Genomic DNA, 56722 nt, shown 5'->3' on the forward strand with positions numbered 1-56722 from the left:
GTTCAACTCGCCGTCGTCGAACCACTTGTAGAACGGCGCGTTCGTCTCGTCGAGCGCCTTGCCGAACGGCTTGCGCCATTCGAGCGTCTCACGCGCGAGACGCGCCCAGAATCCTTCGTAATCGCGCTCAGCCTCTTCGGCGAGCGCCCGATAAGCCGCCATGCCGGAAATGGCTGCCGCCTTCTCCACGGCGGCGGGCGGCGCGAACTGGCGGCGTTCGTGCAGAACCGATTCAATCGCAGACATCGACTACCCCTTGGTGAACATGGAACCCACTACTGCCGGCGCGATCGGGCGCGCCGTGTCTGATTGGCGCGCGACGCGCCTGTCTCCCACCCTGCGCGCCGCATACGGCCCATACGACGCGCGATGCTGCATCGCACCACGCGAGACGGCCGCGGCAAACCGATGCAGACGCTTTCACGATAAGCGCCGGAACTTACCCGTCACTTACGCGGCGAGCGCCCCGACGCTGCTTTACGCTGGCTTTCACGCGACCCTACAATGCTAACTAACTCGTCGCCCGGATTCCAGCTTGAATCGCTACGCTTTCTTTCTCATCGCGTCGATGTTGCTCGTCGGCAGCAACGTCGGCATCGGCAAATCGATCGTCGCCTTCGTTCCCGTCACCCTCCTCGCCACGCTACGCTTCGTCATCGCGAACGCGGTGCTCTGGCCGCTCTTCAGCCCTGTCAAGATGCGCACCGTCAAGCGCGGCGAATGGCTGAACCTGTTCCTGCAGGCGTTCTTCGGCACGTTCATGTTCACGCTGCTGATGCTCAACGGCGCGCAGCGCACGAGCGCCGTCGCGGCGGGCGTCATCACGAGCACGATTCCGGCCGTCGTCGCGCTGTTCGCATGGCTCTTCCTGCGCGAAAAACCGAACGGGCGTGCGCTCGTGTCGATCGCGCTCGCGATCGTCGGCGTCGTGACGATCAACGTCGCGAACGGCACCGCGAGCGAAGGCGGTGCGCACGCCAGCTCGCTCGCCGGCAACCTGCTGATGCTCGGCGCGGTCTGCTGCGAGTCGATCTACGTGATCCTGTCGCGGCGCCTCACGCAGACGCTCGCGCCGATCGACATCTGCGCGTACACCCACCTGTTCGGCCTGCTGCTGATGCTGCCGCTCGGCGCGGGCGCGCTCTGGCATTTCGACTACGCGAGCGTGCCGTCGGGCATCTGGGCGCTTGTCGTCTGGTACGGCCTGTCCGCGAGCATCTTCTCGTTCTGGCTGTGGATGAAGGGCATCCGTCACGTGCCGGGCAGCCTCGCCGGCGTGTTCAGCGCGGTGCTGCCGATCTCGGCCGCGATCTACGGCATCCTGTTCCTCGGCGAACGGCCGACGCTCGCGCACGGCTTCGCGCTCGCGTGCGTCGTGACGGGCATCGTGCTCGCGAGCCTGCGCGTGCGGCGCTCGCCGCCCGTCTCGCCTTGAGCAAGCGCCACGCCCACGGCTTCCCGTTCGCGCGGCGCGCCTCGTTCGCGCACTGAAGCGCATCGCGACGGCGCACGCCGCGGGCGCGCGGCCGCCTCGCGCCGCCCCATGCCTCATCCGCGCCGCCCGCCGCGATGCCGCGCCGCTGCAAGCGGCCCGGCCGACGCGTTACAATAACGCGCTTTTTTTCAAAAACGCTCCATATCCCCGCATCCCCGCTTCGCCCGACCATGTCCGCCGCCCCGACCGATCCGCGCGCCGCCCGCCCGGCCCGCCGCAAGATGCGCCCGCTGCCCGCCGTCATCTTCATGAGCCGCTGGCTGCAGGTTCCCCTTTATCTCGGCCTGATCGTCGCGCAGGCGATCTATGTGTTCCTGTTCCTGAAGGAAGTCTGGCACCTGCTGTCGCACGCGACGGGTCTCGACGAGACGAACATCATGCTCGCCGTGCTCGGCCTCATCGACGTGGTGATGATCTCGAACCTGCTCATCATGGTGATCGTCGGCGGATATGAAACTTTCGTGTCGCGCCTGGGCGTCGAGGGCCACCCCGACGAGCCGGAGTGGCTCGATCACGTGAACGCGGGCGTGCTGAAGGTCAAGCTGTCGATGGCGCTCATCAGCATCTCGTCGATCCATCTGCTGAAGACGTTCATCAACCCGGACCAGCACACGACGCACGCGATCATGTGGCAGGTGCTGATCCACGTCGCGTTCCTCGTGTCGGCGCTCGTGATGGCGTGGGTCGACCGCCTGACGACGCATACGCACCCCCAGCATTTCCACGAAGCGTCGACGGACCCGTCGGCGCCGCGCGAGCCGGCGCAACAGTCGGCCTGAGTCGATTCTCATACCCACCGTCCTCACTGAGCCTCAGCCATGACCGTCATCAAACAGGAAGACCTGATCCAGAGCATCGCGGATTCGCTGCAGTACATCAGCTACTACCATCCGCTCGACTACATCCAGGCGCTCGGCCGCGCATACGAGCTCGAACAGAGCCCGGCCGCGAAGGACGCGATCGCGCAGATCCTGACGAACAGCCGCATGTGCGCGGAGGGCAAGCGACCGATCTGCCAGGACACGGGCATCGTCACGATCTTCGTGAAGGTCGGCATGGACGTGCGCTGGGCAAGCGAAAACGGCAGCGCGACGATGAGCGTCACCGACATGATCAACGAAGGCGTGCGACGCGGCTACACGCATCCGGACAACGTGCTGCGCGCATCGATCGTCAACCCGCCCGAGGGCGCGCGCAAGAACACGAAGGACAACACGCCGGCCGTGATCCACTACGAGATCGTGCCGGGCGACAAGGTCGACGTGCAGGTCGCGGCGAAGGGCGGCGGCTCGGAAAACAAGTCGAAGTTCGTGATGCTGAACCCGTCGGATTCGATCGTCGACTGGGTGCTGAAGACCGTGCCGACGATGGGCGCGGGCTGGTGCCCGCCGGGGATGCTCGGCATCGGCATCGGCGGCACCGCCGAGAAGGCGATGCTGATGGCGAAGGAATCGCTGATGGAGCCGATCGACATCCAGGAAATCATCGCGCGCGGCCCGAAGGACTGGGTCGAGGAGTTGCGCGTCGAGCTGCACGAGAAGGTCAACGCGCTCGGCATCGGCGCGCAGGGCCTCGGCGGCCTCGCGACCGTGCTCGACGTGAAGATCATGGCCGCGCCGACGCATGCGGCCTCGAAGCCCGTCGCGATGATCCCGAACTGCGCGGCCACGCGCCATGCGCACTTCGTGCTCGACGGCTCGGGCGCGGCGAAGCTCGAGGCGCCGTCGCTCGACGCATGGCCGAAGGTTCAATGGGAACCGAACACCGAGACGAGCAAGCGCGTCGACCTGAACACGCTCACGCCGGAAGAAGTCGCATCGTGGAAACCGGGCCAGACGCTGCTCTTGTCGGGCAAGATGCTCACGGGCCGCGACGCCGCGCACAAGCGCATCGCCGACATGCTCGCCAAGGGCGAGCAACTGCCCGTCGACTTCAAGAACCGCGTGATCTACTACGTTGGCCCGGTCGATCCGGTGCGTGACGAAGTGGTCGGCCCGGCAGGCCCGACGACGGCCACGCGCATGGACAAGTTCACCGAGACGATGCTCGCGCAGACGGGCCTCATCTCGATGGTCGGCAAGGCCGAGCGCGGCCCCGTCGCGATCGACGCGATCAAGAAGCACAAGGCCGCGTATCTGATGGCGGTCGGCGGCGCGGCGTATCTGGTGTCGAAGGCGATCCGCGGCGCGAAGGTGCTCGCGTTCGAAGATCTCGGCATGGAAGCGATCTACGAGTTCGACGTGCAGGACATGCCGGTGACGGTCGCGGTCGATTCGCAGGGCACGTCGGTCCATCAGACGGGGCCGAAGGAGTGGCAAGCGAAGATCGGCAAGATTCCGGTCGCGAGCGCGTAAATAGGAATGATTTTCAGGCCGGATTTCAATCCGGCCTTTTTGATGCGGCGAACCCGTTCCACCTTTCGGATATCGAACGGATTCGCCCTTGGCTTTTCGCGAACGAGCGTTTATCGTTCAGGAACTCAAGCCCCCACACGTCACAAGGAACGAACATGCAAGGCGACAAGAAAGTCATCGAATATCTGAACGCGCAGTTGAAAAACGAGCTGACCGCGATCAATCAATATTTCCTGCATGCGCGGATGTACAAGCACTGGGGTCTCGAGAAACTCGGCAAGCACGAATACGACGAATCGATCGGCGAAATGAAGCATGCGGACTGGCTGATCGAACGCGTGTTCATGCTCGACGGCCTGCCGAACCTGCAGGATCTGCACAAGCTGCTCATCGGCGAGGAAACCGAGGAAATCCTGAAATGCGATCTGAAGCTCGAACAGGTCTCGCAGGCGACGTGCAAGGAAGCCATCGCGTATTGCGAATCGGTGCGTGATTACGTGTCGCGCGAAATCTTCGAGAAAATCCTCGACGACACCGAAGAGCATATCGACTGGCTCGAAACGCAAATCGACCTGATCGGCAAGGTCGGCATTCAGAACTATCAGCAGTCGATGATGGGTTCGCCGGAGTAATTCCGTCTCGCCGATATTTCATTCGATTCACGCTCGATCGCCCGCATGACGCCGCACGCGCCCGATTCCCGCGTATCGCCCGCCCGCTCGCCGATCGGCATCTTCGATTCGGGGCTCGGCGGCCTGTCCGTGCTGCGCGCGGTGCGCGAGCGGCTGCCCGACGAGGCGATCGTCTACGTCGCCGATTCGCGCCATGCGCCATACGGGCCGCGCGACGACGCGTTCATCATCGAGCGCACGCTCGCGATCGGCGAATGGCTCGTCGCGCAGGGCGCGAAGGCGCTCGTCGTCGCATGCAACACCGCGACCGCGCAGTCGATCGCGGTCGTGCGCGAACGTCTGCCGATCCCGCTCGTCGGCGTCGAGCCCGGCATCAAGCCGGCGGCGCTGCATTCGAAGACGCGCGTCGCCGGCGTGCTCGCGACGCAAGCGACGCTGCGCAGCGCGCGCTTCGAAGCGCTGATCGCGCGCCATGCAGCCGATTGCCGCTTCATTTGCCAGGCGGGGCACGGCCTCGTCGAGGCAATCGAGCGCGGCGACACCGGCTCGCCCGAGTTGCGCGCGCAGCTCGCGGGCTTCCTCGAGCCGATGCTCGAAGCAGGCGCCGATACGCTCGTGCTCGGCTGCACGCACTACCCGTTCCTCGACGCCGCGATCCGCGACGTGACGTCGAGCCGCCTGCATCTGATCGACACAAGCGACGCGATCGCCCGCCAACTCGCACGCATCCTGGACGAGCGTGGGCTGCGCGCGCCCGCCTCGTCCCGGCCGGCGCCGCCGCGCCTCTGCTCGACGGGCGACGGGCGGCATTTGCAAACCCTTGCCGCGACACTGCTCGGCCTCGACGTGGCGGTCGAATCCGTCACCATTTCCTCTCCCAGCACGGCCGCGCCGGCCGCCGATCCGGCGTAGCCACGCGGCAGCGCCCTCCCCGGAAACCCCTTCCAAGCACCTGGTTTTGTTACAAAAAACCCGGAGCCGCGCTTGCCAACCCGCACAAATATAATGATAATAATTCGCATTAACGTTAGCTATCGCACTCCATCATGATCGTCTGCGTGTGCAAGTCCGTTTCCGATCGGAAGATTCGCGCATCCCTCGCGGAAGGCGTGAACACCTTCGAAGAACTCCAGTTCGAACTCGGGGTCGCCACCTGCTGCGGCAAGTGCGAGGAAACCGTGCGCGAGATCATGGCGGAACAGGGCGTTTGTGCGAGCCGCTGCGGTGTCGAGCCCCCCGCGGCCGTGCCGGTCCCCGTCACGTTCTACGAACGCAAGGCGGCCTGACCGGCGTGCCGGGATCGCACGCGGCGCCGCGCGCCGTGCTTTCGTTTAACCAGCCCGTCAGCAAGCCAAGCCTGCCCGCGCGAGCCAACGGCCTACCTGCGAAGGAGCCCGTAATGGAATTGCTGATCGGATTCGTGACTACCGTGTGCATCTCTTTGCTGATTTTCCGCAAGTGACGCAACACTTCGCGGCGCTCGTCACGCGCGCCGCCGCGCTACGAAGCTAACATGCAGGTTTCGAATTCCCTGCCGGCCGCATCCGCGCCGGCCTTCTCCCGTATGAATCCCCGCGTCGTCACCGCTGCCGTGGCGGTTCTCGCCGGACACGCGCTCCTGCTCGCCGGCGCGCTGCTGATGCGCAACGACGTGCCACACCGTCCGCTCGAATCGAAGACGATCACCGCCCTGTTGCTGAGCGCGCCCGTCGCGCAGCCGGTCGGCATCCGGTCCGCGCCGGCTCCCACGCCGCCCAAACCCGTCCCGAAGGTCAAGCCGGCGCCCGCCCCCCGTCCCGTCGCGAAGCCGAGCCCGACGCCGCTGCCCGTCGTGCACGAGCCCGCGCCGAATGCGATCACTGCGCCGGAACCCGCGCCGCCCGCTCCAGCCGCGCCCGCCGAGACGAGCGTGAAGGCCGCGCCGCCCGCGGGCGCGCCGACGAGCCGCCCGACGATGGAGATCGTCGCGCCGAAGGAAGGCGCACACCTGACCTGCCAGATCGCGCGGGCCGCCTATCCGTCGATGTCGAAGCGGCGCGGCGAGACGGGCGTCGTGAAGGTTCGCTTCGTCGTCGGCCTGACGGGCAAGATCGAAAGCGCGCAGGTCGTCCAGAGCAGCGGCTTTCCGCGCCTCGACGACGCGGCGCTCGACGCGATCCGCTCGTCGCCGTGCCAGCCGTATCTGCAAAACGGACAGCCGATGCGCGCCGCCTACACGCAGCCTTATGACTTCACTCTGACCGACTAATCTCAGCAACACCGAAAGAAACAACAAGGAAAGGAAATGCAAAGCTACGGAATCGCGCACGTGTGGGCGCAAGGTGACTTCGTTACACGCTCCATCGCGATCGCGCTCCTCGTGATGTCGATCCTGTCGTGGATGGTGATCGTCATCAAGGGCTGGAACGTGATTCGCCTGAAGCGCCTGTCGAAAGACGCCGAACAATCGTTCTGGCATTCGGACGATTTCGACGAAGGCGTGAAGAAGCTCGGCCTCGCATCGTCGTCGCAAGACAATCCGTTCCTCGCGCTCGCGCTGTCCGGCAAGGAAGCCGCCGATCATCACCATCAGACGCAACCGCACCTGCATGACCGGATGGACGTGTCCGACTGGGTCACGCGCTGCCTGAAGGATACGATGGACGAAGGCATCGCGCGGATGCAGGGCGGTCTCGCGATCCTCGCGTCGATCGGCAGCACTGCGCCGTTCGTCGGTCTGTTCGGCACCGTGTGGGGCATCTATCATGCGCTGCTCGTGATCGGCGCGACAGGCCAGACTTCGATCGATCAGGTCGCGGGCCCCGTCGGCGAATCGCTGATCATGACCGCGTTCGGCCTGTTCGTCGCGATTCCCGCAGTGCTCGGCTACAACGCGCTCACGCGCGCGAACAAGAGCGTCGTGAGCCGCCTGCGCCGCTTCGCGCACGGCCTGCACGCGTACTTCGTGACGGGCACGCGTCTCGCGTCGTCCCAGCGAGACGGGCTGCGCCTCGCCGCGCGCGCGAACTGAGCGGAGGTTCGCAATGGCAATGAACACCAGCTTCGGCGATGACGACGACGACAGCTTGATGAACGAGATCAACATGACGCCGCTCGTCGACGTCATGCTCGTACTCCTGATCATTTTCCTCGTCACGATCCCGGCGATGCATCATGCGGTGAAGATCGATCTGCCGCGCGCGAGCAGCCAGCCGGTCGAGGTGAAGCCCAAGACGATCGACGTCGCCATCGAAAGCGACGGCACGGTGCTGTGGGACGATCATCCGGTGAACGCGGCCGATCTGCAGGCGCGCATCGCGCAGGCCGCGCAGACAAGCCCGCAGCCGGAGCTCCATCTGCGCGCGGACCGCAAGGTCGCCTATGAACGCGTCGCGGAAGTGATGTCCGCCGCGCAGGCAGGCGGCCTGACGAAGCTTGGCTTCGTGACCGAGCCGAAGTCGAACGCGAAGTAGGCATCGCGCCCTACGCCGCGCGCGACAAACGCACGCGGGCCATAAAGTAAAAGGCCTTCATCGCCAGATGAAGGCCTTTTTTCATGCGCACACGGGCGCCTTCGGGCGGCGGACCCGACTGCCTGACTGCTGCATATCGAGCAACGCGATGCGACATGCCGTGGTCTGCACGGACTTGCGCGGTCTGCCCTATCTGGCTCGCAACATATGCGGCCACCTTGTTTCGCTTGGCACCTTCCCTCACGAAATGGGATTCCAATATATGCCTAGCCGTTCACGCATTCAAGCGGCCGACGATTGAAACTACCGATTGCATGACGCGCTTCAAATGACAAAACCGATGCGCACGCGATCTTCCGATTTCATCAGATCGAAATCTTCGCGTCCTTCGCGCCGCGCTCCGGGCAACTCGACTCCTTGTAGTCCGCGCTGTCGAGCTTCTCGACGAGGTAATCGACGAACGCGCGCACGGCAGGCGGCATCCCCTGCCGCGACACGAACACCGCATAGAGCTGCGGCACGGGCAGCGTCCATCCCGGCATCACCGGCGACAATTGCCCCGCACGCAATGCGTTGCCGTACATCGATTCCGGCAGCGCGGCGATTCCGACCCCGTCGAGCACGGCTTCGCGAATCGTCATCAGATCGGCGGTCACGAGCCGCGGCTCGTGCTCGTGCGCATGGCGCGTGCCGTCGGGGGCGATCAGGTTGAATACGTGCCGCCCGTCGCCTGACGGCGTATCGAGCGTATCGAATCTCGACAGATCGTCGGGCACGAGAGGCGGCGCGTTCTGCTGCAGCAGGCTCGGCGCGCCAACGAGCATCTGCTCGGTACGCCACAGCGGCCGCACGACGATGTTCGCATTCTGCGGCGGCTCGGATCGCACGCGCAGCGCGACGTCGATCGAATCTTCAAACAGGTCGATCACGCGATTCGTCACGCGAATCTGCACGCGCACTTCCGGAAAGCGGCGCAGGAATTCCGGCAGCAGGCGCGACAGCATCGTCTGCGACAGCGTGACGGGCACGCTCACGCGCACCGTGCCGCGCGGCGCCGAGCGCAGTTGCTGCACCGCGTTCATCGCGGCCTGCGCCTCCGACAACATTGCTTGGCAATGCTGATAGAAAAGCTGGCCCGCCTCGGTCAACGCGAGCTTGCGGGTCGAGCGCTGCAACAGGCGCACACCGAGCGTCGCCTCGAGCTCGGTCAGCCGTCGCGACAGGCGCGACTTCGAGATGCCGAGCACGCGTTCCGCGGCCGAGAAGCCGCCATGCTCGACTACCTGAGAGAAGTACATCAAGTCGTTCAGGTTATGTGCATCGATAGTCATTTCATCGTTCCAATTCCACAACGATCCATTGCGAATCGAGCGGATTTAATCGGCAATTCGCTCAATATAATAGCCTTGCGTTGCAAGAATAACGTCATTTCCCGTCACTCCAAGAGCCCTCCCATGACTATCGCCCGCTCGATCCAGCGTACCTACCCTGCGCTTCGCACGACGGAAGGCGGCGGCTTCGTGGTTCACCGCCCGTTTCCAACCCGCCTGCTGACAGATTTCGATCCGTTCCTGTTGCTCGACGAAATGGGGCCCGTCGATTACGCGCCGGGCGATGCGAAGGGTGCGCCCGATCATCCGCACCGCGGCTTCGAAACGGTTACATACGTGCTCGACGGCTGGTTTCGCCATCGCGATTCGGCGGGACACGCGGGCGCGCTCGGCCCGGGCGACGTCCAGTGGATGACGGCGGGCTCGGGCGTCGTCCACAGCGAAATGCCGGACCCCGAATTCGCGCGCCGGGGCGGCCGCGCACATGCGTTCCAGCTCTGGGTGAACCTGCCGCGCCGCGACAAGATGATCGCGCCGCGCTATCAGGACGTTCCGGCCGCGCGCATTCCGACCGCCCAATCGCCCGACGGTCGCGTGATAGCACGGGTGATCGCCGGCGAGGCGTTCGGCGCACGCGCGGCTATCGAGACGCGCACTCCGATGCTCTACCAGCACTTCACGCTGTCGCCCGGCGCGATCGTCGAGCAGCCGGTGCCGGCCGGCTTTCGCGTATTCGCCTATCCGATCGACGGCAGCGGGTTCTACGGCGCTAACAGGACTGCGGTCGACGCGCGCCATGTTGTCGTGTACGCGGAAGACGGCGACACCGCCGTATTCGCTGCGGGCGACACGCCGCTCGACTTGCTGCTGATCGGCGGCGCACCGCTCAACGAGCCGATCGTGCGCTACGGCCCCTTCGTGATGAACACCGAGGACGAGATCCGCGACGCGGTGGCCGATTATCAGACGGGCCGGATGGGCCGCATTTCCGCGTAGGCGCCGCCCCGTCATTGGCCGAACGGCGGAGGGCGGAAGCCCCGCCGCCGCCGCGGATTTGCGTCACAATATCTTCTCGTGCCCGGCACGGGCCGCACTACAGAAGGAATCCGCCGCTTTGAACTTCGAACATCTGATCCAGATTAACGCCGTCGACAACCCCGCCCTGCCGATGCTGACTCGCGCGCAGCTGTGGGAAGGTCTTGTGCTGCGCGCCGAGCAGCCGCAATTGTTCGTGATCGGCCTCGACAGTTGCATCGTCCACGAGCGCACGGAAACGACGCTCGAGCGCGAGCTGCACTATGGCAACGCGACGGTACGCGATCGCGTGACGTTCATCCCGAACGATCAGGTCCGCTACGACATCCATGCTGCCGACGGCGAGATCGGCGGGTCGCTGACGATGACGATCGAAGAACATGACGGTCAGCAATTGTTCCTGCGCTTCGAGTATCGGACGACGCTGCCCGTCGGCAACGACAGCGCGGACGCGCGCCAGACGCAGGAGATCGTGAAGGAAGCCTATCGCACGTCCGACATCGACACCGTTCGCCTGATTCGCGAATACGCGCAAGGCCGCAAGGACCCGGACCCGCTGCACTGACAACCGCTGGCGGCGGTGCATCCGTCGCCCTCTTCGCTTCTTCCTATCGGCATTCGGTTTTCGATCGATAAAGATACGTTGTAAATGGGAATGGTTATCATTTAGTATTCATTCCATCGAATCGCAACTCACCGATCGCCCGAATGACCGAACCTATGCGCTCTACTACGCTCACGTTGCGCCGCACCGGCGGTGCCGCACCCGGCAGCCGTTCCAAAGCAGCAGCGGTGACGACGCCGGCCGAATCGGCAAAGACCATCGCGAAACCTGCCGCCGCCGCAAGCGCCGGGCAGCGCGTGGTGAGCAGCGACGCATTGCTGCAAGGCCAGAGCCACGTGAGCATCGCGCATAACGGCGAAACCTATCAGCTGCGGGCCACGCGCCTTGGCAAGCTGATCCTGACGAAGTAACGAACCGAGTATTGTGGGGACCACCTCTACGAGAGGTGTTAGGCATTAGCCAGCCACAACGGCTTGCACGCGAGTCTAGACCCCTTCGTGCAAACATATTCAAGCAGCCGTTGCAGCAAGCCAAGCCGCTTTTTTTGGTTCTCACTGCGTAAAACACAAAAGCGACGCGTCACCGGACGCGTCGCTTTTGTTTGTGTGAATGTTCGGGCACGGTCAATCGCGAAACACGCGAACCGCGGCTCGCGGATCAGCTCGACGCCGAGACGGGCGAGCGACGCAATGCCGCGCCGGACGGATCAACCGGCGTCGGTCAACGCGGCGATCCCCGCGCGGGCGACGGCCGCATCCTGCTCGGACTTCACGCCCGACACGCCGATCGAACCGATCGTCTCGCCCTCGACGACGATCGGCACGCCGCCCTCGACGAGGCCGACAAGCGGCACGCTCAGAAACGACAGGCGTCCCTGCAGCACGATGTCTTCGTAGACCTTGCTTTCGCGGCGGCCAAGCGCGGCCGTACGGCCCTTGCCGATCGCCATCTCGACCGTGCTCGGCGCGGCGCCGTCCATGCGGTGCAGATGCAGCAGATGCGCGCCGTCGTCGAAAATCGCGACCGTCACGGCCCACTGGTTTGCGGCCGCGAACGACTCGGCGGCGGCCGCCATTTTCTTCACGTCGTCGCTCGTCAAAGCGGGTTTGGTTCTCATCTCGACACTCCTTCGCGATGCACGCCTATCGACGGCTGCATCATACCGCTCGAAGCGCGTCAGAATCCCCAGAACATCAGCCACCATGCGCTATCGACCACCGCGAGCGCGGTGCCGAACCAGAACATCGCGAACAACCGCCGCGGCAAGCCGGCATAGCGACCGGTGACCTGCCAGGCGAGCCACGCGCTCCATAGATTCGCGCCGACGAGAATCGCGATGCGAACGTCCGACGCCCAGCCGAGCGGCACGTGCTCGGCGCGCAACAGCGAAAGCGTCGTCGCCGACAAGCCGAGGAACACGCCCGCACCGGCGAGCGGAATCAGCGCTTGCGCGAGATGATGGAGCCGCACGCGCTCGAAACGGCCGAGCATCGCTACGGCACCGGCGAGCAGCACGGCGAGCGCCGTGCCGTACACGATGCCCGTGCCGGTGATGTATGCGATGACGAGCGAGCCATCGAGCCACGAGAACACGTCGTTGTGCTCGGGATAGTGCGTGAAGATGAACCAGGGCGCATTCGTATCGAGCGGCCACATGATGTCGTGATCGATCAGCCAGCCCGCGAGCGCCTGCTTGATCCGCACGAACCACGGACTCACCGTCCAGTGGAACGCGCCAATCGCCACGCCGAGCAGACCATAGAGGATGAGCGCGGTGTCCCAGCCGCTCGCCTGCTTGTCGCCGAGCGCGACCACCTCCTCGGACGGCGAGCGCGTCGTCAGTTCGATCGCACCGCGGTGACCGCTGCATCGGCCGCACATGTGACACGCCGCCGCGCCCTTCATGTTGCGAAGCGGCACGAGCGGCGCGCAGTTGATCGGAATCACGCGATGACCGTGCTCGCCCTTCTTGTACGAACGGCGCCACGCATCCTCGTCGACCTTGTAGCGCAGCGGCGAAAGGCGCGCGAGCAGCGAGAAGACGCCGTTCACCGGGCACAGATAGCGGCACCATACGCGTTTCTCTCGTCCGTACAGAAAGCCGATCACGATCGCGGCGAGCGTCGAGCCGCCAAGCACGAGCAACACGGCGCGCGGATACTGATAGACGCTGACCATCTGCCCGTAGATCGTCGTGAGGCCGAACGCGACGAACGGCCAGCCGCCCCAGCGCATCCAGCGCGGAATCGCGCGGCCGCGGCCGAACTTGCTCGCGAATTCGCTCAACGCGCCCTCGGGACAAAGCACGCCGCACCAGACTCGGCCGAGCATCACCATCGACAGCAGCACGAACGGCCACCATATGCCCCAGAACACGAACTGCGCGGCGAGCGTCAGATTGGTCCACAGATGCGCGGTGTCGTCGGGCAGCGGCGTGAACGCCGGCACGAGAATCAAGAACGCGTAGACGAGCACCACGCCCCACTGAATACCGCGAATCAGCGCGCCGTGACGCTGCATCCAGTGCCCGGCCTGCGCGACGAGGCTCGTGAGTCGTCGGCCGACGACGGCGCTCATGCCGGCCGCCCCGCAGTCGCCGCCGGGCGGCGCGCGGCGCGCTTGATCAGCAGGTAGACGAACGCCCAGTAGGCCGCGTACGCGACGAGATTCGTCAGCGACGGATGCGCGCGATAACCCGTCAGCGTCGACACGAGCGAGCCGAACGTGCTCGAATCGTCGAGGATCGCCGACGTATCCCACAATTGCGCGATGCCGAGCGGCAGGATTTCCTTGTCGATCAGCTTGTCGACGCCTGTCTGGAACAGGCCCGCGCCGAGGAACAGCAGCATGATCTCGGTCACGCGAAAGAAGTGCCGCCACGAGAAGTACTTGCCGCCGAGCTGCAGCACATAGAACGTCAGGAACGCAAGCCCGAGGCCGATCAGCACGGCGAGCATCTGGCTGCCGTCGACATGCCCCGACTGGCCGAAGCCGAGCCCGTAGAGAAAGATCACCGTCTCGCTGCCCTCGCGCGCGATCGCGAGCGCGACGAGCACCGCGACGCCCCACCAGTTCGCGTCCTGCGTGCTCTTCTGCAGCGAGCGCTCCATGTCGCGCTTGAGCGTGCGCCCGTGCTGCTTCATCCACAGCACCATCTGCACGATCAGCACGCACGCGATCAGCACCATCGCGGTCTGAAAGTAGTCCTGCGCGTCGCCCGACAGCACCTCGGTGAAGCCGACGAGCGCGGCGCCAAGGCCCACCGCCATCAACAGGCCGACGCCGACGCCGGCCCACAGGTACGGCAAGCCGCGGCGCGCATCATCGTCGCCGTTCTTCAGCCATGCGTAGAGGATGCCGACGACGAGCAACGCCTCGACGCTCTCCCGCCAGACGATGAACAAGATCTGACCCATTTGTTTTACCTCCCGGCGTCCGCCGCGCGGCACGTGCCGCGCGTCAAACGCGAAAACCGTTACTTCGCGACGATGACGCCTTGCGCCTGCTGGTGAAAATCGTCGAAGAACTTGTACTCGCCCGGCGACAGCGGCGCGATCACGACGAACGATTCGCCGCCCGGCGCAAGCACCTTCTCCTTGCGAAGCTGCACGCTCTCGAACTCGACGGCGCCCTTGCCCGTATTGCGGATCTGAATCTTGATGCGCTGGCCGGCCGGCACTTCGATGCGCGCCGGATTGAGCTTGCCGTCGGCCATCTCGAGCTTGAAGGTCGGCAGATCGGCCGCGTGAGCGGCGCCCGCAATGAAGATCGCGGCGGCAAATGCGAATGCTCTGGGGAATGTCATCGTATTTCTCTAAAGAGACGGCGCGCTCGTCGCGCGCCGTCCGTTTGCTGCCCGTGCGATCAGTACCCGCCCTTCTTGCCGATGCCGGCGAACGGGAAATCGTATTCGAGCGTGATCGGCTTGAACCACGCGCCCACGCCGGTTTCCTTGTCAACGTGGCGGCCGAACGCCATGTGGCCCGCCTGCATCGGCGGCTTCACGACGAGCGTCAGGTGATACTTGCCCGGGCCGTTGAGTTTCACGTTGTCGCCGTAGTGCGGGCCATCGCTCGCGACCATGCCCATCAGGTCGCCTTGCGCCTTCCACTTCGCGTCGCCCTGCTTCGTCAGCTTGTACGTGACCTGCAGATACGGCATCCAGTCACCCTCGGCGAAACCCGTCGGGTTGTTCTTGACCGCATGGATATCGGCTTCGAGATGGATGTCCGAATCCGACGCCTTGCGCATCATCCCTTCGGGGTCCATCGTGATCGGCTGCAGGTACACCGCGCCGATCTCCATCCCGCCTTGAATCTGGTGCTTGCCGATCGGGTATTCGGCCGCCGTCGCCGACAGCGCGGCGCACGTGGCCGCCAACGCGACGCCGCTGCGGACAAGGGAAGAACGCAACATTGAAACTCCTGTTTTTATCTCGTGACACACGTCCCGCCCGCGCGGACCCGGAACCCGGGGGCGAGACAAAAAAGCGATGAAGAACGTTAATGCGAACTATTCTCAATACACGCGCAAGTGTAGCACCGAACGCCCTCCGAAACAAATGGAGATGTCGCTAAATCCCTGATCCGACAAGGCTTACAGCGAGATTAACGGATGCGGCGGGGCGCCGCGGGCCCCTCACTCCGCTCCGCTCACGTGATCGCCGACATTCGCACCGAACACCCGTTCACGCAGCAGCGCGAGCTGGTCGCGCGTCTGCGCCGCTTTCTCGAACTCGAGATTTTTCGCGTAATCGGCCATCTGCTTCTCGAGCCGCTTGATTTCCTTCGCGATCTGCTTCTCGGACATATCCTCGAATTTCGCGCGCTGCTGCGCCTCCTTCAGCTCGGCGCGCGCTTCGTCGGCGTTGTAGACGCCGTCGATGATGTCCTTGATCCGCTTCACGACACCGCGCGGCGTGATGCCCCTCTCTTGGTTGTATGCGATCTGCTTCGCGCGGCGGCGCTCGGTCTCGTCGATCGCGCGGCGCATCGAATCGGTGATCCGGTCCGCGTACAGGAGCGCCTTGCCGTTCACATTGCGCGCCGCCCGGCCGATCGTCTGGATCAGCGAGCGCTCGGCGCGCAGGAAGCCCTCCTTGTCCGCGTCGAGGATCGCGACGAGGGACACTTCCGGAATGTCGAGGCCTTCGCGCAGCAGGTTGATCCCGACCAGCACGTCGAACGTGCCAAGCCGCAGGTCGCGGATGATTTCGACGCGCTCGACGGTGTCGATGTCACTATGCAGATAGCGAACCTTGACGCCGTGATCGGCAAGGAACTCGGTCAATTGCTCGGCCATCCGCTTCGTCAGCACCGTGATCAGCACGCGCTCGTCGGCCTTCACGCGCTCGGTGATCTCGGACAGCACGTCGTCGACCTGCGTGCTCGCCGGCCGCACCTCGATCTCAGGATCGACGAGCCCCGTCGGCCGCACGACCTGCTCGGCGGTCTGCCCCGACACGCGCTGCTCGTAGTCGGCGGGCGTAGCCGATACGAACACGACCTGGCGCATCTTGCGCTCGAACTCGGGGAACTTGAGCGGCCGGTTGTCGAGCGCCGACGGCAGCCGGAACCCGTAGTTGACGAGGTTCTCCTTGCGCGCGCGGTCGCCGTTGTACATCCCGTTCAGTTGGCCGATCAGCACATGCGATTCGTCGAGCAGCATCAGCGCGTCGGAGGGCAGATAGTCGACGAGGGTCGGCGGCGGCTCGCCCGGCGCCGCGCCGGAGAAGTGCCGCGAATAGTTCTCGATGCCCTTGCAGAAGCCGAGTTCCTGCAGCATCTCGAGATCGAAGCGGGTGCGCTGCTCGAGGCGCTGCGCCTCGACCAACTTGCCGTCGCGGTGGAAAAACTCGAGACGTTCGCGCAACTCGTCCTTGATCGTCTCGACCGCGCGCATGACGGTCTCGCGCGGCGTCACGTAGTGCGACGACGGATAAACGGTGAAGCGCGGAATCTTCTGTCGCACGCGCCCCGTCAGCGGATCGAACAGGTGCAGCGTGTCGACCTCGTCGTCGAACAGCTCGACGCGCACCGCCATCTCCGCGTGCTCGGCCGGAAAGATGTCGATCGTGTCGCCGCGCACGCGGAACGTGCCGCGCTGGAAGTCCTGCTCGTTGCGCGTGTACTGCATCGCGATCAGCCGCGCGATCACCTCGCGCTGGCCGATCTTGTCGCCCGTGCGCAGCGTGAGGATCATCTGGTGGTATTCGGACGGATTGCCGATGCCGTAGATCGCCGACACGGTCGCGACGATCACGACGTCGCGCCGCTCCATCAGGCTCTTCGTCGCCGACAGCCGCATCTGCTCGATGTGCTCGTTGATCGACGAATCCTTCTCGATGAAGAGATCGCGCTGCGGCACGTACGCTTCCGGCTGGTAGTAGTCGTAGTACGACACGAAGTACTCGACCGCGTTGCGCGGAAAGAACTCGCGGAACTCCGCATAGAGCTGCGCGGCGAGCGTCTTGTTCGGCGCGAACACGATCGCCGGACGGCCGAGCCGCGCAATCGTGTTCGCCATCGTGTAGGTCTTGCCCGAGCCCGTCACGCCGAGCAGCGTCTGGAACGACAGGCCGTCCTCGACGCCTTCGACAAGCGTCGCGATCGCGGTGGGCTGGTCGCCCGATGGCGGATAAGGTTGATACAGCTGGAACGGAGAACCTTCGAACGTCACGAATTTCGATTCGTCGAGATCGTCGCGGGTGTCGGAATGATGTTCGGACATGTGGATGCGGAAGGCGGCGGGCCGAAACGGGGCAAAAGATCATTCTAGCGCTTCGACGCCCGGCCGGCCCCGGTCGCCGCACTCGGGATTCGCTGGCCGAACGCGCAAAAAACCGCGTGCGGAGCCGAGACATTGGCCGAATGGAGACGTCGAATTCGTTACAATAACAAGTTGCCGAGCTTCGCTTTTCGCACCGGGTTGCCGCGGCTTGCCCGCCCTACCCGTTGATCGCCGGCCCGCATCGGCGCCCGAAGCTGACCCTCTTTTCACAACTGCTGCGAATCAATCATGTCGCTCTTCTCCGCTGTCGAACTTGCCCCCCGCGACCCTATCCTGGGCCTGAACGAAGCCTTCAACGCCGACACGCGCCCGACCAAGGTGAATCTGGGCGTCGGCGTCTACACCAACGAGGACGGCAAGATTCCGCTGCTGCGCGCGGTGCGCGACGCGGAGAAGGCGCGGGTCGAAGCCGGCCTGCCGCGCGGCTATCTGCCGATCGACGGGATCGCCGCCTATGACGCATCGGTGCAGAAGCTGCTGCTCGGCGACGACTCGCCGCTGATCGCGGCCGGCCGCGTCGTGACGGCACAGGCGCTCGGCGGCACGGGCGCGCTGAAGATCGGCGCTGACTTCCTGCGCACGCTGAATCCGAAGGCGAAGGTCGCGATCAGCGATCCGAGCTGGGAAAACCACCGTGCGCTGTTCGACATGGCGGGCTTCGAAGTCGTCGCGTACCCGTACTACGACGCGAAGACGAACGGCGTGAACTTCGACGGCATGCTGGCCGCGCTCAACGGCTACGAGCCGGGCACGATCGTCGTGCTGCACGCGTGCTGCCACAACCCGACGGGCGTGGATCTGAACGACGCGCAATGGGCGCAGGTGGTCGAAGTCGTGAAGGCGCGTCAGCTCGTGCCGTTTCTCGACATCGCCTATCAAGGCTTCGGCGAGAGCATCGAGGCCGACGCGGCCGCGGTACGCCTGTTCGCGGCGGCAAATCTGAACGTGTTCGTATCGTCGTCGTTCTCGAAGTCGTTCTCGCTGTATGGCGAGCGCGTCGGCGCGCTGTCGATCATCACCGACAGCAAGGACGAAGCCGCACGCGTGCTGTCGCAGCTGAAGCGCGTGATCCGCACGAACTACTCGAACCCGCCGACGCACGGCGGCGCGATCGTTGCTGCCGTGCTCGCCTCGCCGGAACTGCGCGCTTCGTGGGTGCAGGAACTGGGCGAAATGCGCGATCGCATCCGCGCGATGCGCAACGGCCTCGTCGAGCGCCTGAAGGCGGCCGGCATCGAGCGCGACTTCGGCTTCATCAACGCGCAACGCGGGATGTTCTCGTACTCGGGTCTGACGTCCGCGCAAGTCGACCGTCTGCGAGAAGAGTTCGGCATCTATGCGGTCAGCACCGGCCGGATCTGCGTCGCGGCGCTCAACACGCGCAACCTCGACGTCGTCGCGAACGCGATCGCCGCGGTGTTGAAGTAAAACGACGGGGCCGGCGCCGCGGCTTCGAGCCTGCATAGTCGCTGTAGCGCCGCGCAAACGAAAACGCGCTCCATCCGGAGCGCGTTTTTTATGTCTGAAGCCGCGCGACACTCGCTCGCCAGTTGCCGGACAGCCGACAGGGCCGAAACGGCGCGAAACGGCCGTGCGCCAGGCCGCGCTTCGGCGCGCGCTTCCGACATACCGCTTACTGCATGAACCAGCCGTGGCTGACGACGAACGACTGGCCGGTGAGAGCCGCGCTCGGGAACGCCGACAGGAACAGCACCGTCTTCGCGACGTCCTCGACCGTCGTGAACACGCCGTCCACCGTCTGGCCGAGCATCACCTTCTTCACCACCTCCTCTTCGCTGATCCCGAGCTCCTTGGCCTGCTCCGGAATCTGCTTGTCGACGAGCGGCGTGCGCACGAAGCCTGGACACACCACGTGCGAGCGCACGTTGTGCTTCGCGCCTTCCTTCGCCAGCACGCGCGCAAGCCCCAGCAGCCCGTGCTTGGCCGTCACGTACGCCGACTTCAGCGGCGACGCCTCGTGCGAATGCACCGAGCCCATGTAGATCACGACGCCGCCGCGATCGTCCTTGTACATGTGCTTGAGCGCGGCCTTCGTCGTCAGGAACGCGCCGTCGACGTGGATCGCCTGCATCTTCTTCCAGTCCGCGAACGCGTAGTTCTCGATCGGATTGACGATCTGAATGCCCGCATTCGACACGAGAATGTCGACCGAGCCGAACGTCTCCGCGACCTTGTCGACGCCGGCGTTCACCGCGTCCTCGTTCGTCACGTCCATCGCGACGCCGATCGCCTTGCCCCCCGCCTGCTTGATCTGCTCGGCCACCGCGTTCGCGCCGTCCTGATTCAGATCCGCGATCGCGACCGCCGCGCCCGCCCGCGCAAGCTCCAGCGCGATTTCCTTGCCGATGCCGCTTGCTGCGCCCGTCACGACCGCCGCTTTCCCGTTCAAGTTCGAAGTCATTCCCCAAGTCTCCGTCAGTTAAGTCAATGAAAGCATCGCGTCCGACATCGATCCAGTCTGCCGGACAACATAGGCCGAATGGCCGACTATCGCCGCGTGGCCGACACCGCTATTGTGCATGAACGAGACCGCGTATCGCGGTCAAACAAGCTAAGCTTGTGGTCGGTCACGCTCGATCGGAGGCGATATGAACTACCGAAGGCTGGGACGTTCCGGACTGCAGGTCAGCGAGCTGTCGATCGGTTCATGGGTCACCTACGGCAACCAGGTCGACCGTCGTGCTGCGCGAGAGTCGCTCGCTGCCGCGCGCGACGCCGGCGTCAATTTCTTCGACAACGCCGAAGTGTATGCGGGCGGCAAATCCGAGGAAATCATGGGGCATGCGCTGAAGTCGCTTGGCTGGCCTCGCATCGGCTACGTGGTGTCGACGAAGTTCTTCTGGGGGCTCGCCGAAGCGCCGAATCAGTACCACACGCTCAACCGCAAATATTTGCTGAGCGCGATCGACGCGTCGCTGCAACGTCTTCAACTCGACTACGTCGACCTCGTGTTCTGCCATCGTCCCGATCCGAATACGCCGATCGAGGAAACCGTATGGGCGATGAGCGACATCATCGCGCGCGGCAAGGCGCTCTATTGGGGAACGTCCGAATGGAGCGCCGACGAAATCCGCGCCGCATACGAAATCGCGGAACGACATCATCTGCGCAAGCCGACGATGGAGCAGCCGCAATACAACCTGTTCCATCGCAAACGCGTCGAGGAGGAATACCGGCGCCTCTACGAAGACTTCGGCATGGGACTCACGACCTGGAGCCCGCTCGCATCGGGGCTGCTGACAGGAAAGTACCGGCATGGCGTTCCCGCCAGGAGCCGAGCCGAAATTCAGGGCTACGACTGGCTGCGGGAGCAACTGACGGACCCTGAGAGAAACAGCGTCGTGGAAGCGCTCGGCGAGGTTGCGAACGACCTCGGTTGCACCGTCGGCCAGCTCGCACTCGCGTGGGTACTGAAGAACCCCCGTGTCAGCACGGTGATTACGGGCGCGTCGCGCGTCGAGCAGATCGTCGAAAACATGCGCTCTCTCGACGTAGCGGCTAAGCTCACGCCTGAGGTCAAGCAGCGGATCGAGCAGATCGTCGGCGATGCGTATCAATAGCCGACAGCCGAACGGCAGGCCACGTCGCATACTCGCGTACAATACGCGACCGCATCAGCCGGCCACTCCCGCGAGTGCGTGTCGCCGCATGAACTGCGCGCCAGGCACTTGGCCGATTTTCACGTATCGCTCCGTATTTCTCTCGCCATGCTCAGCTATCGTCACGGCTTTCACGCCGGCAATCACGCGGACGTTCTCAAACACACCGTCGTCATACAGTTGCTGCGCTATTTGAACAAGAAAGATAAGTCGTATTGGTACATCGATACGCACGCCGGTGCCGGCGTCTATTCGCTGTTCGATGGCTATGCGGCGAAAACTGGCGAATTCAGCACGGGGATCGAGAAAATTTGGGGCGCAACAGATCTGCCCGAAGTACTGTCCGACTACGTCGACGAAGTGCGCGCGCTGAACAGCAACGGGGAGTTGCGCTACTACCCAGGCTCGCCTTACCTCGCATGGCGGCTGATGCGCGAACAGGACCGAATGCGTCTGTTCGAGTTGCACAGCACCGAAATCGACGTGCTGCGTCACAATTTCCGCGACGCGGGGCGACGCGCGATGATCTATGCTGGCGATGGATTCGAAGGCATCAAGGCGTTGCTGCCGCCGCCGCCGCGGCGCGCGCTCGTGTTGGTCGATCCGTCATACGAAGATAAGCGCGATTACGCAAAGACGATCACTTGCGTCGAGGAAAGCCTGAAACGATTCGCAACAGGATGCTACGCGATCTGGTATCCGCAGGTGAGCCGCCCCGAATCGCAGAAGTTCCCCGATCATCTGAAGCAGTTGCAGCCGAACAACTGGCTACATCTGAGCCTGACCGTGAGCCGACCGCCATCGGACGGTTTTGGGCTTTTCGGCAGCGGGATGTTCATTTTGAACCCACCGTATACGCTGGTCGAAACGATGAAGGAAACGCTTCCGTATCTCGTCGAAGCGCTCGGCCAGGACGGCGGCGCAACATTCGCGATCGAGCATCGCGCCAACTGACGCGGATGCGCTTATTGACGCGGTTGGGGCACCTTGAGTGGAATGGCCGAATTCGGCACTTCGATATACGGAATGACGACCATCGGCTGAGTCGAACCAGGTGGCAGTTCAGTCATCGTGGCCGGTTGCGCTTGCGCAACGATTGGAGCGCGCGATAATGGCGCGTTTTGCAGCACGATACCGCTTTTGCCATCGTGAATTCCACTTTGGGTATCCAGGATCAGCGGCGCACGCGCGCTGTCCGATCCGGCAACTGCGGCTGTCACGATACCGCACAACGCAGCGCAACTCGCCGCATAGCCAAAGAAGCGATTGACGATTCTCATCCGGCCCCCGTTTCAGACGATGCTGATTGTATCCGACAGACGGTAATCTCCTATGCGGAACGCTTTCAGCTTACGCAAAGACAAAGCCCCGTCAATACGGGGCTTTCTTTTGCTTGCGCACCGGGCGCGAGGCGCGGCATCTTGCCGCGCCGAGTTACAGCGAGTAGCCGTTGGTTTCCAGCGAACGGATGCGCTGTTCGAGCTGAACGATGTCGCTCGACGATGCCAGATAGGCCTCACGGCGGTCGCGTTCTGCAGCTTCAAACCAGTTGCTCAGCTTTTCGATGATGTAGGCAAACATGTTGGCTCTCCAAGGAGGATTGAGATCCCCTGGTGAATCGATGTCAGGGATATCCCGTATAGGGTTAACCCGATTATAGCCGGATTGCACCAACTTGCCAGTGAAATGCTCGAATGTGATGCATGCCAATTTGGAATAGATCAAACAATTCCAACTTAAGCGTCTGATTTTTTGGATACATCCGCAGTTTGCGGCGGCAAGATATCCGCCGTTGGATGCACTATTTTGTATCACAACAAGGATCGGCCAGGCGCTCCAAAATGGGGCAGTCGGGGCGGTCGTCCCCGTTGCAATGGTCGGCCAGGTTCGCGAGCGTGTTCCGCATATCTGTCAGTTCGGCGATCCGGCCATCCAGTTCGGCTACGTGCTCGAGCGCGATCGCTTTGACTTCGGCGCTTGCTCTCGAGCGGTCTTGCCAGAGTGCGAGCAGCCTCCTGATGTCGTCGACGAGAAACCCGAGCCGTCGCGCCTGTCGAATGAAACGAAGCAAATGGATCTCCTCGTCATGGTAGACACGATATCCGGAATCGGTCCGCTTCGCAGGATTGAGCAGCCCCACGCTCTCGTAGTAGCGAATCATCTTAGCGCTGACACCCGATGCCTTTGCCGCATCCCCAATATTCACAATGTGCTCCAGGCAAGAAACGCAATTTTCCAATATTAGCGCGTTCTCCCGACTGCCCTCTTCGCGTGGCAGAGAGCAGGTCACCGCCACTGCGGCACAAACCGGAAGCGGGCTCGTGCCAACGATGTCGCTTAACAGAGTCAGGTGAAGCGTAAGCGTGTCGGCAGCGCCGTCTTGACGACGGGATCTTGATGTCAGCTGTCGTCGCGGAGTTGATCAGCTATGGCCCACGGCATGAGCTGATCGACACGATTGATTGCGTGATCAGCAATGCGGGCAAGGACGAAGCGCAGATACGCCTCGGGATCGATGCCGTTGAGCTTCGCCGTTCCGATGAGGCTATAGATCGCGGCAGCGCGCTCGCCGCCGGAGTCGGCACCGGCGAACAGGTAATTCCGCCTCCCGATGGCCACTCCACGCAACGCTCGCTCGACCGGCAGGTTATCGATCTCGAGTTGGCCGTCGTCGCAATAGCGTGTGAGCGCTTCCCATCGGTTCTCTTCGGTGCTTCTGTTGACACTGTGGTCCCCGCTACTCGCCGTGGTGGGGCCTACTCTGGCAACATTCATTCACACCGTCGAGACGGTACCGGCGACTCGCTTACGGGGCGGTATGGAGGTGGCGTCGGCAGAGGGATGAGAGGGGTGTGGTGGGTGGGGATAAAAAGCAAAACCCCCGCCTGGTTGGGCGGGGGTTTTGGCAAGGGGAGCCTGACGATTACCTACTTTCACACGGGCAATCCGCACTATCATCGGCGTAGAGTCGTTTCACGGTCCTGTTCGGGATGGGAAGGGGTGGGACCGACTCGCTATGGTCATCAGGCAAAGAGGGATGTTCTGCTGGGCAGGCCAACAGAACCAATCTGGGAAGAAGCAGTAATATTGGGTTGTGTGTATCGCACACGAGAATCAACAAGATCTGGCAAGGCAGACTTGTTATAGGATCAAGCCTTACGGGCAATTAGTATCGGTTAGCTGAACGCATTACTGCGCTTACACACCCGACCTATCAACGTCCTGGTCTCGAACGACCCTTCAAGGGGATCAAGTCCCCGGGGAAGTCTCATCTTAAGGCGAGTTTCCCGCTTAGATGCTTTCAGCGGTTATCTCTTCCGAACATAGCTACCCGGCGATGCGACTGGCGTCACAACCGGTACACCAGAGGTTCGTCCACTCCGGTCCTCTCGTACTAGGAGCAGCCCCCTTCAAACTTCCAACGCCCACGGCAGATAGGGACCAAACTGTCTCACGACGTTTTAAACCCAGCTCACGTACCTCTTTAAATGGCGAACAGCCATACCCTTGGGACCGGCTACAGCCCCAGGATGAGATGAGCCGACATCGAGGTGCCAAACACCGCCGTCGATATGAACTCTTGGGCGGTATCAGCCTGTTATCCCCAGAGTACCTTTTATCCGTTGAGCGATGGCCCTTCCATACAGAACCACCGGATCACTATGACCTGCTTTCGCACCTGCTCGACTTGTCGGTCTCGCAGTTAAGCACGCTTATGCCATTGCACTATCAGCACGATTTCCGACCGTACCTAGCGTACCTTCGTACTCCTCCGTTACGCTTTGGGAGGAGACCGCCCCAGTCAAACTGCCTACCATGCACTGTCCCCGACCCGGATCACGGGCCAAGGTTAGAACCTCAAACAAACCAGGGTGGTATTTCAAGGACGGCTCCACCGAAACTAGCGTTCCGGTTTCATAGCCTCCCACCTATCCTACACAGATCGGTTCAAAGTCCAATGCAAAGCTACAGTAAAGGTTCATGGGGTCTTTCCGTCTAGCCGCGGGTAGATTGCATCATCACAAACACTTCAACTTCGCTGAGTCTCGGGAGGAGACAGTGTGGCCATCGTTACGCCATTCGTGCAGGTCGGAACTTACCCGACAAGGAATTTCGCTACCTTAGGACCGTTATAGTTACGGCCGCCGTTTACCGGGACTTCAATCAAGAGCTTGCACCCCATCATTTAATCTTCCGGCACCGGGCAGGCGTCACACCCTATACGTCCACTTTCGTGTTTGCAGAGTGCTGTGTTTTTATTAAACAGTCGCAGCCACCAGTTTATTGCAACCCCTTCACCCTCCTGGCGCAGGCCAGTCAAGCTACCAGGGCGTACCTTATCCCGAAGTTACGGTACCAATTTGCCGAGTTCCTTCTCCCGAGTTCTCTCAAGCGCCTTAGAATACTCATCTCGCCCACCTGTGTCGGTTTGCGGTACGGTCATCGTTAGACTGAAGCTTAGAGGCTTTTCTTGGAACCACTTCCAATTGCTTCGCTCCCGAAGGAGCTCGCGCCACACCCTTGAATCCTGCGCCCGGATTTGCCTAAGCGCCTTCTCCAATGCAGCGACCGGGACTTCCAACACCCGGACAACCTTCCGCGATCCGTCCCCCCATCGCATCTAACAATGGTGCAGGAATATTGACCTGCTTCCCATCAGCTACGCATTTCTGCCTCGCCTTAGGGGCCGACTCACCCTACGCCGATGAACGTTGCGTAGGAAACCTTGGGCTTACGGCGAGGGGGCCTTTCACCCCCTTTATCGCTACTCATGTCAGCATTCGCACTTCCGATACCTCCAGCACCCTTTACAAGGCACCTTCGCAGGCTTACGGAACGCTCTCCTACCATGCGTGCAAGCACGCATCCGCAGCTTCGGTATATGGCTTAGCCCCGTTACATCTTCCGCGCAGGACGACTCGATCAGTGAGCTATTACGCTTTCTTTAAAGGGTGGCTGCTTCTAAGCCAACCTCCTGACTGTTTTAGCCTTCCCACTTCGTTTCCCACTTAGCCATATTTGGGGACCTTAGCTGGCGGTCTGGGTTGTTTCCCTCTTGACACCGGACGTTAGCACCCGATGTCTGTCTCCCGTGATTGCACTCTTCGGTATTCGGAGTTTGCTATGGCGGGGTAATCTGCAATAGACCCCCCAACCATGACAGTGCTCTACCCCCGAAGGTGAGACACGAGGCACTACCTAAATAGTTTTCGGAGAGAACCAGCTATTTCCAGGTTTGTTTAGCCTTTCACCCCTATCCACAGCTCATCCCCTAACTTTTCAACGTTAGTGGGTTCGGACCTCCAGTACGTGTTACCGCACCTTCATCCTGGCCATGGATAGATCACCTGGTTTCGGGTCTACGCCCAGCAACTGAACGCCCTATTCGGACTCGCTTTCGCTACGCCTGCCCTATTCGGTTAAGCTTGCTACTGAACGTAAGTCGCTGACCCATTATACAAAAGGTACGCCGTCACCCCTTTCGAGGCTCCGACTGTTTGTATGCATGCGGTTTCAGGATCTATTTCACTCCCCTCCCGGGGTTCTTTTCGCCTTTCCCTCACGGTACTGGTTCACTATCGGTCGATCACGAGTATTTAGCCTTGGAGGATGGTCCCCCCATCTTCAGACAGGATTTCACGTGTCCCGCCCTACTTGTCGTACACCTAGTTCTTTCATACTGTTTTCGCCTACAGGGCTATCACCTGCTATGGCCGCACTTTCCAGAGCGTTCGGCTAACAATACAAATAAAGAGTACAGGCTCTTCCCATTTCGCTCGCCACTACTTTGGGAATCTCGGTTGATTTCTTTTCCTGCGGTTACTTAGATGTTTCAGTTCACCGCGTTCGCCTCACATAGCCTATGTATTCAGCTATGGATACTCCATTCGGAGTGGGTTTCCCCATTCGGACATCTACGGATCAAAGCTCGTTTGCCAGCTCCCCGTAGCTTTTCGCAGGCTACCGCGTCCTTCATCGCCTGTGATCGCCAAGGCATCCACCACATGCACTTGTTCGCTTGACCCTATAACGAGTCTGTCTCTCGATCATCGTTAGCGCTTGAGCGCTTACGATGATCCGATACAAAGTACGCTACAGGTTGAGTTCTCGCGTTGTGCCGTATTCCAAAATCGAGCCGAACATGAAGTTCGAATCATCTTGAGATACATCGATACAATCACAACCCGGATAGTTTCCACGTCCATCTCATTAGACGCTTCCGCTATCCAAATTACTTACTTCTTCCAGATTGTTAAAGAACGACAGCCGATACAGTTTCCTGCATCACTCTGACTGGCTCAATCGCCAATGCTTAATGCTCGCTTCCAAGCACTTACCATTGAGGATTGGTGGAGGCAGACGGGATCGAACCGACGACCCCCTGCTTGCAAAGCAGGTGCTCTCCCAGCTGAGCTATGCCCCCATACAGAGACACTCAGGTTTATTCCGCCAGACAATTGGTGGGTCTGGTTGGATTCGAACCAACGACCCCCGCCTTATCAAGACGGTGCTCTAACCGACTGAGCTACAGACCCCTGAGTCTGTCCTAATTTACAGCCGATAAGCGTGAGCGCTCAACTTCGCGGATTTAAGCTCGAGAAAGGAGGTGATCCAGCCGCACCTTCCGATACGGCTACCTTGTTACGACTTCACCCCAGTCATGAATCCTACCGTGGTGACCGTCCTCCTTGCGGTTAGACTAGCCACTTCTGGTAAAACCCACTCCCATGGTGTGACGGGCGGTGTGTACAAGACCCGGGAACGTATTCACCGCGGCATGCTGATCCGCGATTACTAGCGATTCCAGCTTCATGCACTCGAGTTGCAGAGTGCAATCCGGACTACGATCGGTTTTCTGGGATTGGCTCCCCCTCGCGGGTTGGCGACCCTCTGTTCCGACCATTGTATGACGTGTGAAGCCCTACCCATAAGGGCCATGAGGACTTGACGTCATCCCCACCTTCCTCCGGTTTGTCACCGGCAGTCTCCTTAGAGTGCTCTTGCGTAGCAACTAAGGACAAGGGTTGCGCTCGTTGCGGGACTTAACCCAACATCTCACGACACGAGCTGACGACAGCCATGCAGCACCTGTGCGCCGGTTCTCTTTCGAGCACTCCCGCCTCTCAGCAGGATTCCGACCATGTCAAGGGTAGGTAAGGTTTTTCGCGTTGCATCGAATTAATCCACATCATCCACCGCTTGTGCGGGTCCCCGTCAATTCCTTTGAGTTTTAATCTTGCGACCGTACTCCCCAGGCGGTCAACTTCACGCGTTAGCTACGTTACTAAGGAAATGAATCCCCAACAACTAGTTGACATCGTTTAGGGCGTGGACTACCAGGGTATCTAATCCTGTTTGCTCCCCACGCTTTCGTGCATGAGCGTCAGTATTGGCCCAGGGGGCTGCCTTCGCCATCGGTATTCCTCCACATCTCTACGCATTTCAGCTGCTACACGTGGAATTCTACCCCCCTCTGCCATACTCTAGCCTGCCAGTCACCAATGCAGTTCCCAGGTTGAGCCCGGGGATTTCACATCGGTCTTAGCAAACCGCCTGCGCACGCTTTACGCCCAGTAATTCCGATTAACGCTCGCACCCTACGTATTACCGCGGCTGCTGGCACGTAGTTAGCCGGTGCTTATTCTTCCGGTACCGTCATCCACCCCGGTTATTAGCCAGGATGATTTCTTTCCGGACAAAAGTGCTTTACAACCCGAAGGCCTTCTTCACACACGCGGCATTGCTGGATCAGGCTTGCGCCCATTGTCCAAAATTCCCCACTGCTGCCTCCCGTAGGAGTCTGGGCCGTGTCTCAGTCCCAGTGTGGCTGGTCGTCCTCTCAGACCAGCTACTGATCGTCGCCTTGGTAGGCCTTTACCCCACCAACTAGCTAATCAGCCATCGGCCAACCCTATAGCGCGAGGCCCGAAGGTCCCCCGCTTTCATCCACAGATCGTATGCGGTATTAATCCGGCTTTCGCCGGGCTATCCCCCACTACAGGACATGTTCCGATGTATTACTCACCCGTTCGCCACTCGCCGCCAGGCCGAAGCCCGCGCTGCCGTTCGACTTGCATGTGTAAGGCATGCCGCCAGCGTTCAATCTGAGCCAGGATCAAACTCTTCAGTTCAATTCCTGTTACTGTTTTCGGTTGTTTCCAACCGGTCGCTCACTCAAAGCTGACAGGTCATATGAATTGCTTCATAAACCTGACTTACTTTAGTGTGAGACTCTTGATACTTTTGCTTGCGATCCGAAGATCGTCCGCTTACATCAAGCGCCCACACTTATCGGCTGTTCATTGTTAAAGAGCACATCTGCGAGAAAACTTTCCTACTCAACTCCGTCTTCTCAGCAGCGCTGCGTTGTCAGCAGCAGAGAAACGAGATTATGATCACTTATTCGCAGCACGTCAACAACTTTTTTACTACCGTGTCGCGCAGCGTCTGGATCACCATTTCACGCTCTCGGTCGCAACCACCGCCGACCGCACTACCCGAGCCGTGAAACTTCCCGCTCCCCTTCGCGCTGCGTTCTCCGTAGCGCGAAAGAGGCGTGATTGTAGGCAGCTCTGCGCTTTCGTGCAAGCACTTTTCGATAGATTCTTTGCAGCCCCGCTTCGGGCCGGCGAAACGGCCGATGCGCGCGGGCGCGCCGGCTCGGAGCGGGGCGCTCGGCCATATCCGCGCGAGCGCCTACTGCTTAGATAGGGGAAGCGGGAGCGTCCGTTATCTGGTGACGCGCGCGACCGCGCGAAGGTAGTGCGCCAGATCCGGCGTCGGCTTGCCGGCAACCTTCGCTCGATCGTCCCAGCGGCGCACGCGGATCGCGTCCGGCGCATACGGGCGCTTCAGAAACGCTTGCGCTTCAGCGTCCGAGAAGACGCCGCCCTGCAGATGCAGGCTGCGCACCGAGTCCGCAGACAGGCGCGCGTAATACGACGCATCGATCGCGCACAGGCAGCGCTTCGCGTCGACGTGCAGCCGGATCGGCTCCAGCACCGCGTCGGGAAACAACGGCCGCAGGAACGGCAGCACGTAATACTGATGCAGGTCATCGATACCGTGCGCGGTCGGCGTCTCGCCCAGGCGGTTCAGCAGATGGCCCAGGTCGTGCAGCAGCGCCGCCGCGATCAGCGCGTCGCCCGCGCCCGCCTCTTCGGCAAGCTGCGCGCTTTGCAGCGCATGCTCGCGCTGCGTCACCGGCTCGCCGCTGTAGGCGATGTCGCCGTGGCGATCGTACAGCATGCGGATGTCGTCGAGGGTCAGCGCCATCTCGTCACGCCCACGGCAGGGAGAATGTCTTCAGGTTCGTGAAGCTCTTCATCGCCTCCTGCACCCCTTCCTTGTATCCGAGCCCGGAATCCTTGATGCCGCCGAACGGCGTCAGCTCAAGCCGGTAGCCCGGCACCTCCCACACGTTTACCGTGCCGACGTTCAGCTCGTTGACGAAGCGCACGATCGCATCCGCGCGGTCCGTGCACACGCCCGACGACAGGCCGAACGCGGTGCCGTTGCTGATCCGGATCGCGTCGTCGATCGTGTCGAACGCGATGATCGGCGACACGGGCCCGAACGTCTCCTCGCGCACGAGCGTCATCGATGCGTCGACGCGATCAAGCACCGTCGGCGCATACAGCGCGCCGCGCCGCGCGTTGCCTGTCAGCAGGCGCGCGCCCCGCGCCACCGCTTCGTCGACGCGCGCCTCGAACAGCGCGGCCGCCGCCTCGTCGATCACCGTCCCCATCCGGTTCGTCGGGTCGAACGGATCGCCGTACGTCCACGCGCGCGTGTGCTCGACGAGCAACTCCGTGAAGCGTGGCGCGACGCGCTTCTGCACGAGGATGCGCTTGACCGCCGTGCAGCGCTGGCCGGAATTCTTGTACGAGCCCTGCGCGGCGAGCGTCGCCGCGCGTTCGAGGTCGGCGTCGTCGAGCACGATCAGCGGATCGTTGCCGCCCAGCTCGAGCACGATGCGCCGGTAGCCGGCCTTCGCCGCGATGGACTTGCCGATCGCGACGCCGCCCGTGAACGTGATCAGCGCCGCGCTCGGGTGCGTCAGCAGTTCGTCCGCGATTTCGCGCGGATCGCCCGTCAGCACCTGCAGCATCGGCTCGGGCAGGCCCGCTTCGTACAGCACGTCGGCGAGATACAGCGCCGACAGCGGCACCTTCTCCGACGGCTTCACGATCACGCGATTGTTCGTCGCGATCGCCGGCGCGATCTTGTGCGCGACCTGGTTCATCGGATGATTGAACGGCGTGATCGCGACGATCACGCCGTCGAGCGGCTGCCGCTGCGAGAACACGCGGCGCGACGTGCCGTGCGGCGTCAGATCGCACGAATAGCTCTGCGCGTCGTCGCGCAACGCCTCGATCGACGCGAACTTGAACACGTCCGCGACGCGGCCGATCTCGTAACGCGAATCCTGTTTCGACAGGCCCGATTCGAGCGAGATCAGCGTGGACGCCTCTTCCGCGCAGGCAACGAGGCGCGCGGCCGCGCGCTCGAGTATCTGCGAGCGCTCGTAGCGCGACAGCGTCGGCCGGTACGCGCCCGCATAGTCGAACGCGCGGCGCACGTCGTCGACCGTCGCAAGCGGCACCGTGCCGACGCGCCGCCCCGAATACGGGTCGAATACGTCGAGCGTGCGCGCGCGCGCCGCCCGTTGCCCGCACCAGCGCAGCGTCTCGCGGCGGTAAGCGGGGTGATCGCGAAGCGGCGGCGGCGTCATCGCACGGCCCGGTTCAGCGCGAGGTCGAACAGATCGAAGTTGCGCAGCCGGCGGCCTGGCTCGACGCCCTCGATCCGGCGATTGAACAACAGCGGCACGCGCTGCTCTGACAGGCCGCCGTGCGAGCGCAGCGGCACCGTCAGCCCCGACAGGTCGTGCTCGCTCTCTCGCGTGCCGAGCGCGACATCGCGCCGGCCCACGGCGACGACATCGCCGATCCGGTCGGCCGGCAGCTCGAAGCGCTCGGCCGCCGTCGCGTTGTCGAGCGCGAGTTCGATGCCGTCGATCGCGCTCAGCCGGCCGATCACTGCGGCCGCGTCGACGCCTTCCTCGACGTAGATCGTCGCGAACGAGCCGAGCGCGCCGTGATGGACGACGTAGGGATCGGTGATCGGCAGGATCACGCGCGCGCGGCGCGGCCCGAGCCACGCGTCGAGCGCGTCCTGCAGATAGACGACGTTCGGCTCGCCCGTGCGGGGATCGTGCTTCGCGTTCATCCCATGATCGGCGGTCACGCCGATCACCCAGCCGAGCGCATCGAGCGCCGCGAGGTAGCGGTCCATCATCGCGTAGAACGCGTTCGCGCCGTCGCTGCCCGGCGCGCACTTGTGCTGCACGTAATCGGTCGTCGACAGGTACATCAGGTCCGCGCGCCGGTTCTGCGCGAGCCGCACGCCCGCCGCGAGCACGAATTCCGACAGCGCCGCGCTGTAGACGTCGGGCGACGGCAAGCCGACGAAATCGAGCACGTCGGCGATGCCGTTCTCGCCGAGGTTCGCCTGATTCGCCTTCTCCGCCGAGAAGCACACGCCGCGCATCCGCCAGCCGAGCAACCGGCGCAGCTTGTCCTTCGCCGTCACGACGGCCACCTTCGCGCCCGCGTCCGCCGCCGCGGCGAGTAGCGTGCCCGCGCGCAGGTACGCGGGGTCGTTCATCATCACCGCAGCGCCCGCGCCGCGCTGCGCGTCCGGGTCCCAGAAGAAGTTCCCGCAGATGCCGTGCACCGACGGCGGCGCGCCGCACACGATCGACAGGTTGTTCGGGTTCGTGAACGACGGGATCACGCAGTCGGCGTCGAACGCCGAGCCCTCGCGCAGCATCCGCGCGATGAACGGCGCGACGCCCGCGTTCGCGGCCTGTTCGAGGTAATCGTATTCGCAGCCGTCGACGCAGACGGCCACCGTCGGCTCGGCCGGCATCCGGTAGGCGCGGCCGTTGACTTCGATGTGTCGATTCATGGTGTTTCGCCCTTCGAGCCCTTTGCTCATGTCACGCGCGAACGGCGCGCCACCGCGCCGCCCATCGCGTCGTTCACCGCGTCGTTCACCGCGTCGTTCACCGCGCCGGCCGCGGCGCGCGCGACGCGATCGCGACGAGCGCGACGAGCGACGCGCCGAGCAGCAGCAGCGACAGCGCCGATGCGGGCAGGTAGTAGCCGCGCTCGACGTCGCCGATCACGACGATCGGCACGGTCGCGAAGCCCGGCGGGTAGACGGTCAGCGTCGCGCCGAGCTCGCCGAGCGACAGCGCGAAGCCGAGCGCGAGGCTCGCGCGGATCGCCGGCACGAGCTGCGGCAGCAGCACGCGGCGCAGCACCATCGCGGGCGGCGCGCCGAGGCTCGCCGCCGCCTCGCGCAGCACGGTCAGCTCGGGGCGCAGCGCGGCGGCCGCGCACCGGTAGCAGAACGGCAGCACGAGCGCGAGCTGCACGAGCACGACGATCGCGGGCGAGCTCGACAGGTCGACGGGCCTCGCGTGATACGCGATCAGCACCGCGAGCCCGAGCACGACGCTCGGCACGCCGTTGGGCAGCATCACGAGCGCGTCGACGAGCGCGCCGACGCCGCGCCGGCTGCGGCCTTCGAGCGCGAGCGCCAGCGCGATGCCGAGCGCCGTGCCGAGCGCGGCGACGCCAAGCCCGATCTCGAGGCTCGCGGCGAGCGCGTCGAATTCGGGCCGGCCGAGGCGCTCGAACCAGCGCAGGCTGTAGTCCGCCGGCAGGATCGTGCCCGACCAGTGCTCGGCGACGCTCGACAGCGCGACGACGACGACGGGCAGCACGAACAGCCAGCAGCAGGCGAGCGCCGCGAGCACGGCGAGCGCGCGCAACGCGACGCGCGAGGCCGCGTCGGTCCAGCGCAGCTCGCGGCGCGGCACCGGCGCGGCGCGCGTCGGAAAATCAGCGGGCATCGCGCCCTCCTTCGTTCGCGCGGCGGCTCATTCGCCGGTACAGCGCATAGAGCGCGAGCGACATCGCGAGCATCACGACCGCGCCCGCGGCCGCGGCCGGCAGGTCGATGTCGACGGTCGCGCTGCTGTAGATCGCGACGGGCAGCGTGATGAGCCTCGCGCTGCCGAGCACGAGCAGGATGCCGAATTCGTTCAGCGTCAGCAGGAAGCACAGGATCACGCCCGCCGCGATGCCCGGCCAGGCGAGCGGCAGCACGACGCGCCGCGCGAGCATCCAGCCGTTCGCGCCGAGGCTCGATGCGGCTTCGACGAGCCGCGGATCGAGCGTCGCGAACGACGCGAGCGTCGGCCGCACGACGAACGGCGTGTAGAACACGGTCTGCGCGAGGATCACGCCGCCCGCGCCGAACAGGAAATCGAGCGGCGGCGCGTCGAGGCCGAAGGCGCGCTGCAGCGCGATGCTGAGCGAGCCTTGCGAGCCGTACAGGAAGATCAGCGTGAACGCGACGAGAAACGACGGAAACGCGACGTACAGCTCGAGGAAGCGCGTGACGAGCGACGCGCCCGGAAACGGCCGGAAGAACAGCAGCGCGGCGAGCAGCACGCCGACGACCGACGCGGTGCCCGCGCTCGCGAACAGCACCCACAGCGTCGTGCCGAGCACGTCGCGCACGTCGTGACTCGCGAAGAAGGACCGGTACGCGGCGAGCGTCGGCCCGTGATCGCCGAGCACGCTCAGCAGCGCGAGCCGCGCGAGCGGATACAGCACGAGCGGGCCGAGCACGACGGCCGCGAGCGCGACGATGCGCGCGGTCGCGCGCCGCTCGCGGCGACGTGCGGCGGCGTCGTGCGCGGCGGCCGACGCGCGGATGCGGGCGTGCGCCGCCGGATCAGCGGCGAGCGCCGCCCGCGGCTCAAGGTGCGATAAGGATGACATCGTCCGCCTCGCAATCGAGCGACACGCGCGCGCCGCGCTCGGGCGCCGGGCCCCGGCCGCGCTGCATCGTGACGAGCACCGGCTCGTCGCACGCCGCGTCGAGCATCACGGTCAGCGACAGCGCCGCGCCGTGCCATTCGACCGACGCGATCGTGCCGTGCAGCCGCCCTTCGCCCAGCGGTCGCACCGCGAGGCGCTCCGGCCGCACGCACGCGACCCTGTCGCGCACGTCATGGCGCGGATCGCCGAACGCAAACACGACGTTGGGCGGCAGCAGGTTCGCCGCCCCCAGGTATCGCGCGACGAAGCCGTCGGCGGGCGCGTCGTACAACTGCTGCGGCGTGCCGAGTTGCGCGATGCGGCCCTCGCGCATCAGGAGCGCGCGATCGGCGAGCACGAGCGCGTCGTCGCGATCGTGCGTCACGCAGACGACGGTCAGGTTCGGCAGCCGCTCGTGCAACGCCTTCAGCTCGCTGCGCACCGACGCGCGCAGGTTCGCGTCGAGCGCGGACAGCGGCTCGTCGAGCAGCAGCACGTCCGGCTCGATCACGAGCGCGCGCGCGAGCGCGACGCGCTGCTGCATGCCGCCCGACAGCTGCGCGGGCAGATGATGGCCGGCGTCGCCGAGCTGCACGAGCTTGAGCGCATCGGCGACGCGCCGCGCGATGTCCGCGGACGACATGCGCCGCGCGCGCAGCCCGAACGCGACGTTCTCGAACACCGTCAGATGCGGGAACAGCGCGTAGTTCTGGAACAGCAACCCGAGATTGCGCTTGTGCGGCGGCGCGTGCGTGAGGTCGCGGCCGGCGACGGCGAGCGTGCCCGCGAGGCCGTCCGCCTTCACGAAGCCGGCGATGAAGCGCAGCAGCGTGGTCTTGCCGCAGCCGCTCTTGCCGAGCACGGCGAGCAGCTCGCCCGCGCCGATCTCGAGCGACAGATCGTCGAGCACCGTGCGCGCGCCGTAGCGCACGCTCAGGTGCTCGATGCGCACGCCGCCGGGCGCGCCCGCGCGCGGCGCCGCGTGCGGGCGCGCCGCGTCGAACGCGCGGGGATGAGTGAGACTTGCGGTATCCACCAGGTTTTCGTCCTTCGACGCGTCATCGCGTCGGCTTGACTTCGCGGCCGCGGCGCGCGCTCATTTCGGCTTGACGACTTCAGTCTGCTTGCCCGAATCGCCGATCACTTCCTTCTTCCAGCGCTCGGTCCACACGGGCTTCTTCGCCATCACCGCGTTCCAGTCGACCGGAATCAGCTTCACGCCGGCGATCGCGCGCTTCACCGCCTCGCCGTTCCTGCCCGAAAGCGGCACGTCGGTGCGGCCCGGGATGCCGAACATGTCGGGCACCTTCGCCTGCACGTCGGTCGACATCAGGTAATCGATCAGCTTCTTGCCCGCGTCCTGGTTCGGGCCGCCCTTGACAAGACCGATCGCGTACGGCAGTTGGAACGTCGTCGGCGGCTCGCCTTCCTTCGCGGCGACGAAGATCGGCTTGATCGACAGGCCGCCGTGCTCGGCGTCGTCGAGGTCCATCTGCAGATCGCCGTTCGCGACCGCGATCTCGTTGCGCGACAGCAGCACGTTCAGGTAGCCCGTGCCCTTCGTGTGGAACTTCACGCCGCGCTCGAGCTTCGCGAGATAGTCGAACGCCTTGTCCTCGCCCATTAGCGCGCTCGTCAGGATGATGACGGCCATCCCGTCGCCCGCCGTCGCCGGGTTCGAGTACGCGAGCTTGCCGCTGTAGTCGGGATGCAGCAGATCGGCGAACGTCTTCGGCTGGCTCTTCACGACCGACGGATTGATCGCGAACGAGAAGTAGTTGTTGACGAACGTCGCCCACGAGCCGTCTTCGGCCTTCGCGATCGCCGGCACGTTCCGGTAGTTGACGCTGCGGTACGGCTGCAGCAGGCCGAACTGGCCCGCCTGCTGGATGAACGGCGGCAGCGTGACGATCACGTCGGCCTTGGGCGAGCTCTTCTCGACATTCGCGCGGTTCACCACTTCGCCGCTGCCCGCCGTCACGATGTTCACCTTCACGCCTTCGCGCTTCTCGAACGCGGGCAGCACGTCGCGGTACAGGTTCTCGAGGCCGTCCGCCGTGTACAGCACGACGGCCGCCGCCTGCGCTTGCGCTGCCGCGCCTTGCAACAGCGCGGCGGCAAAGGCGGCGAGCGCGAAGCGGCGCCAGGCGCCGCCGCGCGGGAAATTCGAATACGTCATGTCTCTTCTCCGTAGGGTGGAACCACGAACGGCCGAACGGTGCGGAACCTCGTCAGCGCGGGCGCGCCGCCGTCCCGCCGCGGCCGGACGCTCCGGTTTTTCGCGGCACCCGAAGCATCACAGCGTTCGATGACAGCTCCGTGACGATCGATCCAATTTCCAAAAAGCGACACATTTCGCCACTATTCTCCACATCCAGAAACGACCTGCCATCGATTTTTCCGGGAGTGACGAAGCCATGCCAGAACGTGATCCCATCCTGTTGACGCCCGGCCCGCTGACGACATCGCGCATGACGCGCGATGCGATGCTGCATGACTGGGGCTCGTGGGACGCCGCTTTCAACCGGCTGACGAAGAGCGTCTGCGCCGATCTCGTGCGGATCGCGGGCGGCGGCGACGCATACGTCTGCGTGCCGCTGCAAGGCAGCGGCACGTTCGCCGTCGAGGCGGCGCTCGGCACGCTCGTGCCGCGCGACGGCCGCGTGCTCGTGCCGAACAACGGCGCGTATTGCGCGCGGATCGCGAAGATCCTGCGCCGGCTCGGCATCGCGCACAGCGAACTGCCGTTCGCCGAGGACGAGCCGGCGAGCGCGCAGGCGATCGACGCGGCGCTCGCGCGCGACGCGCGGATCACGCATGTCGCGCTCGTGCATCTCGAAACGAGCGCCGGCCTGCTGAACCCGCTCGACGACATCGCCGCCGTCTGCCGCGCGCGCGGCAAGGCGCTGATCGTCGATGCGATGAGCTCGTTCGGCGCGCTGCCGATCGCGCTCGCGGGCAGCGGCATCGACGCGCTGATCTCGGCGAGCGGCAAGTGTCTCGAAGGGGTGCCCGGCATGGGCTTCGTGATCGCGCGGCGCGCGCCGCTCGAGGCGGCCGAGGGGCGCTCGCCGTCGGTGGTGCTCGATCTGCACGACCAGTACGCGTACATGCAGCGCACGTCGCAATGGCGCTTCACGCCGCCGACGCACGTGCTCGCCGCGCTGCGCGCCGCGCTCGACCAGTTCTTCGACGAGGGCGGACAGCCGGCGCGCGGCGCACGCTACGCGGAGAACTGCGCGGCACTCGTCGACGGCATGCGCGCGCTCGGCTTCGAGCCGTTTCTCGACGCGCGCGCGCAGGCGAGCGTGATCGTCACGTTTCACGCGCCCGCCGATCCCGCGTATGCGTTCGCCGCGTTCTACGCGGCCGTGCGCGACGCGGGCTACGTGCTGTATCCGGGCAAGCTGACGACGGCCGACACGTTTCGCGTCGGCTGCATCGGCGCGCTCGGGGCGCACGAGATGCGCGGCGCGGTGGCGGCGATCGGCGGCGCGCTGAGAGCGCTCGGGATCGCGATGCGGTGACGCGCCCCGCCGTCGCGCGCGCCCATGAACAACGGCGCGCGCCGGCCGAAGCCGGGCCGCGCGCGCCGCTCATGCGGCCCGCCGGCCGCTACAGCTCGATCCGCTTGATGTCGCCGACGATGAAGATGTACGACAGCGCGCCGATCAGCGCGACGACGCCGATGAACGCAAGCGCGCCGACGAACGATCCGGTCGCCGCGACGATGAAGCCGACGACGAGCGGCGTGACGATGCCCGCGAGGTTCGCGGCGAGATTGAAGATGCCGCCCGTCGCGCCGAGAAGCCCTTCGGGCGCGATGTCGGACACGAGCGTCCAGCCGAGCGCGGCCATCCCCTGCGCGAAGAACGCGACCGACATGATCGCGATCACCGCCTCGTTGCTCTGCACGTAGTTCGCGAGCACGATCGTCGATGCGAGCAGCAGACCCGCGATGATCGGCAGCTTGCGCGCGACGTTCGCCGATGTCCCCCGGCGCAGCAGCCAATCGGAAAAGAGCCCGCCGAACATCACGCCGACCGACGCCGCGATGAACGGCATCACCGCGAAGAAGCCGATCTTGAGCCAGCCCATGTGGCGCTCGGTCGCGAGATAAGTCGGGAACCACGTGAGGAAGAACACGAGCGTCGAATTGCCGGCGAACTGGCCGAGGCAGATGCCCGCGAGCTGGCGCTTCTTCAGCAGTTGGCCGGCGATGCGCCAGTTGAACTTCGCACGCGTGCCGCCGCTCGCGGCCGACTGCACGAGACCGCCGCCCTCCTCGATGTACGCGAGCTCGGCCGCGTTCGCGCGCGGATGGTCGTTCGGCTCATGATAGAACTTCCACCAGACGAAGCCGAACAGGATGCCGACGCCGCCCACGGCCCAGAACAGCGACCGCCAGCCGAACGCGCCCATCAGCGCGAACAGCACAGGGCTCAGGAACGCGAGGCCGATGTATTCGCCGACGGTATAGGTGCCCGTCGCCATCGCGCGCTCCTTCTGCGGAAACCACGTCGCGACGACGCGGCTGTTGGTCGGGAAACACGGCGCTTCGGAGAAACCCAGCCCGAGCCGGCAGGCGAGGAGCGGCGCGACGCCGTGCACGAAGCCCTGCAGCAGCGTGAACAGAGACCACAGCGTCATCGACCAGTAATAGGTGACCCTGCTGCCGAAGCGATCGAGCAGCAGGCCGCCCGGCACCTGCGCGAGCACGTAGGTCCAAGAGAATGCGGAGAACATCACGCCCATCGCCGCCGCGCCGATGCCGAGCTCTTTCGTGAGCCCCGGCGCCGCGACGCCGAGCACCGTGCGATCGAGATAATTGATCATCGTCCCGATCGCGAGCAGCGCGAGAATCCGGTAACGCGCGTTCGAGCGCGGCTGCGCGGGGCTGGCCGCGCGGGCGGCCGCGACGGCCGCCCGCGGCGCGGCGTCGGTGTGGATCGGCTGGGGCATCGATGTCTCCTGATGTATCTCTGTCTTTATATCGGGGTGAGGGAATTCAGCGCGCGACGAGCGCCTGGAAGTGCTCGAACATTCGCTCGGCGTCCGGCGCGCGGCCGGTGAAGATCTCGAACGCGTCGACCGCCTGGTACACCGCCATGCCGCCGCCGGGCAGCGTGCGGCAGCCGAGCGCGCACGCCGCGCGGATCAGCTCGGTCTCGAGCGGGAAATAGACGATGTCGGCAACCCAGAGATCGCTTCGCAGCAGCTCCGCCGGCAGCGGCAGGCCCGGGTGCTTGAGCATCCCGGTCGGCGTCGCGTGGATCAGGCCGTTCGCGTTCGCGAGCGCGCCGGCGAGCGGGCCGCCCGCGCTCAGCCGCGTGTGCGGGAAGCGCGCCTGCAACTGGTCGGCGAGCGAGCGCGCGCGCGCCGGGTCGACGTCGAAGAGCGCGAGTTGCGTCGCGCCCATCGTGAGCGCCGCGTGCGCGACGGCCGCGCCCGCGCCGCCCGCGCCCAGTTGCACGACGCGCTCGAGCGACGCGCCCGGCAGCCCGCGCGCGAACGCCTTCGCAAAGCCCGACCAGTCGGTGTTGTGACCGATCCGCCGGCCGTCCAGAAAGCGCACCGTGTTGACCGCGCCGAGCGCGGCCGCGTCCGGCGACAGCTCGTCGAGATGCTCGATCACGCGCTGCTTGCACGGATGCGTGATGTTCAGGCCGTCGAAACCCATTCGCTCGGCCGCCGTGAGCAGCTCGGGCAGCGCGTCGGCCGTCAGCCGCAGCGCGTCGAGATCGATGCGCCGGTACACGTAGTTCAAGCCCTGGCGGCGCCCCGCCTCCTCGTGCATCGCGGGCGACAGCGAACCGCCGATCCCGGAGCCGATCAGGCCGATCAGAAACGAACGTCCGCTCATCGCGCGCCCTCCTCGCGGATCAGCGTCGCGATCCGCTGCAGCGCGAGCACGTAGCCTTCGGTGCCGCAGCCGCAGATCACGCCATCGGCGACCGCCGATACGAACGAATGGTGACGGAACGCCTCGCGCCGGTGGATGTTCGAGATATGCACCTCGATGATCGGCTTGCCGAGCGCGGCGAGCGCGTCGGCGATCGCGACCGACGTATGCGTGTACGCGGCCGGATTGATCACGACTCCCGCGACGCGCTCGCGCGCTTCGTGCAGCCAGTCGATCAACTGATGCTCGGCGTTCGACTGGCGAAACTCCAGCGCGAGGCCGAGCGCGTGCGCGGCGTCCGCGCAGCGGCGCTCGACGTCCTGCAGCGTCTGCGAGCCGTAGATGCGCGGCTCGCGCTTGCCCAGCAGGTTCAGGTTCGGCCCGTTCAGGACCAGCACCTTCGGCTTGCTCATGTATGACACTCCGATGAAAAACGGGTACGTATCGGTAGACGATCGCGCGGGCGTCGTCAAGATTCGGCGCCAGTGTGCGCTTGCGCTCGCGCAATGTCTTTCCGGGTTTTCTATAATTTGTACCATCTAGTTAGTTCGTATACTCTGCGACTCGCGCCTTTCCGACTTTCGACGGCGCGCGGCCGGCGATGCGGCGCGCCTCCTCCGACGGCGCGCCGCGCCCGGCCGCGCGCCGTCCTTCTTCAGCGGGACATCCACCATGCAGCGTTCGATCGCCACCGTGTCGCTATCCGGCACGCTCGTCGAGAAGCTCAACGCGATCCGCGCCGCCGGCTTCGACGGCGTCGAGATCTTCGAAAACGACTTGCTGTACTTTGACGGCTCGCCCGCCGACGTGCGCCGGATCGCCGCCGATCTCGGCCTCGACATCGTGCTGTTCCAGCCGTTTCGCGACTTCGAGGGCGTGCCGCCCGAGCGCCTCGCGCGCAATCTCGAGCGCGCGAGGCGCAAGTTCGAGCTGATGCACGAACTGGGCGCGCATCGCATGCTCGTGTGCAGCAACGTGTCGCCGGACGCGATCGGCGACGACGCCTTGCTCGTCGACCAGTTGGGCGCGCTCGCGCGCGCCGCGCGGGAAGCGGGCGTCGTCGTCGCGTATGAGGCACTTGCGTGGGGTCGGAACGTGAAGACCTATGGGCACGCGTGGCGGCTCGTCGACGCGGTGAACCATCCGAATCTCGGGCTCGCGCTCGACAGTTTCCATACGCTGTCGCTCGACGATTCGCCGGACGGCATCGCGCGCATTCCCGGCGAACGGATCGCGTTCGTGCAGATCGCCGACGCGCCGAGACTCGCGATGGACGTGCTCGAATGGAGCCGGCATTACCGGTCGTTTCCGGGCCAGGGCGACTTCGACCTCGCGGGATTCACCGCACGCGTGATCGAATCGGGCTATGAAGGGCCGCTGTCGCTCGAGATCTTCAACGACGGCTTTCGCGCCGCGCCGACCGCGCTGACGGCCGCGGACGGCTATCGATCGCTGCTGTATCTGGAGGAGACGACGCGCGCGCGGCTCGCGCACGACGCGCGGCAGGCGCAACCGGCCCAGCCGGCGCGGCAAGCGCGGTGCACGCCGCGCGGCGTGCCCGACACCCGCGACGCATGCGAGGCGCGCGCCGCGACCGCGACCGCGACCGCGACCGCGACCGCAACTGCAACTGCAACTGCAACCGCGACACGCCCGCGCATCGCGCCGGCGCCTTCACCGCGCGCCTCCCTGCCGCTGTTCGCACCGCCGCCCGCGCCCGCGCACATCGGCTTCCAGTTCATCGAATTCGCGGTCGATGCGGACGCCGCCGAGAACGTCGCCGGCTGGCTCGGCAAGCTGCGCTTCAGGCGCGCGGGCCGCCATCGCTCGAAGGACGTGACGCTGTATCAGCACGGTGCGGCGTCGATCGTGCTGAACGCCGAGCGCGACTCGTTCGCCGACGCGTTCTTCCAGGCGCATGGCCTGTCGCTGTGCGCGTCGGCGTTTCGCGTCGACGATGCGCGCCTCGCGTTCGAGCGCGCGGCCGGCTACGGCTACGCGCCGTTCTCGGGCCGCGTCGGCCCGAACGAGCGCGTGCTGCAAAGCGTGCGCGCGCCCGACGGCAGCCTGAACTATTTCGTCGACGAGGCCCCCGGCGCGCCGACGTTGTACGAATCGGATTTCGTGCTGACCGACATCGACGGGCCGAGCGAAGTCGGCCCGCTCGTCGGCATCGATCACGTGTGCCTCGCGCTGCCCGCCGACGCGCTCGATACGTGGGTGCTGTTCTTCAAGACCGCATTCGGCTTCGAGGCCGAGCGCAACTGGCTCGTGCCCGATCCGTACGGGCTCGTGCGCAGCCGCGCGGTGCGCAGCCCGGACGGCTCGGTGCGCATCGCGCTCAATGCGTCGGTGGACCGGCATACGGCCGTCGTCCGGTCGCTCGAGCGCTATCGCGGCACGGGGCTCAATCACGTCGCGTTCCGCACGGACGACATCGTCGCGGCGATCGCCGAATTCGCCGCCGACGGCGTGCCGTTCCTGCGAATTCCGCGCAATTACTACGACGACCTCGCCGCGCGCTACGCGCTGCCCGACGAGACGATCGACACGCTGAGCCGCCACCATCTGCTGTACGAGCGCGACGATGCGGGCGGCGAGTTCCTGCACGCGTACACCGAGCTCGTCGACGGGCGCTTCTCGTTCGAGATCGTCGAGCGGCGCGGCGGCTACGACGGCTACGGCGCGGCGAACGCGGCCGTGCGGCTCGCCGCGCAGGCGCAGCGGCGAACGTGAGCGCGGCGCGAAAAACCACGCGGGCGACGCTCGGCGCGCAAACGCGTCGCGCGGCGCCCGCGCGCCGTCAGTGCGGCAGCGCCGGAATCATCCAGCTCAGCACGTGCTGCTGCAGGAACACGAGCACGCCGAGCAGCAGCGTCAGGATCACGCTGTGCCAGAACGTGCGCGCGAACACGACGCCTTCCTGCCCTTTCAGATCGGTCGTCGACACGCCCGTGGCGATGTTCTGCGGCGAGATCATCTTGCCCATCACGCCGCCCGACGAGTTCGTCGCGGCCATCAGCACCGGATCGAAGCCGAGCTGCCGCGCGGCGACGACCTGCAGGTTGCCGAACAGCGCGTTGCCCGACGTGTCGCTGCCGGACAGGAACACCGCGATCCAGCCGAGCGTCGCCGACACGAGCGGAAACAGCGCGCCCGTCGACGCGACGCCCATCCCGAGCGTGTAGCTCATCCCCGAGTAGTTGAGCAGGTACGCGAGCCCGACGATCATCATCACCGTGACGATCGCGATGCGCGTCTGCCGCCACGTCTGCGCGACGCAGCCGAGGAAGCTCGCGACGCCGGTGCGCGTCCAGACGGCCGTGACGGCCGCCGACAGCAGGATCGCGGTGCCGGTGCCGAGCGGCTGGAAATCCCAGATCGCCGCATACGGCTTGTGATAAAGCGTCATGTAGACCGCGTTATGCAGGCCGGGCCACTTGATCTTCACGTCGCCGATCGCGGCGACGCCCGCGTGCACCCAGAAGATCACGATCACCGATACGACGAGCCACGGCAGCCAGCCGCCGTAGCCGACGCGCCCGCTCGCCGTGCCCGCGCCGGCGGCCTCGCCGCCGCGCGTGATCGCGAACTGCGCATCGGGCTGCGGCTTCCAGACCTTCAGGAAGCCGATCGTCACGATCAGCGACGTGAGCGACGACAGCACGTCGGTCAACTGATAGCTGATGAAGTTCGACGTGACGAACTGCGCGAGCGCGAAGCTGCCGCCCGACACGAAGAGCGCCGGCCACAGCCGGCCGATCGAGCGCAGCCCGCCGTAGACGCCGACGACGTAGAACGGCAGCAGCAGCGCGAAGAACGGCAACTGCCGGCCGACCATCGCGCCGAGCGTGTCCGGATGCAGCGACGTCACCGCGCCGAGCACGGTGATCGGCACGCCGAGCGCGCCGAACGCAACGGGCGCGGTGTTGAAGATCAGCGTGAAGGTGAGCGCCTCGAGCGCCGGGAAGCCGAGCGCGATCAAGAGCGCGCTCGTGATCGCGACCGGCGTGCCGAACCCGGAGATGCCTTCGAGCAGGCAGCCGAACGAGAACGCGACGACGAGCAGCACGAGGCGGCGATCGTCCGGCAGATGATCGAGCATCCATTGGCGGAACTGATCGAAGCGGCCCGATTTCACCGCGATGTTGTAGAGAAGCAGCGCGTTGAACACGATCCACATGACGGGGATCAGCGCGAGCGCCATGCCCGCGCCGACCGCGTTCAGCGCGAGGCCGACGGGCATTCCCCACACGGCGACCGCGACGACGACGCCCGTCAGCAGGCCCGCGAGCGACGCCTGCCATGCGGGGCGCCGCAGCAGCCCGAGCATCGCGAGCGCGACGATGATCGGCAGCACGGCGACGGCGAACGACAGCGCCAGCGAGTGGCCGACGGGGGTGAGCGGCTGGGCGAACGTTACGCCCGCCGGCAATGCGAATGAAGGGTTCATGTTGTCTCCTTTTCCCCTCGGAACGATTGTTGTGTCGAGCTTGCTTTCGGCTTGCATCGCGCGCCGCGCGCTCCGTGCGCGGCGCCGGCGTCAACCCGCTTTCAGGCGCTGCTTGAACGCGAGCCGGTATCGATGCAGCAGCGGCTCGGTATAGCCGCTCGGCTGCTCGCGGCCTTCCAGCACGAGCGCGCGCGCCGCGCCGAAAGCGTGCGAGTTCGCCGGATCGGCCGCCATCGGCCGATAGTTCGGGTCGCCCGCGTTCTGCGCATCGACGACGCGCGCCATCCGCGCGAACACCTCGTCGACGAACGCGCGCGTGACGACGCCGTGGTGCAGCCAGTTCGCGATGTGCTGACTCGAGATGCGCAGCGTCGCGCGATCCTCCATCAGGCCCACGTCGTGAATGTCCGGCACCTTCGAGCAGCCGATGCCCTGCTCGACCCAGCGCACGACGTAGCCAAGGATGCCTTGCGCGTTGTTCTCGACTTCGGCGCGAATCTCGTCGTCGCTCCAGCCGGCGCGCTCGACGACGGGAATCGTCAGCAGGCCGTCGAGCAGCGCATCGCGCTCGCGCGCGTAGTCGATCGTTTCGAGTTCCTGCTGGATCGCCTGCACGTCGACTTCGTGGTAATGCAGCGCATGCAGCGTCGCCGCGGTCGGCGACGGCACCCACGCGGTGTTCGCGCCCGCGCGCGGATGCGCGATCTTCTGCTCGAGCATCGCGCGCATCAGGTCCGGCATCGCCCACATCCCCTTGCCGATCTGCGCGCGGCCGCGCAGCCCGGCCGCGAGCCCCGCGAGCACGTTGTTGCGCTCGTACGCGGCGATCCACGCGGACGACTTCATGTCGCCCTTGCGGTACATTGGCCCCGCTTCCATCGCACTGTGCATTTCGTCGCCCGTGCGGTCGAGAAAGCCCGTGTTGATGAACGCGACGCGCGCCGCCGCCGCCGCGATGCACGCCGACAGATTCACGCTCGTGCGGCGCTCCTCGTCCATGATCCCCATCTTGATCGTGTGACGCGGCAGCCCGAGCAGATCCTCGACGCGCGCAAACAGCGCATCCGCGAACGCAACCTCGGCGGGCCCGTGCATCTTCGGCTTCACGATGTAGATCGAGCCCGTGCGCGAATTGCGCTTCGACGTCAGATCGTGCATCGCGCAAAGCGTCGTGACGACGCCGTCGAGCATGCCTTCGGGAATTTCGTTGCCGTCGCGATCGAGCACCGCGTTCGTCGTCATCAGATGGCCGACGTTGCGCACGAACAGCAGCGAGCGGCCGTGCAGCGTGAGCGTCGAGCCGTCGGGCGCGCGATACGCGCGGTCCGCGTTAAGCCGGCGCGTGAACGTGCGCCCGCCCTTGTCCACCACTTCGCTCAGCGTGCCCTGAATCAGGCCGAGCCAGTTGCGGTAGAGCTGGACCTTGTCGTCCGCGTCGACGGCCGCGACCGAATCCTCGCAATCGATGATCGTGCTCACCGCCGCTTCGAGCACGACGTCGGTCACGTGCGCGGGATCGCCTTGACCGATCGGCGTCGACGCGTCGATCCGAATCTCGATGTGCAGCCCGTGATGCTTGAGCAGCACGGCGCTCGGCGCGCCCGCGTCGCCCTGGTGGCCGGCGAACTGGCCCGGGCGCGCGAGCGCCTTCGCGCCGTCGCGGGTGTCGACGACGAGCCGGCCTTCGTCGACGCGATAGCGCAGCGCGTCGCGATGCGAGCCGTGCAGCAGCGGCGCCGCGCGATCGAGGAAGTCGCGCGCGTAGTCGATCACGCGCTGGCCGCGCACCGGGTTGTACGCGCCCGCGCGCGTCGCGCCGCCGTCTTCGGGCAGCGCGTCGGTGCCGTACAGCGCGTCGTACAGGCTGCCCCAGCGCGCATTCGCCGCGTTCAGCGCATAGCGCGCGTTCGACAGCGGCACGACGAGCTGCGGGCCCGCCTGCGACGCGATCTCGCTGTCGACGTTCTCGGTCGCCGCCGCGACGCGCTCGGGCGGCGGCACCAGATAGCCGATCCGCTCGAGGAACGCCCGGTAGCCGCGCGGGTCGCTCACCGGCCCCGGATGCGCGCGGTGCCAGCCGTCGAGCTCGCGCTGCAGCCGGTCGCGCTCCGCGAGCAGCGCGCGATTGCGCGGCGCGAGGTCGTGCACCAGCGCGGCGAAGCCCTGCCAGAACGCGGCCGCGTCGACGCCCGTGCCGGGCATCGCTTCGTGTTCGATGAACCGGGCGAGACCTTCGTCGACCCGGAGTTCATGTCGTTCGATCATCGTGCTTTCTCCGTCGTTCATCGCGGCAATGGGCCGCGCGCGGGGCCGCGCCGTTTGCGACCGCGGTCGCGGCCCGGGCGTCGCGGCGGGCTCGACGATCGCGCCGGCGGCGCCTTCCGTCGGCAATCAATCGACGGCCTGCGCGCGCCGCTGGGCGCGACGCGCCGGAAGGCGCGCCGCCGGCCATGTTTCATAGAGCTTAGTCGTCCGGCGGCCGAGCTGAAACGCACGTTTTCATGGCCCCCCGGGCGATCCGGAAATGCGGCTGTGCAACATCGCCGAGCAACGCCGCGACCGTCGGCCGATTTGGTCCGGCCCCGATGTCGCCCTTGCCCGACATGGCCGTTACATGCCGTAAATCTTTCGTCGGCCCCGCCCCCGCCTGCTTTAAGAATCGTTTAAGACTTGCTCGGCACCATCCGTGGCCAGTACCGTTTCAGGAGGTTCGCGATGAGCGCCGTCGACACGTCCGCCGCGGTTCGCCCGGCCGCCCCCCCGACCAAACCGAAAACCATGCTGCGTCGGCTGCTCAGCCATCATGAGATCGCGACGCTGCTGATCCTGCTGCACGCGCCGATCGGCGCGAACGCGAAACCGGAATTGCCTGCGTTGCAGGAAGCCGGTCTCGTCGAGATGATCCGCTCCGACGTCGACGCGGCGCCGTCCTTTCGTCTGACGGAAGACGGCAACGCCGTGCTCAAGGGCCTCGGCTATCGGTAATACCGGGAATCGAAATCGACCGTGCGGCGCGAGGCGGCAGCCGAGCGCCGCCGGCACGCCCGCCCGCGTTCGGACATGACCGGCCCCCGGTGCGGGCGGGTTCGTTTTTGCGCGCGTGACCTCGGGCGACGCGCGCGAAGGGCCGGTTCATCGGCCGCCCGAACCGTCCCGCGCCCCCCACTTCCCGGCCTTGCGCCTGCGCGTCAAGCGCCCCGCCCTTCCTGCAGCATCATCCGGTATTCGGTCGGCGTCACGCCGACCGTCGCCTTGAACTGCCGCGTGAACGCACTGTGGTCCGTATAGCCGCATAGCGCGGCGACATCCGTCACCTTGTCGTGCGTGACGAGCAGCGCGGTCGCCGCATCCAGCCGCGCCTTCAGCAGCATCTGCCGCGGCGTCAGATGAAACACCTTGTGGAAATAGCGCTCGAGCTGCGCGACCGACATCCCCGCCATCCCGGCGAGATGCTTCAGGTTCAGCGGCTGCACGTAGTGCGCGTGGATGTAGCGGACGACGTCCGCGATGCGGCTGTACGCCGGATGCGAGCTCTCGTGCGCGCGCAGGTCGCGCGACAATCCGGCGATCCCGACGATCTTTCCGTGCGCGTTGCGCAGCGGCTCCTTGCACGTCAGGCACCAGCCGGGCTGGCGGCCCGAATACAGGTGCAGTTCGAGCTGATCGGTCAACTGCCGGCCGCCCGCGATGATCGCCAGATCCTGCTCGACGTAGCTGCGGCCGAAGCGGCGCGGAAAGACTTCGTCCGCGGCCTTGCCGTACAGGTCGCGCTTGTCCTTGTAGCCGCAGCGCTGTGCGAGCGTGCGGTTCACGAGCGCGTAGCGCGCGTGCGCGTCCTTCACGAAGAATGCGACGTCGGGCAGCGCGTCGAACACCGGCTCCAGCTGCGCGAAGTGCGCGAGCATCGCGGCAAAGCCGTCGCCGTCGTCGCCGCCGTGCGCGGCGAGTTGCGCCGAAGCGGAAGCCGCCGGGGACGGCGAAGCCGATGCGGCGTTCACGGGCGCCGTGGAGGCGGCCGACGTCGAACCGGCCGACGTGGAGACGGCCGCCGCGGAGACGGCCGCCGCGGAGACGGCCGATGCAGCGGACAACTTCTCGGGCGGCACGGCAAGCAAAGTCATCATACGGATCTCGCGCGTCGTAACACGGTTGGCGTCGATCGATTATAGGAGCGCATCGTCGGGGGCGGCGAGCAGCGTGTCGATTCGCGCGGGCGAGAACGGCGGGCGCGGCGGCGCGTCGTCCCAGCCGAAATGCACGTGCGCGGCCGCGCCGCACACGCGCCCCTGGCACGCGCCCATCCCGCAGCGCGTCTGCAGCTTCGCGTCGCGCGCCGACGCGTGCGCGCGCACCGCGCCGATCGTCACATCCTCGCAGCGGCACAGCAGCGTATCGTCGGGCGGCAGCGCGCGGGCCGCGTCGCGCAGCGCGAACGTGCCGGCGACGCGCGCCGCGAAGCGCCGCCACGTCGCGCGGCGGCGCAGCAACGCGGCCACGCGCGCGCGGCCGTCCGGCGCGGCATCCGCGCCTGTCGCCGCGAGCCCGGCGAGCTCGCCTTCGATTCGCGCGAGCTCGACGCCGCCGACACCCGTGCATTCGCCCGCCGCATACACGTGCTCGACCGACGTGCGCTGCGCGTCGTCGACCGCGATCGCGCGATCGCGCACCGCGCAGCCGAGCGCCAGCGCGAGCGTGAGGTTCGGCACGAGGCCGAAGCCGCACGCGACGCGATCGCAATCGAGCGTCTCGCGCGCGCCGCCCCGCTCGATCGTGACCGCGCGCACGCGCGCGTCGCCGTGCGCTTCGCGCACGACCGCGCCCGTCAGATAGCGTGTGCCGGCGAAGCCGCGCGTGAGCCGCGCCGCCTGCGCGAGCTTCGACGGCGTCGCCGCGAGCGACAGCGCGAAGCGCGCGAGCGCGCCGAGCGGCGCCTGCTCGACGACCGCGACGACGCGCGCGCCCGCCGCGCGCGCGGTGGCGAGCGACGCAATCAGGAGCGGGCCGCTGCCCGCGATCACGACGCGCTCGCCGCGCACCGGCGCGCCGCCCTTCACGAGCGCCTGCAACCCGCCCGCGCCCGTCACGCCGGGCAGCGTCCAGCCGGCAAACGGCAGCAGCAGCTCGCGCGCGCCGCAGCACAGAATCAGCTTCCGGTAGCCGAGCGCGAGCGCGCGGCGCTCGTCCTCGACGAGCAGCACGCCGGCCTGCGGCGCGGCGACGACGCGCGTCGCCGCCAGATGGCGCACGTTCGGCCGCCGCAGCACGTCGAAGCTCGCGCGCGCGGCCGCGCCCGGCGCGGCGCTCGGCCCCTGCCGCCAAACCTGCCCGCCCGCGCGCGGGTTGTCGTCGACGATGGCGACCGTGCGGCCGCTCCTCGCAACCGCCTGCGCGGCGGCAAGCCCCGCCGGCCCCGCGCCGACGATCGCGACGTCGACCGTCAAAACCTCGTTCGTCATCGCGTGCGCTCCACCTGCATGCCTTCGCGGCAGAGCGTCTGGCACGCGAGCCTGCGCCGCCCGTCGATCGTCACCCTGCACTCCTGGCAAATGCCCATTCCACAAAACGGCGCGCGCGCGGCGCCGGTGCACGACGTGCGCGTCGTGTCGTCGCCGGCGAGCGCGACGGCGGCCGCGACGGTCATCCCGTCGACCACGTCGAGCGGGCGGCGATCCAGATAAATGATCATTGAAGCTCTCCGGCCGGGGCCGATTTCGATGTCGACAGAAAACGCCCCGGCAGATACGGCCCGGCGTCGATCGCCGCGCGCTCGCCGAACATCAGCGCGGCGAGCACGCGCGCGCCGCCGGGCGCGGTCGTCACGCCGAGCCCCTCGTGCCCGACCGCGAGCCACAGGCCGCGCCGCGACGGATGCTCGCCGAGGAGCGGCAGGCCGTCGGGGCTCGCCGCGCGAAAGCCCGTCCACGCGCGGATGCCGTTCATGCCGGCGAGCGCGGGCAGATAGCCGAGCGCGCGCCGCAGCATCCGCGCGAGCACGGGCGCCTCGACGCGCGGGTCCTCGGTGTCGAACTGCCGCGACGAGCCGATCAGCAACTGGCCGGTCGGCCGCGGCTGCACGTTGAACGCGACCGACGTGCCGTCGCTCGCGTGCGCGCTCGCCGCGTAGCCGAGCTCGACGAGCTGGTGCGATACCTGCGCCGGATAGCGGTCGGTGATCAGCAGATGGCCCTTCTTCGGCCGCAGCGGCAGCTCGGGCACGAGCTCGCGCGCGGCAACGCCGTTCGCGACGACGACGGCGTCCGCGCGCAGCACGTCGCCGTTCTCGAGCGCGACGCGCGCGCCGTCGATTGCCACCGCCTTCGCGCGCCGCAGCGCGACGCCCGGCAGCCGGTGCAGCAACCAGTGTGCGGCGACGGGCGCATACAGGATGCCGTCGCCCGAAACCTTCAGCGCGCCGCCGAGATCCGCGCGCAGCATCGGCTCGAGCGCGGCGAGCGCCGCGCGGTCGATCAGCTCGCCCGCGACGCCATGCTCGGCGAGCGCCGCCTGCTTCGCGCGCGCGAGGTCCATCTCGTGCGCGTCGGCCGCGAGCCACAGCGTGCCGCAGTTGCGATACGCGCAGCCTTCCGGCATCGCGTCGCGCAGCGCGCGCCACAGCCCGATCGAGTAATGCGTGAGCGCGAGCTCGGCCGCGTTGTCGTCCATCGCGACCAGGTGGCCCATGCCCGCGGCCGTCGCGCCGCCGCAGCCGTCGTCGACGACGGTCACGCGCAGCCCGCGCTGCGCGAACTCGTGCGCGCACGCGGCGCCGACGATGCCCGCGCCGATCACGACGACGTCGATCTTCGAATCGATCACGACACGATGCCCCAGCCGAACGGATCGTCGTCCTCGATCAGGAGCGTCGCCTCGGCGCTCAGGTGCGCGCTGCCGCGGATCGTCGGCACGACGCCGCTTTCGGCGCGCTCGTAACTCGCCGAGAACACGCTGCCGATCACGCTCGCCTGCCGCCACGCCGCGCCCGGCGCAAGCTTGCCGTCCGCCGCGAGGCACGCGAGCTTCGCGCTCGTGCCGGTGCCGCACGGCGAGCGGTCGTACGCGTGGCCCGGGCACAGCACGAAGCTGCGGCTGTCGTGCTCGGGGTCGTCGGCGAACAGCTCGATGTGATCGATCGGCGCGCCGTCGCGGCCCGTCACGCCCGCGCGCTCGAGCCCCGCGCGCACCGCCGACGCGTACGCCGCGAGCGCCGCGACGTTCTCGCCCGCGATGCGCTGGCCGTGGTCGCTCACGAGGAAGAACCAGTTGCCGCCCCACGCGACGTCGCCCGTCACCGAGCCGTGCCCCGGCACCTCGACGACGACGTCCTTCGCGTGCCGGTACGCGAGCACGTTGCGCACGCTGACGGACAGATCGTCGTGCAGCGTCGCCTCGACGTCGCCCACGGGCGTCTCGATCCGGTGCACGCCCGGCGCGATGCGGCCCATGTGGTGCAGCGTGCGCACGAGCCCGATCGTGCCGTGCCCGCACATGCCGAGATAGCCCGCGTTGTTGAAGAAGATCACGCCCGCCGCCGCGCCGGCCGAAACGGGCTCGCACAGAAGCGCGCCGACGAGCACGTCGCTGCCGCGCGGCTCGAGGATGCATGCGGTGCGATAGCGGTCGTGGTCGCGCGCGAGCGCGGCGAGGCGCTCGGCCATCGGCCCGTCGCCGAGCGGCGGAAATCCGGACACGACGACGCGCGTGGGTTCGCCGCCCGTATGCGAATCGATGATGTGAAGGTGCTTCATGTCGCGTCGATCCAAGGTGGAAATGCGCATAGCTTCCCTTGTCGCGCAGCGCGCCGCTTGTGGGTTTTCGATGGCGCGCACGACGAAATCGGCACAGCCCGGCGCGCGCGCCGGCGATCGCGCCCCGATTGTGCCGATTTCATCTTTTCACGTTTGGAAAAGCCTCAAGCCTCGCGGCTTGCCGACGGCGATACTGGTTCACGCACCGACACCCCCGTCGGCCACCTCATTCGAACGTAGGAGATACTCAGTGAGCCGTAACGCGATTCAATGGAGCGGGGTCTTCCCCGCCGTCAGCACCCAGTTCAAGCCGGACTTCTCCCTCGATGTCGACGCGACGCACCGCGTCGTGAAGAACCTGGTGAACGACGGCGTGTCGGGCCTCGTCGTCTGCGGCACGGTGGGCGAGAACACGTCGCTCAGCACGGCCGAGAAGCTCGCGGTGATCGAGGCCGCGCGCGACGCGGCGGGCGGCAAGGTGCCCGTGATCGCCGGCATCGCCGAATTCACCACCGAGTTCGCGCGCAACACGGTGCGCGAGGCGCAGCGCGTGGGCGTGGACGGCGTGATGGTGATGCCCGCGCTCGTCTATTCGGCGAAGCCGCACGAGACGGCCGCGCACTTTCGCGCGGTGGCGTCGGGCACCGATCTGCCCGTGATGGTCTACAACAACCCGCCGATCTACAAGAACGACGTGACGCCCGACGTGCTGATCGCGCTGCAGGACTGCGAGAACATCGTGTGCTTCAAGGATTCGTCCGGCGACACGCGCCGCTTCATCGACCTGCGCAACGCGGTCGGCGATCGCTTCGTGCTGTTCGCGGGCCTCGACGACGTCGTCGTCGAGAGCATCGCGGTGGGCGCGCAGGGCTGGGTGTCGGGGATGTCGAACGCGTTCCCGAAGGAAGGCGAGACGCTGTTTCGCCTCGCGAAGCAAAAGCGCTTCGACGAAGCGCTCGCGCTGTATCGCTGGTTCATGCCGCTCCTGCACCTCGACGCGCGCCCCGACCTCGTCCAGTGCATCAAGCTGTGCGAAGAGCTCGTCGGCCGCGGCAGCGCGCTCACCCGCCCGCCGCGCCTCGCACTGCAAGGCGACGCGCTGGCGCAGGTAAAGGCGATCGTCGCGAAGGCGCTCGAAACGCGTCCGACGCTGCCGGACGTCGGCCTCTGAACGACGCGGCCGCAGCCGTCCGGCGCGCGTCGCCGGGCGGCGCGGGCGCGACGGCGCGACGGCGCGGTGACGCAGTGGCGCGGCGGCGCGGGACGTCGACGGATAGGCGAGCGCGGTCGCGAACCACGCGCGCCCCGCCGTTCGCATCGCCCGCGGTCCGCGAGCGGCGCGCCGGCTTCCCGCCCGATGCGCGGCGGCCGCGCCGCGCGCAGCCGCGACGACGCCGCGCCCGCACGGTCCGGCGCGATCCCGCATGCCGCGGCCCGGCCGTCGAAGCCGGCCCGGCCGGCGCGGACTTCGCGGCGGACTTCGCCGCACCGGCAGCCACATCGGCAACCACACCGGCAACCGCAAAACCGACCGCTACGGCAACCGCAGCCGTGGCGGCGGCGACGCCGGCAACGCCCGCGCGCGAGCCGCCGCGCGTCGCCCGCTGCCGCCGGTCGAACGAATCCATCCAATCAAGGAGACACAGCCCATGCCCGCCCAAGGCAATGCCCAGCGATCCGCGCCGCTCGCGCGGCCCACGCCCACCGACGCCGGACACGGCACGTTCAAGAAACAGCTGTCGCTGACCGACCTGACGTTCATTGGCCTCGGCGCGATCTTCGGCTCGGGGTGGCTGTTCGCCGCGAGCCACGTGTCGACGATCGCGGGTCCGGCCGGCATCCTCTCGTGGCTGCTCGGCGGCTTCGCGGTGCTGCTGCTCGGCATCGTCTACTGCGAGCTCGGCGCGGCGCTGCCGCGCGCGGGCGGCGTCGTCCGCTATCCGGTGTTCTCGCACGGCCCGCTGCTCGGCTACCTGATGGGCGCGATCACGCTGATCGCGTTCTCGAGCCTGATCGCGATCGAGGTCGTCGCCGCGCGCCAGTATGCGGCCGCGTGGTTTCCGGGCCTGACCGTCGAGGGCTCGGGCAATCCGACGACGCTCGGCTGGCTCGTGCAGGCGGCCCTCCTCTGTCTGTTCTTCTACCTGAACTATTCGAGCGTGAAGACGTTCGCGAAGGCGAACAACCTCATCAGCGTGTTCAAGTTCGTCGTGCCGCTATCGGTGATCGTCGTGCTGTTCACGTTCTTCAAGCCCGCGAACCTGACGATGCACGGCTTCGCGCCGTTCGGCATGCCCGGCGTCGAGATGGCCGTGTCCGCGGGCGGCATCATCTTCGCGTATCTCGGCCTCACGCCGATCGTGTCGGTCGCGAGCGAGGTGCGCAACCCGCAGCGCACGATCCCGATCGCGCTGATCCTGTCGATCGTGCTGTCGACGCTGATCTACGTGCTGCTGCAGCTCGCGTTCCTCGGCGGCATCCCGAGCGCGATGCTCGCGGGCGGCTGGCACGACATCGGCAAGGCCTTCTCGCTGCCGTACCGCGACATCGCGCTCGCGCTCGGCGTCGGCTGGCTCGCGTACATGGTCGTCGCCGACGCGATGATCTCGCCGTCCGGCTGCGGCAACATCTACATGAACGCGACGCCGCGCGTCGTCTACGGCTGGGCGAAGACGGGCACGTTCTTCAAGGTGTTCACGCGCGTCGACGAGGCCTCCGGCATTCCGCGCGCGGGGCTGTGGCTCACGTTCGCGCTCGCGATCTTCTGGACGCTGCCGTTCCCGTCGTGGGAAGCGCTCATCAACACCGTGTCGGCCGCGCTCGTGCTGAGCTACGCGGTCGCGCCGGTATCGGTCGCCGCGCTGCGCCGCACCGCGCCCGGGCTGCCCCGGCCGTTTCGCGCGAGCGCGTTCGCGATCACCGGCCCCGCTTCGTTCGTGATCGCCGCGCTGATCGTCTACTGGTCCGGCTGGAGCACCGTGTCGTGGCTGCTCGGGCTGCAGATCGCGATGTTCGTCGTCTATCTCGCGTGCCGCCGCTGGGTGCCCACCGCGCATCTGAGCCTAGCCGAGCAGGTGCGCTCGTCCGCGTGGCTGATCGCGTTCTACGCGCTGATGATCGCCGCGTCGTATTTCGGCGGCTTCGGCGGCACCGGGCGGCTCGCGCATCCGTACGACACGCTCGCCGTCGCGGCCGTCGCGCTCGTCATCTATTACTGGGGCGCGCATACCGGCGTGCCGGCCGCGAAGCTGCAGCTCGACGACGACGAGAACTGACGCGCGGCGCAACCGCGTCCGCTTTTTCATCGGCCGGGGCGGCAACGCCCGGCCCGCACTTTTCGAGGAGAACCATGCGACTCACTGGCGAGCTTTTGATCGGCCAATCGGCGACGTTCGGACAACACGGCGCGTTCCGCGCGATCGAGGCCGCGACGGGCGAGCCGCTCGAG

The 56722-nt window shown here is 65.9% G+C and carries 51 protein-coding genes, 2 tRNA genes, 3 rRNA genes and 1 pseudogene (2 of these 57 running past the window's edge); 22 read left to right on the forward strand and 35 right to left on the reverse strand.

Annotated elements, in window-relative coordinates; genetic code table 11:
* Positions 1 to 246 carry the start of an acetate--CoA ligase gene (gene acs, locus BTH_RS10320; protein WP_009893941.1) on the reverse strand. Its footprint begins 1737 nt before the window's first position, so the window shows 246 of its 1983 coding nt (coding positions 1–246); the start codon lies at positions 244 to 246; its stop codon lies off the left edge, out of view.
* Between the two features lie 289 nt (positions 247 to 535).
* On the opposite strand from acs, the gene BTH_RS10325 reads away from it, so the two are divergent.
* The 9 genes from BTH_RS10325 (at position 536) to BTH_RS10365 (ending at position 7933) form a co-directional block, all read left to right on the forward strand.
* Complete coding sequence (locus BTH_RS10325) at positions 536 to 1435, forward strand: DMT family transporter (RefSeq protein WP_009893942.1); 900 nt, start codon at positions 536 to 538, stop codon at positions 1433 to 1435.
* 230 nt (positions 1436 to 1665) lie between these two features.
* Entirely contained in the window at positions 1666 to 2274 is a 609-nt protein-coding gene (locus tag BTH_RS10330; protein ID WP_009893943.1) for a TIGR00645 family protein, read from the forward strand.
* A gap of 39 nt (positions 2275 to 2313) precedes the next feature.
* Positions 2314 to 3849: a fumarate hydratase gene (locus BTH_RS10335; RefSeq protein WP_009893945.1), complete on the forward strand. Its 1536-nt coding sequence runs from the start codon at positions 2314 to 2316 to the stop codon at positions 3847 to 3849.
* Positions 3850 to 4004: 155 nt separating this feature from the next.
* Positions 4005 to 4481: a bacterioferritin gene (gene bfr / locus BTH_RS10340; RefSeq protein WP_009893946.1), complete on the forward strand. Its 477-nt coding sequence runs from the start codon at positions 4005 to 4007 to the stop codon at positions 4479 to 4481.
* Positions 4482 to 4526: 45 nt separating this feature from the next.
* Positions 4527 to 5393 (forward strand): glutamate racemase, encoded by an 867-nt coding sequence (murI, locus tag BTH_RS10345; protein WP_009893948.1) that lies wholly within the window; start codon positions 4527 to 4529, stop codon positions 5391 to 5393.
* A gap of 134 nt (positions 5394 to 5527) precedes the next feature.
* Positions 5528 to 5767, forward strand: a complete 240-nt coding sequence (locus BTH_RS10350) for a (2Fe-2S)-binding protein (RefSeq protein ID WP_009893950.1) — start codon at positions 5528 to 5530, stop codon at positions 5765 to 5767.
* Between the two features lie 227 nt (positions 5768 to 5994).
* Positions 5995 to 6729, forward strand: coding sequence for an energy transducer TonB (locus tag BTH_RS10355; protein WP_011401476.1), 735 nt, complete (start codon positions 5995 to 5997; stop codon positions 6727 to 6729).
* Positions 6730 to 6765: 36 nt separating this feature from the next.
* A complete protein-coding gene (locus tag BTH_RS10360; RefSeq protein ID WP_009893952.1) occupies positions 6766 to 7491 on the forward strand; it encodes a MotA/TolQ/ExbB proton channel family protein in 726 nt (241 codons plus the stop codon).
* 13 nt (positions 7492 to 7504) lie between these two features.
* On the forward strand, positions 7505 to 7933 hold the full coding sequence (locus BTH_RS10365; RefSeq protein WP_011401478.1) for an ExbD/TolR family protein: 429 nt from the start codon (positions 7505 to 7507) through the stop codon (positions 7931 to 7933).
* A gap of 365 nt (positions 7934 to 8298) precedes the next feature.
* On the opposite strand, the gene BTH_RS10370 is transcribed toward BTH_RS10365, so the two are convergent.
* Complete coding sequence (locus tag BTH_RS10370; protein WP_009893955.1) at positions 8299 to 9264, reverse strand: LysR family transcriptional regulator; 966 nt, start codon at positions 9262 to 9264, stop codon at positions 8299 to 8301.
* A 123-nt stretch (positions 9265 to 9387) separates the two neighbouring features.
* On the opposite strand from BTH_RS10370, the gene BTH_RS10375 reads away from it, so the two are divergent.
* The 3 genes from BTH_RS10375 to hemP all read left to right on the forward strand — a co-directional run bounded on the left by BTH_RS10375 (position 9388) and on the right by hemP (position 11274).
* Positions 9388 to 10260 carry a pirin family protein gene (locus BTH_RS10375; protein WP_009893956.1) on the forward strand — a complete coding sequence of 291 codons (873 nt, stop codon included), beginning with the start codon at positions 9388 to 9390 and terminating at the stop codon, positions 10258 to 10260.
* 118 nt (positions 10261 to 10378) lie between these two features.
* Positions 10379 to 10864 carry an SRPBCC family protein gene (locus BTH_RS10380; RefSeq protein ID WP_009893958.1) on the forward strand — a complete coding sequence of 162 codons (486 nt, stop codon included), beginning with the start codon at positions 10379 to 10381 and terminating at the stop codon, positions 10862 to 10864.
* A gap of 227 nt (positions 10865 to 11091) precedes the next feature.
* Positions 11092 to 11274 carry a hemin uptake protein HemP gene (gene hemP / locus BTH_RS10385; RefSeq protein WP_009893960.1) on the forward strand — a complete coding sequence of 61 codons (183 nt, stop codon included), beginning with the start codon at positions 11092 to 11094 and terminating at the stop codon, positions 11272 to 11274.
* 296 nt (positions 11275 to 11570) lie between these two features.
* Here hemP and BTH_RS10390 read toward each other — a convergent pair whose 3' ends face one another.
* From BTH_RS10390 to uvrB, 6 genes are all read right to left on the reverse strand, one after another.
* A complete protein-coding gene (locus BTH_RS10390) occupies positions 11571 to 11981 on the reverse strand; it encodes a GlcG/HbpS family heme-binding protein (protein ID WP_011401482.1) in 411 nt (136 codons plus the stop codon).
* Positions 11982 to 12040: 59 nt separating this feature from the next.
* Positions 12041 to 13441, reverse strand: a complete 1401-nt coding sequence (locus BTH_RS10395; RefSeq protein WP_009893963.1) for a 4Fe-4S binding protein — start codon at positions 13439 to 13441, stop codon at positions 12041 to 12043.
* Positions 13438 to 14280: an FTR1 family iron permease gene (locus BTH_RS10400; protein ID WP_011401483.1), complete on the reverse strand. Its 843-nt coding sequence runs from the start codon at positions 14278 to 14280 to the stop codon at positions 13438 to 13440. Before BTH_RS10400 ends, BTH_RS10395 begins: the two co-directional genes overlap by 4 nt.
* A gap of 59 nt (positions 14281 to 14339) precedes the next feature.
* Positions 14340 to 14669 (reverse strand): cupredoxin domain-containing protein, encoded by a 330-nt coding sequence (locus BTH_RS10405; protein WP_006028484.1) that lies wholly within the window; start codon positions 14667 to 14669, stop codon positions 14340 to 14342.
* Between the two features lie 59 nt (positions 14670 to 14728).
* Complete coding sequence (locus BTH_RS10410; protein ID WP_011401484.1) at positions 14729 to 15280, reverse strand: iron transporter; 552 nt, start codon at positions 15278 to 15280, stop codon at positions 14729 to 14731.
* Between the two features lie 222 nt (positions 15281 to 15502).
* Complete coding sequence (uvrB, locus tag BTH_RS10415; RefSeq protein WP_009893968.1) at positions 15503 to 17593, reverse strand: excinuclease ABC subunit UvrB; 2091 nt, start codon at positions 17591 to 17593, stop codon at positions 15503 to 15505.
* Positions 17594 to 17881: 288 nt separating this feature from the next.
* Between uvrB and BTH_RS10420 the strand changes: the two genes are divergently transcribed.
* Positions 17882 to 19081, forward strand: a complete 1200-nt coding sequence (locus BTH_RS10420; RefSeq protein WP_009893969.1) for an amino acid aminotransferase — start codon at positions 17882 to 17884, stop codon at positions 19079 to 19081.
* A 205-nt stretch (positions 19082 to 19286) separates the two neighbouring features.
* Here BTH_RS10420 and BTH_RS10425 read toward each other — a convergent pair whose 3' ends face one another.
* Entirely contained in the window at positions 19287 to 20075 is a 789-nt protein-coding gene (locus BTH_RS10425; RefSeq protein WP_009893970.1) for a 3-hydroxybutyrate dehydrogenase, read from the reverse strand.
* Positions 20076 to 20262: 187 nt separating this feature from the next.
* Here BTH_RS10425 and BTH_RS10430 point away from each other — a divergent pair, with 187 nt between their 5' ends.
* Together BTH_RS10430 and BTH_RS10435 are read left to right on the forward strand one after the other, a co-directional pair.
* Positions 20263 to 21234 (forward strand): potassium channel beta subunit family protein, encoded by a 972-nt coding sequence (locus BTH_RS10430; RefSeq protein ID WP_009893971.1) that lies wholly within the window; start codon positions 20263 to 20265, stop codon positions 21232 to 21234.
* Between the two features lie 147 nt (positions 21235 to 21381).
* The gene (locus BTH_RS10435; protein ID WP_009893972.1) at positions 21382 to 22227 is read left to right on the forward strand and encodes a 23S rRNA (adenine(2030)-N(6))-methyltransferase RlmJ; all 846 of its coding nucleotides are present in this window, start codon (positions 21382 to 21384) and stop codon (positions 22225 to 22227) included.
* An 11-nt stretch (positions 22228 to 22238) separates the two neighbouring features.
* Here BTH_RS10435 and BTH_RS10440 read toward each other — a convergent pair whose 3' ends face one another.
* The 16 genes and pseudogenes from BTH_RS10440 to phnS all read right to left on the reverse strand — a co-directional run bounded on the left by BTH_RS10440 (position 22239) and on the right by phnS (position 37353).
* Positions 22239 to 22505 carry a hypothetical protein gene (locus tag BTH_RS10440; protein ID WP_025369960.1) on the reverse strand — a complete coding sequence of 89 codons (267 nt, stop codon included), beginning with the start codon at positions 22503 to 22505 and terminating at the stop codon, positions 22239 to 22241.
* Positions 22506 to 22707: 202 nt separating this feature from the next.
* Positions 22708 to 22854 (reverse strand): DUF3563 family protein, encoded by a 147-nt coding sequence (locus BTH_RS30455; protein WP_009893974.1) that lies wholly within the window; start codon positions 22852 to 22854, stop codon positions 22708 to 22710.
* Between the two features lie 220 nt (positions 22855 to 23074).
* Complete coding sequence (gene cueR, locus BTH_RS10445) at positions 23075 to 23479, reverse strand: Cu(I)-responsive transcriptional regulator (protein WP_009893976.1); 405 nt, start codon at positions 23477 to 23479, stop codon at positions 23075 to 23077.
* Positions 23480 to 23673: 194 nt separating this feature from the next.
* Positions 23674 to 23976 (reverse strand): annotated as a pseudogene (locus BTH_RS10450) (transposase domain-containing protein); the annotation flags it as partial.
* A gap of 211 nt (positions 23977 to 24187) precedes the next feature.
* A 5S ribosomal RNA gene (gene rrf / locus BTH_RS10455) occupies positions 24188 to 24301 on the reverse strand.
* Positions 24302 to 24418: 117 nt separating this feature from the next.
* A 23S ribosomal RNA gene (locus BTH_RS10460) occupies positions 24419 to 27298 on the reverse strand.
* Positions 27299 to 27621: 323 nt separating this feature from the next.
* Positions 27622 to 27697, reverse strand: a tRNA-Ala gene (locus BTH_RS10465).
* Positions 27698 to 27732: 35 nt separating this feature from the next.
* Positions 27733 to 27809 (reverse strand) — tRNA-Ile (locus BTH_RS10470).
* A gap of 64 nt (positions 27810 to 27873) precedes the next feature.
* Positions 27874 to 29405, reverse strand: a 16S ribosomal RNA gene (locus BTH_RS10475).
* The 16S, 23S and 5S rRNA genes sit together here with 2 tRNA genes alongside, the layout of an rRNA operon.
* Before the next feature lie 598 nt (positions 29406 to 30003).
* Entirely contained in the window at positions 30004 to 30549 is a 546-nt protein-coding gene (locus BTH_RS10480; protein ID WP_009908037.1) for a phosphonate degradation HD-domain oxygenase, read from the reverse strand.
* A gap of 4 nt (positions 30550 to 30553) precedes the next feature.
* Positions 30554 to 32008: a phosphonoacetaldehyde dehydrogenase gene (phnY, locus tag BTH_RS10485; protein WP_009893979.1), complete on the reverse strand. Its 1455-nt coding sequence runs from the start codon at positions 32006 to 32008 to the stop codon at positions 30554 to 30556.
* Positions 32005 to 33276 carry a phosphonoacetate hydrolase gene (gene phnA, locus BTH_RS10490; protein ID WP_009893981.1) on the reverse strand — a complete coding sequence of 424 codons (1272 nt, stop codon included), beginning with the start codon at positions 33274 to 33276 and terminating at the stop codon, positions 32005 to 32007. Before phnA ends, phnY begins: the two co-directional genes overlap by 4 nt.
* Positions 33277 to 33343: 67 nt before the next feature.
* A complete protein-coding gene (gene phnV, locus BTH_RS10495; protein ID WP_009893982.1) occupies positions 33344 to 34198 on the reverse strand; it encodes a 2-aminoethylphosphonate ABC transport system, membrane component PhnV in 855 nt (284 codons plus the stop codon).
* Entirely contained in the window at positions 34188 to 35135 is a 948-nt protein-coding gene (gene phnU / locus BTH_RS10500; protein ID WP_009893983.1) for a 2-aminoethylphosphonate ABC transporter permease subunit, read from the reverse strand. The genes phnV and phnU overlap by 11 nt, the downstream gene beginning before the upstream one ends.
* Positions 35113 to 36210 carry a 2-aminoethylphosphonate ABC transport system ATP-binding subunit PhnT gene (gene phnT / locus BTH_RS10505; RefSeq protein WP_009893987.1) on the reverse strand — a complete coding sequence of 366 codons (1098 nt, stop codon included), beginning with the start codon at positions 36208 to 36210 and terminating at the stop codon, positions 35113 to 35115. The genes phnU and phnT overlap by 23 nt, the downstream gene beginning before the upstream one ends.
* Positions 36211 to 36270: 60 nt before the next feature.
* Positions 36271 to 37353 carry a 2-aminoethylphosphonate ABC transporter substrate-binding protein gene (phnS, locus tag BTH_RS10510; protein WP_009893988.1) on the reverse strand — a complete coding sequence of 361 codons (1083 nt, stop codon included), beginning with the start codon at positions 37351 to 37353 and terminating at the stop codon, positions 36271 to 36273.
* A gap of 238 nt (positions 37354 to 37591) precedes the next feature.
* Here phnS and BTH_RS10515 point away from each other — a divergent pair, with 238 nt between their 5' ends.
* Entirely contained in the window at positions 37592 to 38701 is a 1110-nt protein-coding gene (locus BTH_RS10515; RefSeq protein WP_011401489.1) for a 2-aminoethylphosphonate--pyruvate transaminase, read from the forward strand.
* An 88-nt stretch (positions 38702 to 38789) separates the two neighbouring features.
* On the opposite strand, the gene BTH_RS10520 is transcribed toward BTH_RS10515, so the two are convergent.
* From BTH_RS10520 to aroQ, 3 genes are read right to left on the reverse strand one after another with little or no spacing between them, the layout of a single operon-like run.
* A complete protein-coding gene (locus BTH_RS10520) occupies positions 38790 to 40136 on the reverse strand; it encodes an MFS transporter (RefSeq protein WP_009893991.1) in 1347 nt (448 codons plus the stop codon).
* A 46-nt stretch (positions 40137 to 40182) separates the two neighbouring features.
* Entirely contained in the window at positions 40183 to 41037 is an 855-nt protein-coding gene (locus BTH_RS10525) for a shikimate dehydrogenase (protein ID WP_009893993.1), read from the reverse strand.
* The gene (gene aroQ / locus BTH_RS10530) at positions 41034 to 41489 is read right to left on the reverse strand and encodes a type II 3-dehydroquinate dehydratase (RefSeq protein WP_009893994.1); all 456 of its coding nucleotides are present in this window, start codon (positions 41487 to 41489) and stop codon (positions 41034 to 41036) included. The genes BTH_RS10525 and aroQ overlap by 4 nt, the downstream gene beginning before the upstream one ends.
* 259 nt (positions 41490 to 41748) lie before the next feature.
* On the opposite strand from aroQ, the gene BTH_RS10535 reads away from it, so the two are divergent.
* Positions 41749 to 43812, forward strand: a complete 2064-nt coding sequence (locus tag BTH_RS10535) for a bifunctional sugar phosphate isomerase/epimerase/4-hydroxyphenylpyruvate dioxygenase family protein (RefSeq protein WP_009893995.1) — start codon at positions 41749 to 41751, stop codon at positions 43810 to 43812.
* 67 nt (positions 43813 to 43879) lie between these two features.
* Here the strand turns inward: BTH_RS10535 and BTH_RS10540 are convergent, their stop codons facing one another.
* Complete coding sequence (locus BTH_RS10540; RefSeq protein WP_009893996.1) at positions 43880 to 45529, reverse strand: L-lactate permease; 1650 nt, start codon at positions 45527 to 45529, stop codon at positions 43880 to 43882.
* A gap of 90 nt (positions 45530 to 45619) precedes the next feature.
* Positions 45620 to 47794, reverse strand: coding sequence for a malate synthase G (locus BTH_RS10545; RefSeq protein ID WP_009908048.1), 2175 nt, complete (start codon positions 47792 to 47794; stop codon positions 45620 to 45622).
* Between the two features lie 450 nt (positions 47795 to 48244).
* Here BTH_RS10545 and BTH_RS10550 point away from each other — a divergent pair, with 450 nt between their 5' ends.
* A complete protein-coding gene (locus tag BTH_RS10550) occupies positions 48245 to 48514 on the forward strand; it encodes a hypothetical protein (RefSeq protein WP_011401491.1) in 270 nt (89 codons plus the stop codon).
* Between the two features lie 203 nt (positions 48515 to 48717).
* On the opposite strand, the gene BTH_RS10555 is transcribed toward BTH_RS10550, so the two are convergent.
* Genes BTH_RS10555 through BTH_RS10575 form a run of 5 tightly spaced genes read right to left on the reverse strand, consistent with a single transcriptional unit; the run spans position 48718 to position 53274 of the window.
* The gene (locus BTH_RS10555; protein WP_009894002.1) at positions 48718 to 49653 is read right to left on the reverse strand and encodes an AraC family transcriptional regulator; all 936 of its coding nucleotides are present in this window, start codon (positions 49651 to 49653) and stop codon (positions 48718 to 48720) included.
* Between the two features lie 39 nt (positions 49654 to 49692).
* Entirely contained in the window at positions 49693 to 50985 is a 1293-nt protein-coding gene (locus tag BTH_RS10560; protein WP_009894003.1) for an NAD(P)/FAD-dependent oxidoreductase, read from the reverse strand.
* Positions 50982 to 51215: a (2Fe-2S)-binding protein gene (locus tag BTH_RS10565; RefSeq protein WP_009894005.1), complete on the reverse strand. Its 234-nt coding sequence runs from the start codon at positions 51213 to 51215 to the stop codon at positions 50982 to 50984. Before BTH_RS10565 ends, BTH_RS10560 begins: the two co-directional genes overlap by 4 nt.
* On the reverse strand, positions 51212 to 52345 hold the full coding sequence (locus BTH_RS10570; RefSeq protein ID WP_009894006.1) for an NAD(P)/FAD-dependent oxidoreductase: 1134 nt from the start codon (positions 52343 to 52345) through the stop codon (positions 51212 to 51214). Before BTH_RS10570 ends, BTH_RS10565 begins: the two co-directional genes overlap by 4 nt.
* Positions 52342 to 53274: a 4-hydroxyproline epimerase gene (locus tag BTH_RS10575; protein ID WP_009894007.1), complete on the reverse strand. Its 933-nt coding sequence runs from the start codon at positions 53272 to 53274 to the stop codon at positions 52342 to 52344. The genes BTH_RS10570 and BTH_RS10575 overlap by 4 nt, the downstream gene beginning before the upstream one ends.
* Positions 53275 to 53331: 57 nt before the next feature.
* Between BTH_RS10575 and BTH_RS30480 the strand changes: the two genes are divergently transcribed.
* The 4 genes from BTH_RS30480 to BTH_RS10590 form a co-directional block, all read left to right on the forward strand.
* Positions 53332 to 53514, forward strand: coding sequence for a hypothetical protein (locus tag BTH_RS30480; RefSeq protein WP_080511318.1), 183 nt, complete (start codon positions 53332 to 53334; stop codon positions 53512 to 53514).
* A gap of 10 nt (positions 53515 to 53524) precedes the next feature.
* Complete coding sequence (locus BTH_RS10580) at positions 53525 to 54445, forward strand: dihydrodipicolinate synthase family protein (protein ID WP_009894009.1); 921 nt, start codon at positions 53525 to 53527, stop codon at positions 54443 to 54445.
* A gap of 478 nt (positions 54446 to 54923) precedes the next feature.
* A complete protein-coding gene (locus BTH_RS10585) occupies positions 54924 to 56549 on the forward strand; it encodes an APC family permease (RefSeq protein WP_009894011.1) in 1626 nt (541 codons plus the stop codon).
* 74 nt (positions 56550 to 56623) lie between these two features.
* Positions 56624 to 56722: the 5' portion of an aldehyde dehydrogenase (NADP(+)) gene (locus BTH_RS10590; RefSeq protein WP_009894013.1), read on the forward strand. Its footprint extends 1494 nt past the window's final position; 99 of the gene's 1593 nt are visible here — the first part of the coding sequence; it begins with the start codon at positions 56624 to 56626; the stop codon falls past the right edge of the window.

Source organism: Burkholderia thailandensis E264 (genome assembly GCF_000012365.1).
GTDB classification, from domain to species: Bacteria; Pseudomonadota; Gammaproteobacteria; order Burkholderiales; family Burkholderiaceae; genus Burkholderia; species Burkholderia thailandensis.

Excerpts from the sequence above, each read along its gene's own strand:
- BTH_RS10400 (WP_011401483.1), bottom strand. The coding sequence starts at position 14,280 with ATGGGTCAGATCTTGTTCATCGTCTGGCGGGAGAGCGTCGAGGCGTTG.
- BTH_RS10405 (WP_006028484.1), bottom strand. The coding sequence starts at position 14,669 with ATGACATTCCCCAGAGCATTCGCATTTGCCGCCGCGATCTTCATTGCG.
- BTH_RS10480 (WP_009908037.1), bottom strand. The coding sequence starts at position 30,549 with ATGGCGCTGACCCTCGACGACATCCGCATGCTGTACGATCGCCACGGC.
- phnA (WP_009893981.1), bottom strand. The coding sequence starts at position 33,276 with ATGAGCAAAGGGCTCGAAGGGCGAAACACCATGAATCGACACATCGAA.
- BTH_RS10410 (WP_011401484.1), bottom strand. The coding sequence starts at position 15,280 with ATGTTGCGTTCTTCCCTTGTCCGCAGCGGCGTCGCGTTGGCGGCCACG.
- BTH_RS10515 (WP_011401489.1), top strand. The coding sequence starts at position 37,592 with ATGCCAGAACGTGATCCCATCCTGTTGACGCCCGGCCCGCTGACGACA.
- BTH_RS10350 (WP_009893950.1), top strand. The coding sequence starts at position 5,528 with ATGATCGTCTGCGTGTGCAAGTCCGTTTCCGATCGGAAGATTCGCGCA.
- BTH_RS30455 (WP_009893974.1), bottom strand. The coding sequence starts at position 22,854 with ATGTTTGCCTACATCATCGAAAAGCTGAGCAACTGGTTTGAAGCTGCA.
- BTH_RS10540 (WP_009893996.1), bottom strand. The coding sequence starts at position 45,529 with ATGAACCCTTCATTCGCATTGCCGGCGGGCGTAACGTTCGCCCAGCCG.
- BTH_RS10575 (WP_009894007.1), bottom strand. The coding sequence starts at position 53,274 with ATGAAGCACCTTCACATCATCGATTCGCATACGGGCGGCGAACCCACG.
- uvrB (WP_009893968.1), bottom strand. The coding sequence starts at position 17,593 with ATGTCCGAACATCATTCCGACACCCGCGACGATCTCGACGAATCGAAA.
- BTH_RS10555 (WP_009894002.1), bottom strand. The coding sequence starts at position 49,653 with ATGATGACTTTGCTTGCCGTGCCGCCCGAGAAGTTGTCCGCTGCATCG.
- BTH_RS10430 (WP_009893971.1), top strand. The coding sequence starts at position 20,263 with ATGAACTACCGAAGGCTGGGACGTTCCGGACTGCAGGTCAGCGAGCTG.
- phnS (WP_009893988.1), bottom strand. The coding sequence starts at position 37,353 with ATGACGTATTCGAATTTCCCGCGCGGCGGCGCCTGGCGCCGCTTCGCG.
- BTH_RS10435 (WP_009893972.1), top strand. The coding sequence starts at position 21,382 with ATGCTCAGCTATCGTCACGGCTTTCACGCCGGCAATCACGCGGACGTT.
- phnY (WP_009893979.1), bottom strand. The coding sequence starts at position 32,008 with ATGACGCCGCCGCCGCTTCGCGATCACCCCGCTTACCGCCGCGAGACG.
- bfr (WP_009893946.1), top strand. The coding sequence starts at position 4,005 with ATGCAAGGCGACAAGAAAGTCATCGAATATCTGAACGCGCAGTTGAAA.
- murI (WP_009893948.1), top strand. The coding sequence starts at position 4,527 with ATGACGCCGCACGCGCCCGATTCCCGCGTATCGCCCGCCCGCTCGCCG.
- aroQ (WP_009893994.1), bottom strand. The coding sequence starts at position 41,489 with ATGAGCAAGCCGAAGGTGCTGGTCCTGAACGGGCCGAACCTGAACCTG.
- BTH_RS10420 (WP_009893969.1), top strand. The coding sequence starts at position 17,882 with ATGTCGCTCTTCTCCGCTGTCGAACTTGCCCCCCGCGACCCTATCCTG.
- BTH_RS10365 (WP_011401478.1), top strand. The coding sequence starts at position 7,505 with ATGGCAATGAACACCAGCTTCGGCGATGACGACGACGACAGCTTGATG.
- phnU (WP_009893983.1), bottom strand. The coding sequence starts at position 35,135 with ATGTCATCCTTATCGCACCTTGAGCCGCGGGCGGCGCTCGCCGCTGAT.
- BTH_RS10565 (WP_009894005.1), bottom strand. The coding sequence starts at position 51,215 with ATGATCATTTATCTGGATCGCCGCCCGCTCGACGTGGTCGACGGGATG.
- BTH_RS10585 (WP_009894011.1), top strand. The coding sequence starts at position 54,924 with ATGCCCGCCCAAGGCAATGCCCAGCGATCCGCGCCGCTCGCGCGGCCC.
- BTH_RS10395 (WP_009893963.1), bottom strand. The coding sequence starts at position 13,441 with ATGAGCGCCGTCGTCGGCCGACGACTCACGAGCCTCGTCGCGCAGGCC.
- BTH_RS10550 (WP_011401491.1), top strand. The coding sequence starts at position 48,245 with ATGAGCGCCGTCGACACGTCCGCCGCGGTTCGCCCGGCCGCCCCCCCG.
- BTH_RS10560 (WP_009894003.1), bottom strand. The coding sequence starts at position 50,985 with ATGACGAACGAGGTTTTGACGGTCGACGTCGCGATCGTCGGCGCGGGG.
- BTH_RS10360 (WP_009893952.1), top strand. The coding sequence starts at position 6,766 with ATGCAAAGCTACGGAATCGCGCACGTGTGGGCGCAAGGTGACTTCGTT.
- BTH_RS10355 (WP_011401476.1), top strand. The coding sequence starts at position 5,995 with ATGCAGGTTTCGAATTCCCTGCCGGCCGCATCCGCGCCGGCCTTCTCC.
- BTH_RS10390 (WP_011401482.1), bottom strand. The coding sequence starts at position 11,981 with ATGAGAACCAAACCCGCTTTGACGAGCGACGACGTGAAGAAAATGGCG.
- BTH_RS10375 (WP_009893956.1), top strand. The coding sequence starts at position 9,388 with ATGACTATCGCCCGCTCGATCCAGCGTACCTACCCTGCGCTTCGCACG.
- BTH_RS10335 (WP_009893945.1), top strand. The coding sequence starts at position 2,314 with ATGACCGTCATCAAACAGGAAGACCTGATCCAGAGCATCGCGGATTCG.
- BTH_RS10525 (WP_009893993.1), bottom strand. The coding sequence starts at position 41,037 with ATGAGCGGACGTTCGTTTCTGATCGGCCTGATCGGCTCCGGGATCGGC.
- BTH_RS10520 (WP_009893991.1), bottom strand. The coding sequence starts at position 40,136 with ATGCCCCAGCCGATCCACACCGACGCCGCGCCGCGGGCGGCCGTCGCG.
- BTH_RS10535 (WP_009893995.1), top strand. The coding sequence starts at position 41,749 with ATGCAGCGTTCGATCGCCACCGTGTCGCTATCCGGCACGCTCGTCGAG.
- BTH_RS10330 (WP_009893943.1), top strand. The coding sequence starts at position 1,666 with ATGTCCGCCGCCCCGACCGATCCGCGCGCCGCCCGCCCGGCCCGCCGC.
- BTH_RS10425 (WP_009893970.1), bottom strand. The coding sequence starts at position 20,075 with ATGACTTCGAACTTGAACGGGAAAGCGGCGGTCGTGACGGGCGCAGCA.
- BTH_RS10370 (WP_009893955.1), bottom strand. The coding sequence starts at position 9,264 with ATGACTATCGATGCACATAACCTGAACGACTTGATGTACTTCTCTCAG.
- phnV (WP_009893982.1), bottom strand. The coding sequence starts at position 34,198 with ATGCCCGCTGATTTTCCGACGCGCGCCGCGCCGGTGCCGCGCCGCGAG.
- BTH_RS10545 (WP_009908048.1), bottom strand. The coding sequence starts at position 47,794 with ATGATCGAACGACATGAACTCCGGGTCGACGAAGGTCTCGCCCGGTTC.